Annotated in this window: 53 protein-coding genes (2 of these 53 only partly in view); 31 read left to right on the top strand and 22 right to left on the bottom strand. The window is 67.3% G+C overall.

What is annotated here, in order from left to right:
* On the bottom strand, positions 1-1,098 hold the 5' portion of the coding sequence (gene purD, locus ACLHG5_RS09645; RefSeq protein ID WP_411318620.1) for a phosphoribosylamine--glycine ligase. Its footprint begins 168 nt before the window's first position; the window shows 1,098 of its 1,266 coding nt (coding positions 1-1,098); its start codon is at positions 1,096-1,098; the stop codon falls past the left edge of the window.
* Between the two features lie 37 nt (positions 1,099-1,135).
* Between purD and ACLHG5_RS09640 the strand changes: the two genes are divergently transcribed.
* Both ACLHG5_RS09640 and ACLHG5_RS09635 read left to right on the top strand, forming a co-directional pair.
* A complete protein-coding gene (locus ACLHG5_RS09640) occupies positions 1,136-1,507 on the top strand; it encodes a sterol carrier family protein (protein WP_411318619.1) in 372 nt (123 codons plus the stop codon).
* 94 nt (positions 1,508-1,601) lie between these two features.
* Positions 1,602-1,946, top strand: a complete 345-nt coding sequence (locus ACLHG5_RS09635) for a hypothetical protein (protein ID WP_411317002.1) — start codon at positions 1,602-1,604, stop codon at positions 1,944-1,946.
* A 61-nt stretch (positions 1,947-2,007) separates the two neighbouring features.
* On the opposite strand, the gene ACLHG5_RS09630 is transcribed toward ACLHG5_RS09635, so the two are convergent.
* The gene (locus ACLHG5_RS09630) at positions 2,008-2,259 is read right to left on the bottom strand and encodes a hypothetical protein (protein ID WP_411318618.1); all 252 of its coding nucleotides are present in this window, start codon (positions 2,257-2,259) and stop codon (positions 2,008-2,010) included.
* A 77-nt stretch (positions 2,260-2,336) separates the two neighbouring features.
* Complete coding sequence (purF, locus tag ACLHG5_RS09625) at positions 2,337-3,794, bottom strand: amidophosphoribosyltransferase (protein WP_411317004.1); 1,458 nt, start codon at positions 3,792-3,794, stop codon at positions 2,337-2,339.
* Between the two features lie 86 nt (positions 3,795-3,880).
* Here purF and purM point away from each other — a divergent pair, with 86 nt between their 5' ends.
* Positions 3,881-4,984, top strand: a complete 1,104-nt coding sequence (gene purM, locus ACLHG5_RS09620; RefSeq protein WP_411318617.1) for a phosphoribosylformylglycinamidine cyclo-ligase — start codon at positions 3,881-3,883, stop codon at positions 4,982-4,984.
* A 33-nt stretch (positions 4,985-5,017) separates the two neighbouring features.
* Positions 5,018-5,377 carry a DUF4190 domain-containing protein gene (locus tag ACLHG5_RS09615; RefSeq protein ID WP_411317006.1) on the top strand — a complete coding sequence of 120 codons (360 nt, stop codon included), beginning with the start codon at positions 5,018-5,020 and terminating at the stop codon, positions 5,375-5,377.
* Positions 5,378-5,585: 208 nt separating this feature from the next.
* Here the strand turns inward: ACLHG5_RS09615 and ACLHG5_RS09610 are convergent, their stop codons facing one another.
* Positions 5,586-5,843: a DUF3073 domain-containing protein gene (locus ACLHG5_RS09610; protein WP_411317007.1), complete on the bottom strand. Its 258-nt coding sequence runs from the start codon at positions 5,841-5,843 to the stop codon at positions 5,586-5,588.
* Between the two features lie 159 nt (positions 5,844-6,002).
* On the opposite strand from ACLHG5_RS09610, the gene ACLHG5_RS09605 reads away from it, so the two are divergent.
* From ACLHG5_RS09605 to ACLHG5_RS09580, 6 genes are all read left to right on the top strand, one after another.
* Complete coding sequence (locus ACLHG5_RS09605) at positions 6,003-7,112, top strand: NAD(P)-binding domain-containing protein (RefSeq protein ID WP_411318616.1); 1,110 nt, start codon at positions 6,003-6,005, stop codon at positions 7,110-7,112.
* Positions 7,113-7,183: 71 nt separating this feature from the next.
* Positions 7,184-7,534, top strand: a complete 351-nt coding sequence (locus ACLHG5_RS09600) for an ArsR/SmtB family transcription factor (RefSeq protein WP_411318615.1) — start codon at positions 7,184-7,186, stop codon at positions 7,532-7,534.
* Positions 7,531-8,055 (top strand): SRPBCC family protein, encoded by a 525-nt coding sequence (locus tag ACLHG5_RS09595; RefSeq protein ID WP_411318614.1) that lies wholly within the window; start codon positions 7,531-7,533, stop codon positions 8,053-8,055. The genes ACLHG5_RS09600 and ACLHG5_RS09595 overlap by 4 nt, the downstream gene beginning before the upstream one ends.
* A 101-nt stretch (positions 8,056-8,156) precedes the next feature.
* Positions 8,157-8,738, top strand: a complete 582-nt coding sequence (locus ACLHG5_RS09590) for a GIY-YIG nuclease family protein (RefSeq protein ID WP_411318613.1) — start codon at positions 8,157-8,159, stop codon at positions 8,736-8,738.
* Between the two features lie 114 nt (positions 8,739-8,852).
* Positions 8,853-9,992, top strand: coding sequence for an AAA family ATPase (locus tag ACLHG5_RS09585; protein WP_411318612.1), 1,140 nt, complete (start codon positions 8,853-8,855; stop codon positions 9,990-9,992).
* 204 nt (positions 9,993-10,196) lie between these two features.
* The gene (locus ACLHG5_RS09580; protein WP_411318611.1) at positions 10,197-11,399 is read left to right on the top strand and encodes an Ig-like domain-containing protein; all 1,203 of its coding nucleotides are present in this window, start codon (positions 10,197-10,199) and stop codon (positions 11,397-11,399) included.
* Between the two features lie 15 nt (positions 11,400-11,414).
* On the opposite strand, the gene ACLHG5_RS09575 is transcribed toward ACLHG5_RS09580, so the two are convergent.
* Entirely contained in the window at positions 11,415-12,170 is a 756-nt protein-coding gene (locus ACLHG5_RS09575; protein ID WP_411318610.1) for a YczE/YyaS/YitT family protein, read from the bottom strand.
* 61 nt (positions 12,171-12,231) lie between these two features.
* Here ACLHG5_RS09575 and ACLHG5_RS09570 point away from each other — a divergent pair, with 61 nt between their 5' ends.
* A complete protein-coding gene (locus ACLHG5_RS09570; RefSeq protein ID WP_411318609.1) occupies positions 12,232-13,659 on the top strand; it encodes a PLP-dependent aminotransferase family protein in 1,428 nt (475 codons plus the stop codon).
* Positions 13,660-13,716: 57 nt separating this feature from the next.
* A complete protein-coding gene (locus ACLHG5_RS09565) occupies positions 13,717-14,232 on the top strand; it encodes a hypothetical protein (RefSeq protein ID WP_411317016.1) in 516 nt (171 codons plus the stop codon).
* Positions 14,233-14,444: 212 nt separating this feature from the next.
* On the opposite strand, the gene ACLHG5_RS09560 is transcribed toward ACLHG5_RS09565, so the two are convergent.
* Both ACLHG5_RS09560 and ACLHG5_RS09555 read right to left on the bottom strand, forming a co-directional pair.
* Positions 14,445-15,239, bottom strand: coding sequence for an SAM-dependent methyltransferase (locus ACLHG5_RS09560; protein ID WP_411318608.1), 795 nt, complete (start codon positions 15,237-15,239; stop codon positions 14,445-14,447).
* A gap of 5 nt (positions 15,240-15,244) precedes the next feature.
* Positions 15,245-16,261 (bottom strand): NAD(P)/FAD-dependent oxidoreductase, encoded by a 1,017-nt coding sequence (locus ACLHG5_RS09555; RefSeq protein WP_411318607.1) that lies wholly within the window; start codon positions 16,259-16,261, stop codon positions 15,245-15,247.
* Positions 16,262-16,330: 69 nt separating this feature from the next.
* Here ACLHG5_RS09555 and ACLHG5_RS09550 point away from each other — a divergent pair, with 69 nt between their 5' ends.
* The 4 genes from ACLHG5_RS09550 to ACLHG5_RS09535 all read left to right on the top strand — a co-directional run bounded on the left by ACLHG5_RS09550 (position 16,331) and on the right by ACLHG5_RS09535 (position 21,491).
* Positions 16,331-16,909, top strand: a complete 579-nt coding sequence (locus tag ACLHG5_RS09550; RefSeq protein WP_411318606.1) for a helix-turn-helix domain-containing protein — start codon at positions 16,331-16,333, stop codon at positions 16,907-16,909.
* A gap of 219 nt (positions 16,910-17,128) precedes the next feature.
* Positions 17,129-17,281 (top strand): hypothetical protein, encoded by a 153-nt coding sequence (locus ACLHG5_RS09545; RefSeq protein WP_411317020.1) that lies wholly within the window; start codon positions 17,129-17,131, stop codon positions 17,279-17,281.
* A gap of 539 nt (positions 17,282-17,820) precedes the next feature.
* On the top strand, positions 17,821-20,985 hold the full coding sequence (locus tag ACLHG5_RS09540; protein WP_411318605.1) for an efflux RND transporter permease subunit: 3,165 nt from the start codon (positions 17,821-17,823) through the stop codon (positions 20,983-20,985).
* A 29-nt stretch (positions 20,986-21,014) separates the two neighbouring features.
* Positions 21,015-21,491 (top strand): VanZ family protein, encoded by a 477-nt coding sequence (locus tag ACLHG5_RS09535; RefSeq protein WP_411318604.1) that lies wholly within the window; start codon positions 21,015-21,017, stop codon positions 21,489-21,491.
* A gap of 49 nt (positions 21,492-21,540) precedes the next feature.
* Here the strand turns inward: ACLHG5_RS09535 and ACLHG5_RS09530 are convergent, their stop codons facing one another.
* Positions 21,541-21,873, bottom strand: a complete 333-nt coding sequence (locus tag ACLHG5_RS09530) for a thiol-disulfide oxidoreductase DCC family protein (protein ID WP_411318603.1) — start codon at positions 21,871-21,873, stop codon at positions 21,541-21,543.
* Between the two features lie 99 nt (positions 21,874-21,972).
* On the opposite strand from ACLHG5_RS09530, the gene ACLHG5_RS09525 reads away from it, so the two are divergent.
* Positions 21,973-22,929 (top strand): L-lactate dehydrogenase, encoded by a 957-nt coding sequence (locus ACLHG5_RS09525; RefSeq protein WP_411318602.1) that lies wholly within the window; start codon positions 21,973-21,975, stop codon positions 22,927-22,929.
* A gap of 127 nt (positions 22,930-23,056) precedes the next feature.
* On the opposite strand, the gene ACLHG5_RS09520 is transcribed toward ACLHG5_RS09525, so the two are convergent.
* Positions 23,057-24,151, bottom strand: a complete 1,095-nt coding sequence (locus ACLHG5_RS09520) for an acyltransferase family protein (protein ID WP_411318601.1) — start codon at positions 24,149-24,151, stop codon at positions 23,057-23,059.
* Between the two features lie 215 nt (positions 24,152-24,366).
* Here ACLHG5_RS09520 and ACLHG5_RS09515 point away from each other — a divergent pair, with 215 nt between their 5' ends.
* Positions 24,367-24,753: a VanZ family protein gene (locus tag ACLHG5_RS09515; RefSeq protein WP_411318600.1), complete on the top strand. Its 387-nt coding sequence runs from the start codon at positions 24,367-24,369 to the stop codon at positions 24,751-24,753.
* 188 nt (positions 24,754-24,941) lie between these two features.
* On the opposite strand, the gene ACLHG5_RS09510 is transcribed toward ACLHG5_RS09515, so the two are convergent.
* The 4 genes from ACLHG5_RS09510 to ACLHG5_RS09495 form a co-directional block, all read right to left on the bottom strand.
* On the bottom strand, positions 24,942-25,922 hold the full coding sequence (locus ACLHG5_RS09510; RefSeq protein WP_411318599.1) for a GDP-L-fucose synthase family protein: 981 nt from the start codon (positions 25,920-25,922) through the stop codon (positions 24,942-24,944).
* Positions 25,919-26,950: a GDP-mannose 4,6-dehydratase gene (gene gmd, locus ACLHG5_RS09505; RefSeq protein ID WP_411318598.1), complete on the bottom strand. Its 1,032-nt coding sequence runs from the start codon at positions 26,948-26,950 to the stop codon at positions 25,919-25,921. The genes ACLHG5_RS09510 and gmd overlap by 4 nt, the downstream gene beginning before the upstream one ends.
* 176 nt (positions 26,951-27,126) lie before the next feature.
* A complete protein-coding gene (locus ACLHG5_RS09500) occupies positions 27,127-27,345 on the bottom strand; it encodes an acyltransferase (protein ID WP_411318989.1) in 219 nt (72 codons plus the stop codon).
* Positions 27,346-27,683: 338 nt separating this feature from the next.
* Entirely contained in the window at positions 27,684-28,910 is a 1,227-nt protein-coding gene (locus tag ACLHG5_RS09495; protein WP_411318597.1) for a glycosyltransferase family 4 protein, read from the bottom strand.
* 43 nt (positions 28,911-28,953) lie between these two features.
* On the opposite strand from ACLHG5_RS09495, the gene ACLHG5_RS09490 reads away from it, so the two are divergent.
* The 6 genes from ACLHG5_RS09490 (at position 28,954) to ACLHG5_RS09465 (ending at position 35,022) form a co-directional block, all read left to right on the top strand.
* Positions 28,954-29,553, top strand: coding sequence for an acetyltransferase (locus tag ACLHG5_RS09490; protein WP_411318596.1), 600 nt, complete (start codon positions 28,954-28,956; stop codon positions 29,551-29,553).
* Positions 29,554-29,608: 55 nt separating this feature from the next.
* Positions 29,609-30,451, top strand: coding sequence for an alpha-1,2-fucosyltransferase (locus ACLHG5_RS09485; RefSeq protein WP_411318595.1), 843 nt, complete (start codon positions 29,609-29,611; stop codon positions 30,449-30,451).
* Positions 30,409-31,794 (top strand): oligosaccharide flippase family protein, encoded by a 1,386-nt coding sequence (locus ACLHG5_RS09480; RefSeq protein WP_411318594.1) that lies wholly within the window; start codon positions 30,409-30,411, stop codon positions 31,792-31,794. The genes ACLHG5_RS09485 and ACLHG5_RS09480 overlap by 43 nt, the downstream gene beginning before the upstream one ends.
* A 69-nt stretch (positions 31,795-31,863) precedes the next feature.
* The gene (locus ACLHG5_RS09475; protein WP_411318593.1) at positions 31,864-33,060 is read left to right on the top strand and encodes a glycosyltransferase; all 1,197 of its coding nucleotides are present in this window, start codon (positions 31,864-31,866) and stop codon (positions 33,058-33,060) included.
* Positions 33,057-34,313 carry a putative colanic acid polymerase WcaD gene (locus ACLHG5_RS09470; RefSeq protein WP_411318592.1) on the top strand — a complete coding sequence of 419 codons (1,257 nt, stop codon included), beginning with the start codon at positions 33,057-33,059 and terminating at the stop codon, positions 34,311-34,313. The genes ACLHG5_RS09475 and ACLHG5_RS09470 overlap by 4 nt, the downstream gene beginning before the upstream one ends.
* On the top strand, positions 34,246-35,022 hold the full coding sequence (locus ACLHG5_RS09465; protein WP_411318591.1) for a glycosyltransferase: 777 nt from the start codon (positions 34,246-34,248) through the stop codon (positions 35,020-35,022). The genes ACLHG5_RS09470 and ACLHG5_RS09465 overlap by 68 nt, the downstream gene beginning before the upstream one ends.
* A 21-nt stretch (positions 35,023-35,043) precedes the next feature.
* Here ACLHG5_RS09465 and ACLHG5_RS09460 read toward each other — a convergent pair whose 3' ends face one another.
* From ACLHG5_RS09460 to ACLHG5_RS09430, 7 genes are all read right to left on the bottom strand, one after another.
* Positions 35,044-35,244, bottom strand: a complete 201-nt coding sequence (locus tag ACLHG5_RS09460) for a hypothetical protein (protein ID WP_411318590.1) — start codon at positions 35,242-35,244, stop codon at positions 35,044-35,046.
* A gap of 314 nt (positions 35,245-35,558) precedes the next feature.
* A complete protein-coding gene (locus ACLHG5_RS09455; protein WP_411318589.1) occupies positions 35,559-36,458 on the bottom strand; it encodes a glycosyltransferase family 2 protein in 900 nt (299 codons plus the stop codon).
* Positions 36,459-36,460: 2 nt separating this feature from the next.
* On the bottom strand, positions 36,461-37,954 hold the full coding sequence (locus ACLHG5_RS09450; protein ID WP_411318588.1) for a sugar transferase: 1,494 nt from the start codon (positions 37,952-37,954) through the stop codon (positions 36,461-36,463).
* A gap of 79 nt (positions 37,955-38,033) precedes the next feature.
* On the bottom strand, positions 38,034-39,023 hold the full coding sequence (locus ACLHG5_RS09445) for a WD40/YVTN/BNR-like repeat-containing protein (RefSeq protein ID WP_411318587.1): 990 nt from the start codon (positions 39,021-39,023) through the stop codon (positions 38,034-38,036).
* Positions 39,020-39,610, bottom strand: a complete 591-nt coding sequence (locus ACLHG5_RS09440) for a low molecular weight phosphatase family protein (protein WP_411318586.1) — start codon at positions 39,608-39,610, stop codon at positions 39,020-39,022. Before ACLHG5_RS09440 ends, ACLHG5_RS09445 begins: the two co-directional genes overlap by 4 nt.
* Positions 39,607-41,055 carry a polysaccharide biosynthesis tyrosine autokinase gene (locus tag ACLHG5_RS09435; protein WP_411318585.1) on the bottom strand — a complete coding sequence of 483 codons (1,449 nt, stop codon included), beginning with the start codon at positions 41,053-41,055 and terminating at the stop codon, positions 39,607-39,609. Before ACLHG5_RS09435 ends, ACLHG5_RS09440 begins: the two co-directional genes overlap by 4 nt.
* A 140-nt stretch (positions 41,056-41,195) precedes the next feature.
* Positions 41,196-41,933 carry a type II CAAX prenyl endopeptidase Rce1 family protein gene (locus ACLHG5_RS09430; RefSeq protein WP_411318584.1) on the bottom strand — a complete coding sequence of 246 codons (738 nt, stop codon included), beginning with the start codon at positions 41,931-41,933 and terminating at the stop codon, positions 41,196-41,198.
* A 69-nt stretch (positions 41,934-42,002) separates the two neighbouring features.
* Here ACLHG5_RS09430 and ACLHG5_RS09425 point away from each other — a divergent pair, with 69 nt between their 5' ends.
* Together ACLHG5_RS09425 and ACLHG5_RS09420 are read left to right on the top strand one after the other, a co-directional pair.
* A complete protein-coding gene (locus ACLHG5_RS09425) occupies positions 42,003-43,793 on the top strand; it encodes a DUF4012 domain-containing protein (RefSeq protein ID WP_411318583.1) in 1,791 nt (596 codons plus the stop codon).
* Positions 43,794-43,869: 76 nt separating this feature from the next.
* Positions 43,870-44,454 carry a hypothetical protein gene (locus tag ACLHG5_RS09420; protein WP_411318582.1) on the top strand — a complete coding sequence of 195 codons (585 nt, stop codon included), beginning with the start codon at positions 43,870-43,872 and terminating at the stop codon, positions 44,452-44,454.
* A 95-nt stretch (positions 44,455-44,549) separates the two neighbouring features.
* Here ACLHG5_RS09420 and ACLHG5_RS09415 read toward each other — a convergent pair whose 3' ends face one another.
* The gene (locus ACLHG5_RS09415; protein ID WP_411318581.1) at positions 44,550-45,557 is read right to left on the bottom strand and encodes an alpha/beta hydrolase; all 1,008 of its coding nucleotides are present in this window, start codon (positions 45,555-45,557) and stop codon (positions 44,550-44,552) included.
* 84 nt (positions 45,558-45,641) lie between these two features.
* Here ACLHG5_RS09415 and ACLHG5_RS09410 point away from each other — a divergent pair, with 84 nt between their 5' ends.
* Together ACLHG5_RS09410 and ACLHG5_RS09405 are read left to right on the top strand one after the other, a co-directional pair.
* On the top strand, positions 45,642-47,759 hold the full coding sequence (locus tag ACLHG5_RS09410; RefSeq protein WP_411318580.1) for a heavy metal translocating P-type ATPase: 2,118 nt from the start codon (positions 45,642-45,644) through the stop codon (positions 47,757-47,759).
* Positions 47,760-48,080: 321 nt separating this feature from the next.
* Positions 48,081-50,333, top strand: coding sequence for a DEAD/DEAH box helicase (locus tag ACLHG5_RS09405; RefSeq protein ID WP_411318579.1), 2,253 nt, complete (start codon positions 48,081-48,083; stop codon positions 50,331-50,333).
* 784 nt (positions 50,334-51,117) lie between these two features.
* Here the strand turns inward: ACLHG5_RS09405 and ACLHG5_RS09400 are convergent.
* A complete protein-coding gene (locus ACLHG5_RS09400; RefSeq protein WP_411318578.1) occupies positions 51,118-52,140 on the bottom strand; it encodes an endonuclease domain-containing protein in 1,023 nt (340 codons plus the stop codon).
* Between the two features lie 523 nt (positions 52,141-52,663).
* Here ACLHG5_RS09400 and ACLHG5_RS09395 point away from each other — a divergent pair.
* From ACLHG5_RS09395 to epsC, 3 genes are all read left to right on the top strand, one after another.
* Positions 52,664-54,829, top strand: coding sequence for a bifunctional metallophosphatase/5'-nucleotidase (locus tag ACLHG5_RS09395; protein ID WP_411318577.1), 2,166 nt, complete (start codon positions 52,664-52,666; stop codon positions 54,827-54,829).
* A gap of 301 nt (positions 54,830-55,130) precedes the next feature.
* A complete protein-coding gene (cysK, locus tag ACLHG5_RS09390; protein WP_411318576.1) occupies positions 55,131-56,069 on the top strand; it encodes a cysteine synthase A in 939 nt (312 codons plus the stop codon).
* A 72-nt stretch (positions 56,070-56,141) separates the two neighbouring features.
* Positions 56,142-56,343 carry the beginning of a serine O-acetyltransferase EpsC gene (gene epsC, locus ACLHG5_RS09385; RefSeq protein WP_411318575.1) on the top strand. It continues 371 nt past the right edge of the window, so 202 of the gene's 573 nt are visible here — the first part of the coding sequence; it begins with the start codon at positions 56,142-56,144; its stop codon lies off the right edge, out of view.

Genomic DNA, 56,343 nt, shown 5'->3' with positions numbered 1-56,343 from the left:
GTTGCTGCTCACGGCCGTCGCGGCGTGGGCGACCGTGACGCCGTCGATGGCGAGGGCGTCGTCGAGACCGGTGATGGGCCGACCGGTGAGCGGGGTCTCGGGGTATCCCTCGCTCGCGAGAACGACGCTCACCGCGACATCCGTCGAGAACCGCGGCAGCGGCTGTTCGGCGAGCACGCCGGTCGCCGCGGCGAAGAGCAGCGAGCTCAGCGGCGACTCGAGGCGCGGAAGCACCACTTGCGTCTCGGGGTCGCCGAACCGCGCGTTGAACTCGATGACCCTGATGCCGCGGCGCGTCACGATGAGGCCGCAGTAGAGCAGCCCCACGAACGGCGTCTGCTCGTCGGCGAGCTGACGCACCGTCGGAACGGCGATGGTGCGCGCGACCTCGTCGACGAACCCCTCGGGCAACCAGGGGAGGGGTGAGTAGGCGCCCATGCCTCCCGTGTTCGGGCCCGCGTTGCCGTCGGAGAGCCGCTTGAAGTCTTGTGCGGGGCTCAGCGGAACGACCGTGTGGCCGTCGGAGACGAAGAAGAGCGACACTTCCTGGCCGTCGAGAAACTCTTCGACGAGCACGCTTCCGTGGTTGAGCCAGTATTCGGCGTGAGCGATCGCGGCGGTGCGATCACCCGTGACGAGCACGCCCTTGCCCGCGGCGAGGCCGTCGGCCTTCACGACGTAGGGCGCGCCGAACTCGTTGATCGCCTCGACCGCCTCGGCGAGGGTGCCCGAGCGCGAGGCGCGCCCGGTGGGCACGCCCGCGGCATCCATGATGCGTTTCGCGAACGTCTTGCTTCCCTCGAGTTGCGCGGCGGCGCGGCCCGGACCGAACACGGCGATCCCGCGCTGGCGCAGCTTGTCGGCGACACCGGCCACGAGGGGCGCCTCGGGGCCGATGATCACGAGTTCGATATCGTTGTCGAGCGCGAAACTGGAGACGACCGCGCCGTTGGTGGGGTCGAGGTGGATCACGGCGACGTCGGCGGCGATGCCGGCGTTGCCCGGGGCGACCGTGATGTCGTGGCCCGCGTGCTCGGCGAGCAGAGCGGTGACGATGGCGTGCTCGCGGGCACCGGAACCGAGGATGAGGATTCTCACCCTGCAAGGTTAGTGGGGGTGTTGTTAGCGTTGAACCATGGCTAGAAGCAAAATCGCCGCCCCCGTCGGCGACGCGGCGGTGCGACGTTCGCTCGAGCCGGGCGCCGACGACGACACGACCGCGGTGGCCGTGCGATACCTCCTCCAGGTTCTCGCCGAGAACGCTCCGGGCAACACCGTCGAGGTGCGGGTTCCGCCCTACGGCGCCGTGCAGTGCATCGAGGGCCCGACCCACACGCGCGGAACCCCGCCGAACGTCGTCGAAACGGAGGCCACGACCTTCCTCGCGCTCGCGACCGGGTCGCTCGACTGGCCGGCCGCCGTCGGCGCGGGTCGTGTCTCGGCGTCGGGTTCGCGCGCGGACCTCTCGGCGCAATTGCCCATCGTCGGGCAGCGCGCTCCGTCGTAGGCGAGCCCGGCCGCCGACCGTGGCGGCGACTCTCGGCCCACAGCCGGCTTTCGGCGCGCAGGCGACTCCCGCCTGCATCCGAGAGAATGGACGCATGACTGCCCCCGAACCGGATGCCGACCCGCGAGGTGTGACGAGCGAAGACCGCGTGAGCGTGCGGCGTGCACCCCGCTACCCGCGGTTCATCGTGCTCGGCGCGGGTCTCGCGGCGATCGTCACGTTCATCGTGACGGGGCTCTTCCCGACCGACCCTCTCGTGGGCTTCGGAGCGCTGTTCGGCTATTTCGCGCTCATCACCGTTCCGGCCGGCGCCCTGCTCGGCGGGCTCGTCGCCATCATCCTCGACGCCGTCGCGTCGAAGCGCGCGAAAGAGCTCACCGCCGAGCGCACCACGGTCGACGCCGAGCCCGAAGAGGTCGAGGGAGACCTCGAAGACTGACGGGCCGCGTCAGCGTCGAGAGTGCGCGAGCCGCGTCGGGGTCGAGAGTGCCCGCGCCGCGTCAGTGTCGCGCGATCACCGGGTGGCTGCGGCTCGCCGCGGCCTCGAGCACGAGGTGCAGGTAGAGGGCGATGGCCGCGAGCCCGGCGAGCGGCGCGGTCACGACGACCGGCGCGAGATCGCCGGTGATCGCGAACAGCGCGAGCCCCACCGAGACGGCGGCGACGGTCAACAAGACGGCGGTGGTGCGGAGCGCTCGGCTCCCTGAGGCGTTTGCGGCGGCGGGTTGCGCAAGCGTGAAAGTGTTCGGCACGAGACCCCCATTGGTTGAGTGCGACGACCGAATTATGCTCCCCCTCGCGTGAGCGGTCAAGAGCCGGTTTCGCGAGCTCAGCTCAGCTGGTTGCGCTCCACCCAGTCGAGGTACTCGGGGGTCACCGATCCGGTCACGTAGTCGCCCGTGAAGCAGCTCATCTCGAGCGACGTCACATCCGACCCCTCGAGAATGGCCGACTCCATGTCGGCCACCTCCTGGTAGATGAGGTAGTCGGATCCGAGTTCGCGCGCGATCTCGGGGATCTTGCGGTTGTGCGCCACCAGTTCGGCGCGCGTCGGCATGTTGATGCCGTAGACGTGCGGAAAACGCACCGGGGGAGCGGCCGAGGTGAAGGTCACCTTGTTGGCGCCGGCCTGGCGCGCCATCTCGACGATCTCCTTCGAGGTCGTGCCGCGCACGATCGAGTCGTCGACGATGAGGATGTTCTTGCCCTTGAACTCCGAACTCATCGCGTTGAGCTTCTGCTTGACGCTCTTCTTGCGCTCCGCTTGCCCGGGCATGATGAAGGTGCGGCCGACGTAGCGGTTCTTGTAGAACCCCTCGCGGTATTCGATGCCGAGCTTCTGTGCCACTTGCATCGCGGCGGGGCGCGACGAGTCGGGGATCGGCATGACCACGTCGATGTCGCCCATCGGCGTGAACTTGGCGATCGTGTCGGCGAGACGGTCGCCGAGACGCAGCCGCGCGTCGTAGACGGAGATGCCGTTCATCACCGAGTCGGGCCGGGCGAGGTAGACGTACTCGAACGAGCACGGCACGAGGCGCGGGTTGGCGGCGCACTGCTGCGAGCTCATCTCGCCGTCGAGCGCGATGAACACGGCCTCGCCGGGAGCGATGTCGCGCACCATCTCGTATCCGCCGCTCTCGAGAACGAGGGACTCGGATGCCACGACCCACTCGTACCCGACCATGCCGCGGGGGCGCCGCCCGAGCACGAGCGGGCGGATGCCGTAGGGGTCGCGGAACGCGAGCAGACCGTGGCCGGGGATGAGCGCGATCGTCGCGTAGGAGCCTTCGACGCGCTCGTGCACGCGGCTCACGGCGGCGAAGAGCTGCGAGGGGTCGAGGTCGCGACCGGAGACCTGCTGCTGCAGTTCGTGCGCGAGCACGTTGACGAGCAGCTCGGTGTCGCTCGCCGTGTTGAGGTGGCGGCGGTCGATGTCGAACAGTTCTTGCGTGAGCTCGCGCGTGTTGGTGAGGTTGCCGTTGTGCACGAGAACGATGCCGTAGGGCGCGTTGACGTAGAACGGCTGCGACTCCTGCTCGTTGGCGGCGGTTCCCCGCGTCGCGTATCGCACGTGGCCGAGGCCCATCGTTCCGGGCAGGTTGCGCATGTCGCGCGTGCGGAACGCCTCGCGCACCTGACCCCGGGCCTTCACCATGTGGAAGGTGCGCCCGTCGGCGGTGGCGATGCCGGTCGAGTCCTGTCCGCGGTGCTGCAGAAGGAGGAGGCTGTCGTAGACGAGTTGGTTGGCGGGTTCCGAAGAAACGATGCCGACAATGCCGCACATGCTGAGGCGGATGCTCCAGAGAGTAAGGGAATCGGTCCGAGTGGGCCTCGAATAGTTTCGCATACCCCCGCCGCTACGCTGGTCGGGTGACTGAGACCCCCACGAACAGCTACCGCGACGCCGGTGTCGACACCGCCGCGGGCGACCTCGCCGTCGAACTCATGAAGTCGGCCGTGTCGGCAACGCACGGACCGGGGGTCGTCGGCGGTGTCGGCGGTTTCGCCGGCCTCTTCGACGTGTCGTTTCTGAAGGAGTTCCGCAAGCCCCTGCTCGCGACATCCACCGACGGGGTCGGAACCAAGGTCGCGATCGCCCAAGCCATCGACAAGCACGACACGATCGGCATCGACCTCGTCGGCATGGTCGTCGACGACATCGTGGTGGTGGGCGCGAAACCGCTCGTCATGACCGACTACATCGCGTGCGGCCGGGTCGAGCCCGCCCGCATCGCCGACATCGTCGCGGGGATCGCCCGCGGATGCTCCGCCACCGGAACCGCTCTCGTCGGCGGCGAGACCGCCGAGCACCCCGGCCTCCTCGGGCCCGACGACTACGACGTCGCGGGTGCGGCGGTCGGGGCCGTCGAAGCCGACGAGTTGCTCGGAGCCGACCGCGTGGGCGACGGCGACGTCGTCGTGGCGATGGAATCGTCGGGGCTCCACAGCAACGGGTTCTCCCTCGTGCGCAGCATCCTCCGCACCGCGGGCCTCGAGTTCACGGCGCACTCCGACGACCTCGGGGGAATGGTCGGCGAGGTGCTGCTCGAGCCGACGCGCCTCTACACGACGCCGCTGCTCGACACGATCGCGCAGCATCCGGGCGCCATTCACTCGCTCAGCCACGTGACCGGCGGCGGGATCGCCGCGAACCTCGCGCGTGTGCTGCCGCTCGGCTCGTGGGTCGAGGTGGAACGGTCGACGTGGTCGCCCGCGCCCGTGTTCCAGACTCTCGCCGAGATGGGGTCGTTCACGCTCGAGAGTGTCGAGGGCACCTGGAACCTCGGGATCGGGATGTTCGCGGTCGTCGACGCTCGCGCCGCCGACGCGGTCGTCGCGACGCTCGGGGCCGCAGGCATCCGCTCGTGGGCGGTCGGTTCGGTCTCGACCGCGGCGCATCCGCTCGACGGGTTCGAGCAGGGGGCCAAGGGTGTCGACGGCGGGGCCGTGAAACTCGTCGGCACCTATTCGTAGGCTGCGGTCGCCGCAGACAGATACCGTGGACCCATGGCCGACCAGCAGATCCCGAACCAGAACCCGTATCAGCAGCCCTCGGGGCCGGCCTATCGGCCCGAGGCGTACGGCGCGCAGCCGCCCCGCGGTCTCAGCATCGCGAGCCTCGTCATCGGGATCGCCTCGTTCTTTCTCGGGTTCACGTTCATCGTGCCGATCATCGGGTTCATCCTCGGCCTGCTCGGTCTCAAGCGTGAGCCGGCCGGTCGCGGGTTCGCGATCGCGGGCATCTGGATCAACATCGCGATTCTCGTGGTGACGATCGTGCTCACCCTGCTGCTCATCGCCTTCATTGGGGTGCCGCTCTTCGCGCTCATCCCGTACCTCCTCGACACCGGCAGCTTCACCGCCTGACCCCGCCGCGCGCCACCCCTCGCCGCGCGCTACCCGCCGCCGCGCGCACAACCCGCCCCGAATGAACGCAATTTCCGCGAGCGTACGTCGGATACGACGGCCGCTCGCGGAAACGAGGGACAATCGGCGGCGCGGGGTTGCGCACGGGGAGTCAGGCCGCCGAGGGCAGCCGGATGACGGGCGCGGCGTGCCGCACCCGCACTAGCGCCTAGGCGCTCTTCGACTCCGGTGCGTCGTCGTCGGTGTCGACAGCCCAGCGGTCGACGTAGAGGTCGTCGGCGGAATCATCCGCCTCGTCGGGCTCGGGGGCAGCAACGGTGTCGGCCCACTTGTCTTCGTAGTCCGGCTCGGCGTCTGACGGGTGCGTCAGTTCACGCTCGAGGGCGTTGTAATTGGTGTTCGGGCTGAAATACTTCAGCTCACGGGCAACCTTGGTGTGCTTTGCCTTCTGGCGACCGCGTCCCATGGGTGACCCCCTTACGATTGCAGCCGAGCGCAGACGGCGCGGGGCAGTGGCCAACAGGAAAGCTAAAATCTACCGTCACTTTAGCACCACTGACCGGTCATCCCGGCCGTCGTTCACAGTCTCGCGGCCGCTTCAAATGTGGGGCACTATCGTGGGCTCGTGCCCTTCGAGTTGCCCCGCCGCGAGGTCGTCGTCATCGGTGCGGGGCAGGCTGGGCTCGCCGTGACCTACTTTCTCCAGCGTCTCGGGCTTTCGCCCGCGCACGACATGCTCACCCTCGATCGCGGCCCCGGTGCGGGCGGTGCCTGGCAGCACCGGTGGAGCGATCTGCGCATCGGAACGGCCCACCGCATCAACGACCTCCCCGGCATGTCGGAGCTCGGCCTGAGCTTCGAGACCGCCGACCGCAAGGCGCCGGCGAAGACCGTCGTCGCCGACTACTACGCGCGATACGAAGAGCATTTCGGGCTCCAGGTGCACCGCCCCGCGACCGTCACCTCGGTCGTCGACGAACGCGACGACCTCGTCGTGGCCTTCACCGACGACGACGGCGACCACGAGGTGGTGGCGGATGTCGTCGTCAACGCGTCGGGCACCTGGGGATCGCCGTTCATGCCCTACTACCCCGGCTACTCCACGTTCTCGGGGCGCCACGTGCACACCGCCGACTACCGCTCGGCGTTCGACTTCGCCGGACAGAGCGTCGTGGTGGTGGGCGGCGGAACGTCGGCGGTCGGGTTTCTGCTCGAACTGGAGCGGCACGCATCCGACCTGCTCTGGGTGTCGCGTCGACCGGTGCAGTTTCTCGCGCCCGGCGACGACGACCTCGAGGGCCGACTCGCGGCGGTGCGGATGCAAGACGAGGCGGCGCGGGAGGGGCGCCCGCTTCCGAGCATCGTGAGCGGCACGGGCATCGCGACCACGAGACGCATCGCGGCGGGCATCGATCGGGGCGTGCTGGTCGCCTACCCCATGTTCACGCGCATCGAACCGGAGGGCGTGCTGCTGCCCGACGGCACCCTGCATCGCGCCGACGCGATCGTGTGGGCGACCGGGTTCCGGCCCGAGGTGCGTCACCTCGCGCCGCTCGGGCTGCGGGAGGCGGCGGGCGGGTTGCGCGTGCGCAACGGGGTGTCGGAATCCGACCCCCGCGTGTTCTTCGCCGGCTACGGCCCGAGCGCGTCGACGATCGGCGCCAACCGGGCCGGTCGGTCGGTGGCGCGGCACGTGGTTGCGGCTCTGCACCGGGACGGTTCGCGCGCGGAGTGACCCGGCGCGCGGAAGAGGGTCTCGCGAGAACCCTTGCGCGCGAGCATCCGACACCGCTAACGTGCAACCAAATGGTTGTACATGAATTGAGCGACACCGAGGTGGACCGCATCTTCCAGGCGCTGGCGGATGCGACGCGCCGCGACATCGTGAGCAAGACGATGGCGCGCGCGGCGTCCGTCTCGGAGCTCGCGCAGCACTACGACATGAGTTTCGCCGCCGTGCAGAAACATGTCGCCGTGCTCGAGCGGGCCTCGCTCGTCACGAAGGAGCGTCGAGGAAGGGAGCAACTCGTGCACGGCAATGCCGAGGTCCTTCGCAAAGCCGCGACGCTCCTCGACGCATACGAACAGATATGGCGCGACCGCGCCGCCCGAATCGGAGACCTGCTCTCCGGCCCCGAAGGAGGAACGGAATCATGACCGTCATCAGCGCAACGAAAGACCCCGAGGCCCTGACCCTCACGTTCGTGTGCGAGTTCGACGCGAGCGTCGAGCGCGTGTGGCAGATCTGGGAGGACCCGCGCCAGCTCGAGCGCTGGTGGGGTCCGCCGACCTACCCCGCGACCTTCGTCAAGCACGAGGCCGTCGTGGGAACGCAATCGCACTATTACATGACCGGCCCCGACGGCGAGAAGATGCACGGCTGGTGGCTGATCACGGATGTCGACGCCCCGCACCTCTTCGAGTTCGACGACGGGTTCGCCGACGAGAACGGCAGCCCCACGGGCGACCTCGGCTCGACCCACGGTGCCGTGGTGATCGAGCGCGCGGGCGGTGGTTCTGGCGACGATTCGGGCGACAGCGCCGGATCGGGGAAGACGGTCATGACGATCTCGTCGAAGTTCGACTCGCTCGAGCAGCTCGACCAGATGGTCGAGATGGGCATGGAAGAGGGGATGCGCGAGGCGCTCGGCCAGGCCGACGAGATCCTGGCGGGGTAGGGGAATGGTAGGGGCGGGGTAGCGGGGTCGGCGAGCACCCCCGCCCCGGCCCGCTCCGGCCCGCTCCGCGCGACGTCAGCGGCTGCCCGTATTCTGCGGGAATGGGTGCGCGCACGTGCGAAGTGGTTCGCCGTGACGGCACGGTGTGCGCCGCGCCGGTCGACGACGCCGCGCCGTTCGCCGCGTGCATCCGCCACCTGCTCGACGCGCACGACTGGGTGGTCGGCGAGCTGGGCGTCACCGACCTGCTGCCGTCGCCGTGCCTCGCGTGCGGGTCGCGGTTGGGGGTGCAATTCCGCTCCGGCTGGATGTGTGCGATCTGCGAGTGGCGCTACGGCGAGACGCCCGACGGCGCGGCGTCCGACGGGCACGCCGCCTCGGCGCGGGTGGATGTCGTCTACTACGTGCGTTTCGGCGACCGCATCAAGATCGGCACGTCGGGCAATCCGCGCGTGCGATTTCAGGCGCTGCCCTACGACGAGGTGCTCGCCTTCGAGCTCGGAGATCGGATGCTCGAGCAGCGGCGCCACGCGCAGTTCGCGTCGTGGCGCATCCCCCGCACCGAGTGGTTCGAGCGCAGCGACGAGCTCGACGCGCACGTGGCGGCGCTCGCCGCAGGGGTGAGCGACCCGTGGGCGCTCTACGCGCGGTGGCGCAGCGAACGGCTCGCGCTGCGGGGGTAGCGGCGGTCGCTGTCGCCTGGCCGGCCTCCCTTTCCGCCACCTCGCCGCCTCGCCACCTCGCCGCCTCGCCCCACCGCCCGCGCCACTGTCACCCCCGCCCCCTAGGCTCGCCGCATGCTGACCACCCTCGCCGTCGCCGGCTACCGTTCCCTCTGCAATCTGGTCGTTCCGCTCGAACAGCTCACCGTGATCACGGGCGCGAACGGCAGCGGCAAGTCGAGCCTCTACCGCTCGCTCCGCCTGCTCGCGGCGACGGCCCGCGACGGCGCCATCGCTGCCCTGGCTCGCGAGGGGGGTCTCGCGTCGACCCTCTGGGCGGGGCCGGAGCGGCCCGGCGGCGGCGCAGGCAAACGCTCCACCCCGATCGCGCTCAAGCTCGGGTTCGCGAGCGACGACGACGGCTTCGGCTACGCGATCGATTTCGGCATCCCGACACCGTCGGCGCACACGATGTTCAACGACGACCCCGAGATCAAGGCCGAGAGCGTGTGGAGCGGGCCGATCCTCCGCCCCGCGACCCTGCTCACCGAGCGCCAGAACTCGCTCGTGCGGTTGCGCGGCGACGAGGGGTGGAGGCGGCACGAGCGGTCCCTGCCGCTGTGGGCGAGTGTGCTCGGCGAGGTCGCCGACCCGGCGACCGCTCCCGAGCTGCTCACGCTCCGCGACATCCTGCGGTCGTGGCGGTTCTACGACTCGGTGAGAACGGATGCCGACGCCCCCGCCCGGCGGTCGCCCGTCGCCACTCGCACCCCCGTGCTCTCGGGTGACGGCGCGGACCTCGCCGCCGCACTGCAGACGGTGCGCGAGCTCGGCGACCCCGATCGGCTCGACGACGCGATCTCGGCGGCCTTTCCGGGCAGCCGGCTCACGCTCACGCCGGCCGACGGCGGGTTGAGCCTCGGCTTGCGGCAGCCGGGGTTGCTGCGACCGTTGACGGCGCCCGAACTCTCTGACGGAACCCTCCGCTACCTCGTGTGGGTCGCCGCCCTCCTGAGCCCGCGCCCCGCCCCGCTCCTCGTGCTCAACGAGCCCGAGACGAGCCTGCACCCGTCACTGCTCGAGCCTCTCGCCGAGCTCATCGCCGGGGCGTCGAGCGACTCGCAGATCGTCGTGGTGTCGCACGCGGCGCCGCTCGTCGACGCCCTTGCAGGCCAGGGCGCGTTGCGGCACGAGCTCGAGAAGCGCAACGGCGAGACGGTGGTCGCCGGGCGTGACCTGCTCGACCAGCCCGCGTGGAAGTGGCCTTCGCGGTAGTCGGTCAGTCCGGTCGGGTCACGACCGTTTCCAGATCGAGACAAAGAACCCCCCTGAGCTGGCCCGACGCGCTGCTACTCTCCGAGCAAGGGTCGTTCAGTGACGGTTGATCAGTTTCTTCACTGCGATCCCGAGCCCTGCGGTCGGGTGCAACCGTTGCCGCGGGCATCCGACTTCTCGCCCGTATCTCTCAGCAAGGACGCCATGTCGAAGAAACCGTTCTGGCGCCGCGTGGTCGCCACGTCTGCTGCCGCCGCGCTCTCTCTGGGAGGGGCTCTTCTGGTTGCCGCTCCCGCGCAGGCGGCGCTCGGCACCCTCGCGATCGTGTCGCCCGCCGACGGCAGCACCGTCGAGTCACGCGCCTTCGACATCACCGGCACCGGCACTGCGGGCGCAGGCATCGGAGCCGAGACCGCGGACGGCACCGTTCTCGGGGCAGCGATCGTCGAGACGAGCGGCGGCTGGACTCTCCCGGTGACTTTCGCGCCGGAGGCCGAAGTCGCCCAAGAGATCACGATCGTTCAGGTCGACCCCGACAACCCGCTCGACCCCGAGCCCGACACGATCGTGCTCGACGTGGTGCTGCCCGAGGAGCCCGTCGTGCCGCCCGCACCCGCTCCTGCAGGCGAGATCGTCATCACGTCGCCGACGGATGGCGCGACGACAGAGTCTCGCATCGTTCTGGTCACCGGCACCGCTCCCGTCGGATCCGCTGTGTCGACGGCGCTCAACGGAGCTTTCTCCTCACAGATCGTCGGGCCCAGGGGTGATTGGCGGTTCTACATACCCTTCGGGATCGATGACCCCGGCACCGCCACCATCACCGTCACGGGGACCGACGCAGACGGGGCCGACCTGTTGCCGGGCGAGGTCACGATCACAGTGCCCTCGATGCTTCCTGCGCCGACCATCGAGTCGCCCAGCGACGGCGCAGTGGTTCACGGCGACACCGTTGTGTTCTCGGGCACAGGGACGCCGAATACTTCGGTCTCTCCTAACTTCGAGGCGACCGACGAGGCAACGCAACGGGCGGTCGACGAAGCGCTTTTCGAGGGCGACCTTCCCTACGAACCGGTCGGTGCTTCGGTGGCGGCAGACGGAACCTGGAGCATCGAGTGGCCTCTCCCGGCTGGGTCCTATGTGGTTTCGGCCGCCCACGTCGAATTTGCCGGATTCGCGTTGGACGTCTCTCCGCCGTCGGAAGAGCACAGCTTCTCCGTCGTGTCCGCTGCAGCCGTCGACCCGGCTGGCTCAGGCGCGCCGACGCTGGCCGCGACCGGTGCCGCCGCACAGGGTGGTGTCGAGCTCGGCGCTGGTCTGCTGCTCGTCGGCGGGCTGCTCCTGCTGCTCAACATGCGTCTGCGTCGGCAGGGTGTCGCGGCCGCGGACGCTGTCCGCCCGCTGTAGCCGCAACTCCTTCCGTCACCGGATTGCAGGAGTTTCTGCGGTCGGGGGCGCAGATTCTCCTGCGAGGGGTGCGTCTTCAACAGAAACTCCTGCACCACGGATGTCTGCGCCGAGCGCCACGCCCGCGCCCGCGCCCGTCGCCCTCGCCCCACGCGCCCTCGCCCCGCGCGCACCCACCCCACCAATCTCCGGCACCGCGAACCACGGGATCGTGCGCCCCACCATCGGCCCGATGAGCAGCGCGAACGCGAGCGTGCCCACGCCGACGACCCCGCCGAGCGCCCACCCGATCGCGAGCACCGTTCCTTCGATGGCGGTGCGCACGATCCACAGCGGAACGCCCCATCGCCGGTGGATGCCGGTCATGAGCCCGTCGCGGGGGCCCGGGCCGAAGCGAGCACCGAGGTAGAGACCGGTCGCGAGGGCGAGGAGGGCGAGTCCGCCCGCGAAGAGGAGCGCCGACATCCACAGCTCGGGAGGGTGGGGGAGCACCGCGAGCCCGACTTCGGCGCTCGGTCCGATGATGAGCACGTTGGCGACGGTGCCGATGCCGGGGCGCTGGCGGATGGGGATCCACAGCAGCAGCACCGCGGCGCCGACGAGGTTGGTGACGAGCCCGAAGGAGAGGGTGGTCTGCAGGGCGATGCCTTGGCTCAGCACGTCCCACGGCGAGGCGCCGATTCCCGCGCGCACCATCATGGCGATGGCGAAACCGTAGAAGAACAGTCCGACGAGCAGTTGGAGGATGCGGCGCACGAGCAGAAGGGGCATGAGACAAGCCAATCTGCGTATTGGCCTTACGGCAAGGGTCCACTTTGGCTACTGTGGCCTTATGGCTACCGGCGCTGCGACCGTGTCCGCGAGGGCCCTCGACGCCCTGCTCACCCAGTGGCGCTCGACCGCTCCCGCCTATCAGGCGCTCGCCGACCGCATCCGACTTCTCGTGGTCGACGGACGCATTCCGGTCGGCTCGCGGCTGCCCGCCGAACGCGACCTCGCGGCCAGGCTCGGGGTCAGTCGCACCACGATCACGGCGACCTACACGGCGCTGCGCGAGTCGGGCCACCTCGAGAGCGTGCGCGGTTCGGGCAGCGTCGCGCGCATGCCCACGCACGCCCCGGCGCCGATCGAGGGGGCGAGCAGCGGCTTTCTCGACTTCAGCAAGGCGACCATGCCGGCGATCCCGAGGCTCGCGGATGCCGCGGTGCGGGCCGCACGCGACCTCCCCGCCTACCTGGGCGAGTCGGGCTTCGATCCCGTGGGTCTGCCGCGCGTGCGGCAGGCGATCGCCGACCGCTTCGCCGCGCGTGGACTGCCGACAGACGCCGACCAGATCATGGTCACGATCGGCGCTCAACACGCGATCGCCCTCCTGAGTCGCGTGATCCTGGGCCGCGGCGACCGCGCCCTCGTGGAGTCGCCGAGCTACCCCCACGCGTTCGACGCCCTGCGCGGTGCGGGGGCGCGGCTCGTTCCGGTCGGGGTCACGAGCGACGCCGGCTGGGATGTCGACGGCCTCGAGCAAGCGCTCAACCGCTCGAGCCCGGCGCTCGCCTACGTCATGCCCGACTTCCACAACCCGACCGGGCGCGTGATGCCCGCCGACCAACGCGAACGGATGCTCGCGCTCGCCTCGCGCAACGGAACCGTGGTCGTCGCCGACGAAACCATGGCCGAGCTCGCGATCGACGAGGTCGACCAGCCGCTGCCGCTCGCCGCCTACGGCCCCGCGGTGCTCGTCGGTTCGCTCGGCAAGACCGTGTGGGGCGGGGTGCGCATCGGCTGGATCCGCGCCGAACCCGACCTCATCGACCGCCTCGTGCGGGCGCGGTCCGCGGGCGACCTCGGCACCCCCGTGCTCGAGCAGCTCATCGCCGCCGAGATGCTCGGCGAATACGACGAGATCCTCGCGGTGCGGCGCGACCACCTCGCGGCGGGGCGCACGCGGCTCGAGCGTGCGCTCGGCGACGCGTTTCCCGAGTGGACCGTGCCACACGTCACCGGCGGTCTCACCACGTGGGTGGGGCTCGGTGCGGCGGTCAGTTCGCAGCTCACCATCGCGGCCCGCTCTGAGGGTCTGCTGCTCGCATCCGGCCCCCGGTTCGGCATCGACGGCGCGTTCGAGAGGTTCTTGCGCGTGCCTTTCTGCTACCCCGAGGGCGAGACGGATGCCGCGGTCGCTGCGCTTTCGCGGGCGTGGACGGGTCTCGGCAGACATCCGTTCCCTCAGCGCGACGCGCTGCTCGCCGACGTCGTGTGATCGCCCGACACCGCTGACCGCTAGGCTCGACGCGCCCGCGACCCCTGAGGAGACCTCGTGACCGACCCCAACGTCTACCGCAACACCCCTCCCGGCCCCCGACCGGTGCCGGAGGGAACCTCGGTCTCGACGCCCTACATCTGGGCCATCGTCTTCGCGCCGCTGCTCGTGCTGCTCCCCCTGCTGCTGTGGGATGTGGAGGGCTACATGACCGAGGTCATCGACTCGTCGATGTCGACGACGGCCATGCCTACCTACCTCTTCGACCCCGGCTACCTCGCCCTGCAGGGGGTGAGCCTCGTGGTGTGGCTCGGCTCGGTGCTGCTCGCGTTCTTCGACTGGCGCGAGCTCAAGCGTCGCGACGTCGACCGCCCGTTCCACTGGGCGTGGACCTTCCTCGGAGGCCTCGTCTACGTGATCGGACGCTCGATCATCGTCCACCGCCGCTCCGGCACCGGGTTTGCGCCGATGTGGGTCGCAATCCTGGTCACCGTGCTCGGCACGATCGTGTCGATGTGGGTGACGGTCGGCGCGATGGCGGCCGCGTTCACGAACATCACGTTCGGGCCCTGAGGTAGGGCTGGGGCCTGGCCTGGCCTGGCCTGGGCTGGGCTGGCCTGAGGCTGCGCTGCGGCTGTAGGCGCGGGATGCTGCGGGCGAGCCTGTCGCGAAGGCAGGAGTTTCCGGTCCGAGGGTGACTATTTGTCCTGCACTTCGTGCTTCGGCCCCGTTTCTCCTGCAATCCCGCCGCCCCGCCCCGCCCCGCCCCGCCCCGCTACACCCCGCTACACCCCGCGCCGCACCCGAAGCACCGCGTCGACGAGGGTCACGCGCTCGCCGTCCGGCCCGGTGACCTCGCGGTCGACCTGCGCGCACGTCTCGACGGTCCACCCGTCGGGGAGCGCGAGCGACGCGAGCACGTCGTCTGCCGTGGGCAGCGGGAGCGCGTCGTGATCGTGCTCGCGGTGGCTCGACCACGGCGGAAACGCCCCGTGCCCGACCACGAGCAACCGGCCGCCCGGGGCTACTGCCGACGCCGCCCGACGCAGAATGTCGTCGCGGGGCAACTCGACGGGGGAGTGCAGAAACGCCGCCGTCACGAGGTCGAACTCGCCCGTCGGATGCCACGCCGCGAGGTCTGCCTGCACCCAGGTGATGCGGTCGGCGAGTCCGTCATGCGTGGCCTTCGCTGCTCCCACCGCGAGGGCGGTCGCCGAGATGTCGAGGGCCGTGACCGTCCACCCGTGGGCGGCCAGCCACAGGGCGTCGCCGCCCTCCCCGCTGCCGAGTTCGAGGGCGCTACCGGGGGTGAGCTCCGCAACCTCGCGCTCGACCGCCGCGTTCACGCGCCCGCTCCACACCTGCCCGCGCTCGCCGCGGTTGGCGACGTAGCGGGCCTCCCAGAACTCGGCGGGATCGGTGACGCCCTCCGGGTTCATGCCGGTCGGGTCGCCGTGACCGTTCGCCTGGCCGTGCGCGTGGCCGTTCGCCTGGCCGTGCGAGTGCTGCCCGTTCGCCTGGCCGTGCGACTGCTGCCCGCGCGAGCGATCGTGCTCGTCGTGTTCGTGCGTCTGATCCATGGTCGTCAGTGTCCCACCGCGGCAGGGGTGCCGACGCCCGCAGACGCCGCGGCGACCCTCTCGGTCGCGGCCGCGACATCCTCGGCGATGAATTCCCCGTTGATCGCGAGCGCCGCCATGGCCCCCGACCCCGCCGCGATGGGCACGAGCGCCCCGGGGTTGCCCGCGTTGCCGACCGCCCAGACGCCCGCGACGCTCGTGCGCCCGAAGGCGTCGACGCTCGTCCACGGGCCGAAGGGGCCGTCGACGCGGTCCGCGCCGAGCTGCCGCAGCGGTTCGTCGAGTGCAACAGGGCTGGGCTCGGCGAAGATGACGTCGACCGGCGCAACCGTGCCGTCGGCGAGTTCGAGCCCGGTGATCGTGTCGCCGTCGGTGACCACACGCGTGACGGCGCGGTCATCCAGAACGATGCCGCGCTCCTCGAGAATCAGGCGATCGGTCTCGGCAACCGGTCCGACGAGCCCGGTGAACGCCGTCACGGTGCTCGAATACGACCGCAGCATGTGCGCCTTGTGCAGCCCGGCGACGGATGACGCGAGCACCCCGATCGCGCGATCGCGCGCCTCATATCCGTCGCAATAGGGGCACGCGACCACGCCTCGACCCCACTGCTCGGCGAGCCCGGGCACGTCGGGCATGACGTCGCGGATGCCGGTCGCCACGATGAGGCGGCGGCCGGTCGCGCGGTCTCCGCCGTCGGTCACGACCTCGAAGCCGTCGTCGATAACGCGGGTCTCGGTGACGCTCGCGTTCACGATCACGCCGTCGACCGCGCGCACCTCGCGGTAGCCGTCCGCGACGAGGTCGAGGGGGGAGTATCCGTCGCGGCTCAGCACGCCGTGCATGTGCGGGGCGAACCGGTTGCGTGGCTGCTGCGCGTCGAGCACGAGCACGCGGCGGCGGGCCCGCGCGAGGATCAGCGCGGCACTCAAGCCCGCGGTGCCGCCGCCGATGATGATCACGTCCCAGTGCTCGGCGGAGATGGGGGCGGATGCTGCAGAGGAGAGGTCGTCGTTCGTCATACCTTCAGCGTGCCCCTGCGCTACACTCTCAGCAACTATCGGTGCCGAAACGGCAAGAACGGAACGCCCATGCCCGACCCCGCTGTCTCTCTCATCGGTCCCCGTCTCAAGAGCTGGCGCGAGAAACGCAGCATGACCCTCGCCGAGCTGTCGGAGACCACGGGGATCTCGTCGAGCACCCTCTCGCGTCTCGAGGCCGGAAAGCGCGCGCCGAACCTCGAGCTCGTGGTGCCGATCGCCCGCGCGCTGCGCCTCGAACTCGACGACATCGTGCCCCGCGTGGCACCCGACCCGCGCGTCAAGCGCGTGACCAAGAAGATGGGTGGCGCGACCTACGAGTCGCTGTCGCCCGAGTCGAGCCCTGTGCAGACCTACAAGATGACGCTGCCGGCGAACCCCGGGGGCGCCACGGAGGTTCCCCACCCGCAGGTGCACGACGGGCAGGAGTGGGTCTACGTGCTGTCGGGCCGTCTCCGGCTCGTGCTCGGCGAGCAGGAGGTGACGCTCGGCGCGGGCGAGGCCGCCGAGTTCGACACGCGCGTTCCGCACTGGCACGCCGCGGTCGGCAACCAGCCCGTCGAGCTGCTCTCCATCTTCAGCAAGGAGGGCAAGCGCATCCACATGAGGGCCCGCCCCGCCGGCCGTTGAGGCACCCCGGGTCGCGGGGCTCGCCGAAGCGCCCGCCCCGCGGCATCCGTCTCCGCGGTTGTGCAGGAGTTTCTGCGCCCCGAACGCCCCTCGCAGGAGAAACGGCACCCCCGCACCCCCCAGACTCCTGCGTTCCCGCCCGCTCAACCGACAGGCCACCAATCGCGTAGCAACGACCGCCCCGCAGTCGGAGCTTGTCAGACGCGCAAGACTGGACGCATGGATCCCAACTTCTTTCTCGTGGCCATCCTGCTCGTGGTGCTTTTCGCGAGCATCAGCATCGTCGGTGCGCTGCACCGCATCCGTGATGCGACGGAGAAAACTCTGGCGCTTCTCCAAGGTCAAGTGTCAGACGGGAAGCTGCCTCAGTAGGTTCGACAGCGGCGAGCCGAGGGTGCTCAGGACAGCGGATGTGGGCCGCGAGCTCCCCTTGCCGCGAATGACGTCTCGGCGCTGAATCGAACCTCCGCGAGCATCCGCCACCCCTACTCGCCAATACATCCCCGCCGCTTGTGCAGGAGTTTCTGCGCCCCGAACGCCCCTCGCAGGAGAAAACCGCAGTCTGGACCCCGGAAACTCCTGCATCCCGGCGGAGGAGGCGGGCCGCAGCCGGCCTCAGTGACGCGGATGCGAGCCACCCGCGCCGCGGTTCTGCAGGAGGTTTTGTCGTCCCCGCGCTGTCTGCAGGAGGTTTTTCCACCCGCCCTTCGCGATCTCCTGCATTCCGGCGCGAACCCGCACACCCGCACATTCCCGCCCCCACACCCGCACGCCCCCGCACAGCACACATCCCCCTCCAGACGGATGCCCCCTCCCAGGCCGAGGTGCCACACTTGCCGCGGGGCACTGTGCTGTGCTCTCTCGCTCGTGCGCCGCACCCGCGGCGTACCGTCGCCTCCGGGAGCCTCACGGTGCATTTTCTTTCTGTGTTCAGCCTGCGCAACCGCGCGCTGATCGCGCTCGTCACGATCGTGGTCGGCATTTTCGGTTCGCTCGCCCTCACGAACCTGAGGCAGGAGCTCATTCCGTCGGTGTCGTTCCCGCAGCTCGTGGTGGTCACGTCATACCCGGGTGCGTCACCCGATGTGGTGAACACGGATGTGAGCATCCCGATCGAGACGGCGATTCAGGGTGTTGCGGGGCTCGAAGACACCACCGCGACATCCAACACGAACATCTCGACGGTGTCGGCGTCGTTCGAGTACGGCACTGACATCGTGATCGCCGAGCAGCGGGTGACGCAGGCGATCAACCGCATTTCGTCGCAGCTTCCCGATGACGTCGACCCGCAGGCTCTCAGCGGCAGCATCGACGATCTGCCGGTGATCCAGCTCGCGGTCACGAGCGACCTCCCGGGCGAGGAGCTCGCGAATCTGCTCGAGAGTTCGACGATCACCGACATCCAGGGCATCGACGGCGTTCGTGAGGCCGACCTGCTGGGCGCGGCGACGCAGCGCGTCACGATCACCCCCGATGTCGCGGAGATCACCGCGGTGGGGGCCTCGAATCAAGACATCCGTGACGCCCTCGACAACAACGGCACCCTTCTGCCTGCCGGCGAGATCACCGAAGACGGGTCGACTCTCACCGTGCAGACGGGAACCCGGCTCGCTTCCGCCGACGAGCTGCGCGCTCTGCCCCTCGTGGGTGTGACGACGCCGGGCGGTGCCGCCGTGACGATTGCGGATGTCGCGACCGTCGACATCGTCGACGACCCCGTCACCGGCATCTCGCGCGTCAACGGTGAACCGTCGCTCACGATCGCGGTCACGAAGACGCCCGCGGGCAACACCGTACAGGTGTCGGAGGCGGTGTCGGAGCTCGTTCCGGAGCTCGAGGAGTCGCTCGGCAGCAACACCCAGTTCACGGTCGTGTTCGACCAGGCACCGTTCATCGAGCAGTCCATCGAGTCGCTCGCGACGGAGGGTGCGCTCGGGCTCGTGTTCGCGATCCTCGTGATTCTCGTGTTCCTGCTGTCGGTGCGGTCGACTCTTGTCACCGCGATCTCGATCCCGGCCTCGATCCTCATCACCTTCATCGGCATGCAGGCGTCGGGCTACACGCTCAACATCATCACGCTCGGCGCGCTCACGATTTCGATCGGTCGCGTCGTCGACGACTCGATCGTCGTGATCGAGAACATCAAGAGGCACCTGACCCTGGGTGAGTCGAAGATGGTGGCGATCACGTCGGGCGTCAAGGAGGTCGCGTCGGCCATCACCGCGTCGACGGTCACGACGATCGCCGTGTTCCTCCCGCTCGCGCTCGTCGGAGACATCACGGGCGAGCTCTTCCGTCCGTTCGCGCTCACGGTGAGCATCGCGCTCGCGGCGTCGCTCTTCGTGTCGCTCACGATCGTGCCCGTGCTCGCCTACTGGTTCTTGCGCACGCCGAAGGTCGCGAAGCACGCCGACAAGCCCGTCGTCGAGACGAGCGAGGCCGGCACGGCTGCCGACGGCGAGGCGGTCGTGCACCACGAGGAGGAGGTCACACGACTGCAGAAGGGGTACCTCCCGATCATCCGCTGGACTCTCGCGCGCCCCGTCGCGACCCTGCTCATCGCCCTGCTGGTGCTCGGGGGCACGGCTGCGCTCGCGCCGTTCCTCAAGACCAACTTCATCGGCGACAGCGGCCAGAACACCCTCACCGTCACGCAGACGCTCCCCGACGGCACGAGCCTCGACGAGCAAGACGCCGCGGCGAGCCAGGTCGAGGATGTGCTTCTCGACATCGATGGCGTGGATGTCGTGCAGCTCTCGCTCGGCCAGAGCAGCGGCTTGCTCTCGCAGTTCGGTGGCGGCGGTGACATCAGCTACTCGATCACGACCGACCCCGATGTCGACCAGGAGCAGTTGCAGGCCGACGTGCGCGACAGGATCGCCGAGGTGGATGGCGCGGGCGAAGTGTCGCTCGAGACCGCGGCGAGCGGGTTCGCGTCATCCGACATCGAGATTCTCATCACGGCGACGGGATCGGATGACCTCAACGCGGCGTCGGACGAGGTGCTCGCCGTCATGCGCGACCTCGACGTCACCGCCGAGGCGACGAGCGACCTCGCGGCCGAGCAGCCCTACATCGCCGTCGACGTGGACCGCGCGGATGCCGCGGCCGCGGGTCTGAGCGAGATCGCCGTCGGAGGCATCGTCGCCGAGGCGAAACTGCCTGCCGCAGTGGGCAGTGTCGTGATCGACGAGACGACCCTCTCGATCTACATCGACAACGAAGACGCCCCGACGACCGTGGAGGAGCTGCGCGACTTCGTGATCCCGAGCGCGACCGGTCCGATTGCGCTGTCGGATGTCGCGACGGTCGAGGAGGTCAACGGGCCCGCGAGCATCACGACCATCCAGGGCGTGCGCGCGGCGACGATCAGCATCACGCCGAACGGCGACGACGTGGGTGCGGCATCCACCGCGGTCACGGAGGCGCTCGACGGCGTCGACCTGCCCGCGAGTGCGAACGCCGAGGTCGGCGGGGTCACGGCCGAGCAAGACGACGCGTTCCAGCAGCTCGGTCTCGCGCTGCTCGTGGCGATTCTCATCGTCTACGTCGTGATGGTGGCCACCTTCAAGAGCTTGCGCCAGCCGCTGCTGTTGCTCGTGTCGATTCCGTTCGCGGCGACGGGCGCGATCATCTTGCAGGTGGCGACCGGCATTCCGCTCGGGGTGCCGTCGATCATCGGTGTGATCATGCTCATCGGAATCGTGGTGACGAACGCGATCGTGCTCGTCGACCTCATCAACCAGTACCGCGAGCGTGGTCTGAAGACCGGTCAAGCGGTGATCGAGGGGGCGTCGCGTCGTCTGCGGCCCATTCTGATGACGTCGGCGGCGACGATCTTCGCGCTTCTGCCGCTCGCGTCGGGCATCACGGGCAGCGGCGGGTTCATCTCGCAGCCTCTCGCGATCATCGTGATCGGTGGCCTCGTGTCGTCGACGATCCTCACCCTCGTGGTGTTGCCGACCCTCTACTACCTCGTGGAGGGGGCGAAGGAGCGGCGCGAAGACCGCCGCGCAGCGAAGGCTGAGGCCGAGAACGCCGATACCGCGAAGGCGTCGACCACGGCCACGTTCTAGAAGACAGCGCCCGAAGGAGACGCACCAGGATGATGACTGGAGTGCTGCGCGCCCTGCTCGTGCTCTGGGCGATCGCGTGCGTCTTGGCGATTCTGGTGCCGGTGCCTCTCGACCTGCTGATGGCCGACGACCTGTCGGGGTGGGCGAGGGCGCAGCAGTTGGTGGCCTACGCGATGATGGCGGCGCGGTTCGACCTGCTGACGAACGTGCTGATGTTCGTGGTGCTGGGGTGTCTGCTGGCTCTCTGCTCGAGAGCCCGCTTCTGGCTCGTGACACCGATCTACTGCTTCCAGTTCTCGGTTCTCATCGAGGTCGTGCAGTTCTTCTTTCTCGACCGCAGTTTCGCTTCGTGGCTGCATGTCGTCGCCAATCTCGTCGGCGGTGTTCTCGGGGCCTACGTCGTGCACGCCGCGCGGGAGCGTCGAGCGAAGAGGAGCCTGTCGACGTCGACCGAGGTGGAGCGGTTCAGCGGCGAGCAGCAGAGCCGAACCGGGCCCAGGCCCTGAGCCCCTATCGCCTCACCGGGCCCGCTGCGTCGGCGCGGGCAGCGACCGCCTAACCCGGCAGGCGGTGGCGGTTCTTCGCGACCCAGCGGTAGACGATCTTCGAGAAGAACCGCACGGGTTGCCTCACGATGAGCCGCCCGGCCACCCTTGCGGCGCCGCCCCGGGCGACCATTGCGTGGGCGATCGCGTCGGGGCCGCCGTGCACGACTCCGTCATCGTCGATCCAGTGTGCGGCGTTCGACACGTCCTCGTGCGTGAGGCCCCACCGGGCGAGGTCATCGACGCCCTGCCAGGCTCGCTTTTCGAAGCCCCCGCGGGTGTGGAGCCACCGCGCGGTCGCCGTGCAGAATCCGCAGTCGCCGTCGTAGAGCAGGGTGGGCATGGTCGAATGCTAGTGGGCCGCCGCGCGCGCATTGTCGCACTTTCGGGCCTGGGCCGAAGGTCCCTGTTGCGGGCTCCCGTGCGCTGACACACTGGCCCCATGACTGTCACCGGCACCACCAAACTGGCCATCGTCGGCGCGGGCAGCGTGGGTTCGTCGCTCGCCTACGCCGCGCTCATCCGCGGGTCTGCCCGCGAGGTCGCCCTGTTCGATGTGAACGGCGAGAAGGCGGATGCCGAGGTGCTCGACCTCGCTCACGGCACCCCGTTCATCGGCTCGTCGCACATCACGGGCGGGGGCGACATCGATGCGCTGGCCGGTGCCGACATGGTGGTCATTACGGCGGGCGCGAAGCAGAAGCCGGGCCAGACGCGGCTCGACCTCGCGGCGACGAACGCGGGCATCCTCGAGTCGCTCATGCCGCAGTTGCTCGAGCGCGCGCCAGACGCCGTGTTCTTGCTCGTGACCAACCCGTGCGATGTGCTCACTGTCGTCGCCCAGCAGATCGCACAGCTGCCGCCGGGCCGAGTCTTCTCGTCGGGCACAGCGCTCGATTCGTCGCGCTTGCGCTGGCTCATCGCCGAGCGCGCCGGCATCGCGGCGAGCAGTGTGCACGCCCACATCGTGGGGGAGCACGGCGACAGCGAGTTCGCTCTCTGGTCGGGGGCCCGTATCGGCCCGACCCCGATTCGCGAGTGGACAGACAGCGACGGCGAGGTCGTGTTCACCGAGCCGGTGCTCGAGCAGATCCACCACGACGTGGTGAACGCCGCCGAGCGCGTGAGAGCGGGCAAGGGCGCCACCAACTACGCCATCGGACTCTCGGGGGCGCGCATCGTCGAGGCGGTGCTGCGCGACGAGCGCGCCATCATGCAGGTGAGTTCGGTGCTGGAGAACTACCGCGGTGTCGACGGCGTCGCGCTGAGCGTGCCCTCGATCGTGGGCGCCTCCGGTGTGGAGCGCGTGCTCGATGTGCCGATGGATGGCGGCGAGCTTGAGCAGTTGCACGCGTCGGCGGATGCACTTCGCGCTGCTGTCGACACTGTGCGCCGCTGACGAGAGCGAAGCTGAATGCGGGAGATGCTTTGCGGACGCCACGTCACTGGTCGCGCTCTGCGATGCGAACCCACTCACCTCCAGGCCGTAGGTCGACGGTGTCCCGAAACGTTGCGCGTTGACAGGGTCAGGCGAGGGAGGTGTGTTGCGCGCGCGGGGGAGTCTCGGCTGGGCGCAGCCGCTTTTCCGCCGGGCGCTCGACTGCTTTGTGAAGTACCCCAGCGGCGAATGTGCTCACGATGAAACTCACACTCCCCGCAAGTGCCACCGTGACTAGAGAGTCCCCGAAAAGTCCGAGCCTCGTTGCTGCCTCGATGACCAACAGATGCACGAGATAGAAGGCGAAAGACCACTGGCCGAGTACAACAAGCACCCGTGCGTGGAGGAGGGAGTTCCCTCCGGAGATGTCGAACTGTGCAGCGGCCACGATCAGAACGGTGAGCGGGAGGACCGTCATTGCGACGAATCCGATTTCCTGGGGGAGGAATGCGACCTTTCCTGGGATACTCGCCGACGCGTATCCCAGGAGTGCAGTTGCTACGCCGACTCCGAGCGGGATCCTTGGAATCGCCCCGCGAGACACCAGCACAGCAGCGCTCACTCCGATAGCGAACTCTGGGAGCCGTGCAACCGGGAAGTACTCGGTGAGCCAGATCGCCGACTGAAGATCGAGAAGAGTCGAGAAATACGCGACCGTGAAGATTGCGACGACTGATCCAATGAGGACAACGTAGAGGTCGCGATCGCGCAGCCTGCGAAACGTTGAGAACAGTAACGGAAATGTCAGGTAAAAAAGCAATTCGCACGAGAGCGACCAGCTCACCGAATTTATCGAGAGAAACACGGCTTGATCCGGAACCCAGGACTGCAACAGCAACAGGTTACCGACGGCCGTAAGCGGATTGACCGGCTCACCGAGCGCCAGGAGCAGCGTGAGCGCAATAAGCCAAGTCACCGCGTGACTAGGCCAAACGCGGGCGAAGCGCCGCTGATAAAACCGGGCCTTGGTGTCACCGTCGCGCTGTGACCACGCGAGCACGAACCCGCTAAGAATAAAGAAAAAGGACACGCCGATATTGGCGTGGAGCAGAAGCGACGCAGCAAGCGTCGCGTTGGCATCCTGAAGCGCAGGCACGAGATGACGAAGGAATACGAGAAGCGCTGCAAAGAACCGCAGGCTGGTGAGCGAGTCGAGGCGCATAGCCCTAGATGTTTCCCCCATGGCGTGAATGCTAGTCCCGCGCATTCCGGTCATCGGCACGCCACTCACGTGAGAACCTGCTCGGGCACTCGCTCTCGTCTGGCCAATGAACCAATCGCTGGCAGGCGAACGGTGCCGCGCCGCATTCCGAGCCAATTCGATGGCCCGCGACAGCGTAGGCTCCGGCGTTAGCTGGCGATTTCTCGACGTCGGCTCTCCTTGTGAAGACGGGCAGCATGGTTCACGCCTTTCGCACCCTGCTCGGCCTCTATGCGCTCTGCTGCCTGGCGATAGTGCTGTGGCCCACGCCGGTCGACCGGTCATTCGTGAGCGAGTTGCTCGACATCATCGCCGTTTTGCAGCAGTCGGGCCTCGAGTTCATCACGTACGACCGCGTCGAGTTCCTCGCGAACGTGGCGATGTTCATCCCCCTCGGAGCTCTCGGGGTGCTGTCATTCCCCCAGGTCAGTTGGTGGTTCGCTCCCATCGTGGCCCTCGGAGTCTCGATGTCGATCGAGCTGGTGCAGTTCATGCTCTTGGCCGAGCGTTTCGCTTCCTACGCAGACGTGGGCGCCAATGTGTCAGGCGCCATCATCGGGTCAGCGGTCGCCGCTAGTGGGTGATGGGTCCGCCGGCGTCCTGCAGAAAGTCATCCGGATGCTCCGCGGCACCGCAACCGCGATCATTTTCCAGTCGCCTGACTTGAGCAGCGCGAGGGCGCGGCGACCATTGCCCATCAATGGGTCCCATCCCCGCCGACTGTGAGACCTTTCTTCTGCATGTGCCGCAAACGGGCCGCAACGGCCAGGCGCTACCTGCGAAGCGTATCGGCGTTCGAGCGGTACCACTGGACTGTTGCTTCAAGTCCGTCGGCGACGCTGATCTTTGACCGCCATCCGGCTTCCGCGAGTTTCGAAACGTCGAGCAGCTTTTGCGGGGTGCCGTCGGGCTTGGTCGTGTCCCATTTTGTTTCGCCGGTGTAGCCAACCACCTGAGCGATTGCTTCTGCGATCTCCTTGATCGACACATCGGTCCCGGTGCCCACGTTGACCTGTTCGGGGCCGTCGTAATGCTCGAGGAGGTGCAGGCACGCGGCGGCCATGTCATCTACGTGCATAAACTCGCGCCGGGGCGACCCGGTTCCCCAGTTGGTCACACTGGTGGCCCCGGAGGCCGCTGCCTCGTCATATCGGCGAATGAGCGCGGGCAGCACGTGCGAGCCCTGCGGTGAGAAATTGTCTCCGGGCCCGTAGAGGTTCGTGGGCATCGCCGAGATCCAGTGTTTGCCGTGCTGACGGCGGGCAGCTTGCACCTGATAGATGCCAGCGATCTTGGCGATGGCATAGGCGTCGTTCGTCGGCTCGAGATGCCCGCTGAGGAGGGCGTCTTCCGTGATCGGCTGGGGGGCTAGCCGCGGGTAGATGCACGATGAACCAAGAAAGAGGAGCCTGTCGACACTGCCTGCGAGCGCAGCGTCGAGCACGTTCACCTGAATCTGCAGGTTTTCGCTGAGGAAGTCTGCCGGGTAGGTGCTGTTGGCGAGGATTCCGCCGACCTTCGCGGCAGCGAGAACGACGTATCGCGGACGGGTCTCGGCGAAGAAGTCGAAGACGTCCTGGCGGTTGGTGAGATCGAGTTCGGTGGACGAACGACCGATGAGGTTGGTGAAGCCTTGGTTCTCGAGAAGCCGCCAGATGGCCGATCCCGCGAGACCGCGGTGCCCGGCGACGTACAGCGGGGCGTTCCGGTCGAGAGGTGCCGGGGTGAAGTCGAGCTCGTCGCTCGACCTCATTTGGTTCCCCACGAGGCGAGCTTCGGCTCATCCACCCAGGTGCCGCCCTGGTGCTTAAGTGCCTCGATGTCGGCATCGACCATGATGCGAGCGAGTTCCGCTGTATCTACTTCAGGCACCCACCCGAGTTTGTCTTTCGCTTTTGATGCGTCACCGATGAGGGAGTCCACTTCGGTGGGCCGGAGGTAGCGTTCGTCGAACTTGACGTGCTTCTCCCAGTCGAGCCCGGCGCGGCTGAAGGAGGCCTCGACGAAGTCGCGCACCGTGTAGCTGCCGCCCGTCGCGAGAACGAAATCCTCGGGCTCGTCTGCCTGCAGCATGCGCCACATCCCCTCGACGTACTCCGCTGCATAGCCCCAGTCGCGCACGGAGTCGAGGTTGCCGAGATACACGTCATCCTGCTGTCCCGCCTGAATCGCGGCGACAGCCCGGGTGATCTTGCGGGTGACGAAGGTCTCGCCGCGGCGTGGGGACTCGTGGTTGAAGAGGATGCCGTTGACGGCGAACATGTCGTAGGCCTCGCGGTAATTCTTGGTGATCCAGTAGCTGTAGACCTTCGCCGCGCCGTAGGGCGAGCGGGGGTAAAACGGCGTCTCCTCGTTCTGTGGCGGGGGCGTCGCGCCGAACATCTCCGAGCTCGACGCCTGGTAGAAGCGCGTGTCGATGCCGGCCATCCGCACCGCTTCGAGCAGCCGGACCGTGCCGAGGCCGGTTGTGTTGGCGGTGTGCTCGGGCTCATCGAAGGAGACCCTCACGTGAGACTGGGCTGCGAGGTTGTAGACCTCGTCGGGGTTGATGCTCGCAAGGAGGGTGGCCATTCGACCGCCATCGCTGAGATCGCCGTAGTGCAAGAACAGCTTGGCTGACGGGTTGTGCGGGTCGACGTAGAGGTGGTCGATTCGAGCCGTGTTGAAGCTCGACGAACGACGAATGAGACCGTGAACTTCGTAGCCCTTTGAGAGCAGGAGTTCGGTCAGATAGGAGCCGTCCTGGCCGGTGATTCCCGTAATGAACGCGCGCTTTGCCATGTCAGTCCCCCGGTGACCACTTACCGCAACGATGTATGCCCTTGAGGCCAGGTTCGCTCATGAGAGCCTTACCGAGCCAATTTTGCAAGCCTAATCCAGTGGAACACGGATCCAGCTGCCATTGCGCCCGCGGTCGTAAACGCCTCGCTACGGCGAGCCCTGCGTTCTCAGGGCCCTCAGTCATTGGTATCCAGGCGCCTCTTCAGCGCAGCGGGTATTCCTGCCCACATTGTGTTCGGAGCACAGTCCGCCCGAACGATGGAACCGGCGGCGATGACGCACCCGGACCCGATGGTTACTCCGGGGAGAATGATCGCCCTCGCTCCCACCCAAGCACCGTCACCAATCGTGACGGGTAGGCGGAGCACCTCCCCATTTCCTGCCCGCCAGTTCATTGACCCGACCTGATGCGTCGAAGTCAATATGAGCACCTCAGGCCCCAGCGCCACCTTCGTCCCGAGTGTCACGCGCGCTGTGCCCTCGAAGGTCACCCCGTGGTTCAGATAGGAGCCGTGTCCGACTCTGAGGTTGGTGTTCCAGAACTTGACGTCGGATTCGATGCCAACGCCCGGCAAACTGAGCCCTGCGAGCGCAAGCAAGCGCCACCTGCGGGCAGCAGTGATTGGCGCTCGGGCTGCGACGAAAAGGGTAAAGCGCCTGGCCGCGGTCATGGGGCGGCGTGTGGCGGAGATATCGGCAACTGCCGGGTGGCCGCGCCTTTGCCAACGAGTCCTCATTCTGTGCCAGCCACAGCCGCACCAAATCGGTCTAGTGCAGATCGTGAGTCGAGAACTCGAGACCGGTAGGCCTTGCCGTTCGTGCCCAACGTTGTCGCCGTCACCGGTGCCTCGCGAAGCGCAAGGCATGCCTCTATCAGCTGCTCCGGGTTGCCCGCCCCAACGATCAGTCCTCCTTCGGAGGCATTCATCTCGTCAGCTGTGGCTCCAACTGATGCTGTACACGCCACGACGGGAAGCCCTGTGTCGAAATAGGAGGTGAGTTTGCTGGGGACCGACATCTCCGCGACCCCAACTTGTTCGTTTATCAGCAGCACGTCAGCCGAGTGCAAGGCCGGCACGAATTCGTCATCCGCGAGTGGATCGAGGAAGTCGATGCGATCTATTCCCCGAGCTTCGACTTCGAGGCGGGCTCGTTGATTGCCGTCCCCGAGTAACACAAAGCGGAGCGGTAGATTGCGCTTGTCCGCGAGGCGTGCAGCTGCGACGACATTCTCCAGTCCCTGCTTGACCCCCATATTGCCCGCATGCAGGATGACCGTCTCGTCCGGTCTCCAACCCAGCTTCGACCTCGTAGTCTCTCGATCGACCTGAGGTTGTGGGGTCAAGTGCGTCCAATTGCGAATGACCTCGATTCGTTCCGTCGGCATCCCCAAGTGCGTTGTGGCGTACTCCGCGAATCGGGGGTGTATGACGACTAAGTGGTCGGCCCGACGAAACGACCACGCTTCGATCAAGCGGATGATCTTGGCCGACGCTGCGGAGCCCGAGCCGGTCTCCGAGAGGCCGAGCGTGTAGATGTCCTGAACCCACATCACGACCCTTGTCCTCGGGTGAATCAGGCGCGCGCGCAGAAGTGCCATCGCGCTCGGGAAAAGCCCCGGGGAGACGACGACGATGGCATCTGGGCGGTTCCATCTGGCGAAAACAAGGCGCACCCCAAAAGACAGTTCGGCCGCGAGTCGATTCGTGTTGCTTGACGTTCGCGCTCGTGCGTGGCTTAAACGCTTGACGCTGACGCCTCCCTGGTCTTCTCGACTGGTCCATGGTCGACGAATGCCGTCGAACGATTTGGCCGGGTAGTGCGGGTGAGTGGTGATCGCAGATACACGCGCTCCGCGTGCGCGCAGTCCTTCGGCGAGCCCGCCCACGTAGGGGGCGTTGCCGGACGCCTCGGGCGGATAGTGCAGACTGAGTATCGCCACGCGACCGATCGCATCCATGGGCTGACCCTATTCGATCGTCGACGGCAGACTTGGGGGAAGTGTGAGAGACGATTCCGCCGAGTTGCGGCCAGATGACATCCCCATAATCGACCTATCGAAGGCGCCTGGCGAGAAACAGTCTTGGGATCGGCCGCGCCTCGTGGTTTATGCCTGGGCGGTTGTCGAGTTGCTCCTCATTACCAACCCTTGGCAGATCAGCTCCTCGATTCGCACGCGGGCGCTCCGGTTCTTCGGTGCGCAAATCGGCGCGAACGTGATCTTCCGGCCTCGGACTCGTGTTCGATTTCCGTGGAAATTGAGCGTCGGAGATCGGGCGTGGATCGGCGAAGGAGTGTGGATTCACAACCAGGATCAAGTGTCCATTGGGCACGACGCTGTTCTGTCGCAGGACACATTCGTCACGACCGGTAGCCATGCCCACCGAACGGACATGGGCCTCATAACGAAACCAGTCATCGTTGAGGCGGGTGCGTGGGTGACTGCCCGTTGCATAATCCTGGGCGGCTCGAAGATCGGCGTGTCGGCGTTGATCACACCCGGTTCCGTCGTCCGGGGGGACGTCAAGTCGAACACCATATTCGATTCTTCCCGTTCACCGGCTGAGGTCGGCCTTCGGTTCGACCGGGGCGGACGAGGATGAACCGCACCGAGCGTGGTGCGAGCATTTCCATGCCGGCCCGACAAGATTGGCTGCGATGAGCAGGTTAAAGCGTTCGACGACGGTGTGGATTCAGGGCGGGCTGGGCAATCAACTTTTCCAACTGAATGCTGGTCTTACAGCGTCGCGTCGCGCCGGGCTTCCGCTCCTCGTCTCCCGGTCGAGCTATTGGCGTGATTCGCTGAGAGGCTTCTCTCTCCGACCGCTGCTCGATTCGATACAGCTCACCAGTCATTTCGAAGATGTCATCGTCGGCCCACCACACCACCGGGCTGGCGGCGTGAGGACAACTACCGCGCGTCTGGGCGTCCCCATCACTCAGAGCATCGAAGCCGCAGCCGAAGGCCCATCCCTCATGGTTGGCTATTTTCAAGATCAGGAGAGTCTCTTCGGCGGGACGGACGAGGTTCAACGACTGCTTGGCTCGATAGTGATCGACGATCGCTACTTGGCCACCCGCGATCTCGTCGCGGGCAGGCCCGTTGCTCACGTTCGCCGCGGCGATTACGTGAGTCTTGAATCGGCCCGACGCACTTTCGGACTCCTAGGTCCCGCCTACTACGAAGAGGCGTTCTCCCTTCTCGGGCACCCCATGAAGGACGCTGTGTTCTTCACGGACGATGCGGAATACGTCCGCGAAGAGTTCGGGGTGCGGCGAGACCAGATAATCGGTCGGTCAGATGTGAAGTCCGACTTGCAGACTCTGGCGCTCATGGCCCACGCCGGTGACCTGGTGATCCCGAACAGCACTTTCTCGTGGTGGGCGGCGGAGCAGCTCGCATCTCGAGGGAGGGTCGTGGCCCCCGCTCGCTGGTTCTTGGACCGGGACGAAACACAGTGGCCGACTCGGCGGGGCTGGCTCCGCGTCGAAAACAAGTGAGACCGCGACCTCCTTTCGCGCGCGTCTTCGGATACGCACGCCGGTTCGGTTGGCTCCCGGCAGGTCAGGGTGTTGTCCTCCTCATCTCAATCGGCGGCTTCGCCGTGCTCGCGCGAGTGCTCGGGCCCGAGCCGTACGCCAAATTCGCCGTCATTCTCTTCCTGTTCACCGCAGCCTCGCTGCTCGTCGACTTATCCCCGCAAGGCTTCATGGTCGTCCGGCGTGGCGGGCGGGAGGTCGCAAGAGCGGCGAGTCGGATGGCTGCCATTTCCGCCGTGGCCGGCGGCATTCTTCTGGCGGTAGGGATCGTCGTCGCGAATGGCGTTTTGCTCGATGACCCGATCACACTTCTCGAATCGATTCTTCTCGAGCTGGCCATGGTCGGCCAGATGGCCACGCAAGTTGCCCGTGCGCGTCTGGTCCTGCGCCAGCAGTACAAGACGATGGCGCTCGTCGATGTCGCATCTAATGCCCTGGGTATGGCTGCGGCGATAGTCATCGCGCTCGACGATGGATCAGGAATTGCTCTCACAATCCAACTGGTGCTCACTGCAGTCATTCGGTTCTCACTGACGATCATCCTGGGGCGTGAGCGCGTGGACGCGGTGAGTCTCCCCGAACACGTGGCTCTGCTCGCCGCGATTCGCTATGGGCTTCGAGTGATTCCCCTTAACTTGGCCGGATACCTCAGTCGTTCGCTTGACTCGGGGCTGCTGCCGGGGATCATCCCCGCGGCTGCGGCGGCGGGTTACGCCCGCAGCTACCAGATCGTCGTCGTCCCGCTGACGCAAGTGCAGCTTTCTCTGGGTCCTGCTCTGCTCGATAAGCTGTCCCGCTCCTACGTCTCGGAAGGGCGACACGACGCAGTCCTTGGGAATCGCATCCTCCGGGTTCTTGAGATCGTGGCGGTCGCAGCGGGGCTCGTGATCATCGCTGTGTCGCCAATCATCCAGGCCGTTCTATTCGGTCCAGGATGGCCGATGGTCAACGTGATGATCTCGGCGATGGCGTGCATGCTTCCCTCGCTGGCTCTCGGGGGGTACTGCTCGTGGCTTCTCCAGATCACCTCTCGCGTCGCGCAAACGCTGGCGCACTTTGGGGCGATGATGGTCACGCCACTGGTTGTGATCGGCGGTGCGATCATCGGGGGCACGCAAGGCGCCCTGGTGGGTCTGGTGGGGGCCTCAGGTTTGCAGTCCGTCATATTGGTCATTCTCCATCGACAGTTGCTGCCGGCCGGGAGAGGCAAGCTTGCCTTGCGTTTGGTAGTTGTTTGGGTGGTAATGGCAGCTCTATTCACTTTTGTCGCGACGAGTTCAGGGTTCTGGGGATATGACTTTTGAGTCAGAGATGAACGAGCGAGCGGGCGCGCGATTGACGAATCCGGACTCCGCGTCGAACTGGGCGGCGTTATGAGCGCCCTCACTCAGGTACTGCAGGTCAACGTTCGACTATCTGAGGGAGGCGCAGCGGGGGTCGCGAGGACTCTCGCAGACACCCTCACGGCTAATGGGATCGCTAGTCCGTTCGCCTACGGCTACAGCAAGGGGGGTCGGGCGTCTCCTCTTGAGAATGAATACGACGCAGTTCGCATAACCCCCAAGCCGGTGGCGGCCGTCAACCGTCTCGCGTATTCGGTTGTCGGACGCGAATCACGGATCGTCTCCGGTCGACACTGGCGCAATCTGCGGGCAGCGATAGACGATGCCGACGTAGTGCATCTCCATGCCATCCATAGCCACATCGTCGACTTGCCGGTCTTGGTGGACGCTCTGATCGACGCGCGCAAACCCGTCGTGTGGACGCTCCACGACCAGTGGATTATGACCGGGCGCTGCGCGCAGCCCGGAACGTGCCGCCTATGGGAGTCGGGTTGCCAGAAGTGCCCCGACTTGCAGGCCTACCCACCCGCCGTGATCGACATGGCCGCGCCCCGGTGGGTAGACCGTCGACGCGATATCGAACGACTGCAAGCGGCGGTTCCGGTCGCGCTCGTAGCGTGCGCTGAGTGGTTGGCGGATGAGGCGAGGCAGGCTTCCTTTTCCGGAGTCGAGACGATCACGAACTCCGTTGACCCGTTGTTCTGGTCAGTAACGCGATCGCGACATACATCGAAACGAGAGCGGCCGACTCGGAATCTGTTCATGTGTCGGGATCTGCGAGACGACCGCAAGGTCGACTGGGAGCTCTTGCGCACAATCGCCTCGATCGACGGGCAGAGCTTGACGATTGTGGGGAGCGACGCTCCCCAGCGCTTCGCCGGGCCGAGGTGGGTGGATGCGATAAGCGATCGAGCAGACCTCGCGACAGAAATGATGAAGCACGATCGGTTGATTTTCACCTCCCGCATCGACTACTTCCCCCTCACGATCACTGAGGCTCTGGTCGCGGGCCTCGAGGTCTATGCAGTCGATTCGCAGGCCGCGAGGGAGTTCCAAAGGCACCCGGCGGTCAGAATATTCAGTTCGACGGGTGAGCTCGAAGCAGCCGCGCGGGAGGATAAGCCGGCCCAGAGAGGACAGGACGATGTTGCGGTCTTCGATCCTGAACGGATGGCCGCTGACTACGTCGCGGTTTACAAGCGTCTCGTAAGCGAGACCAAGCGATGAGGGCGAAAGCAACCGGGGCGTTGCTCTTCGCAGCTGTCGTCTTCCAGCATTTCGAGCTGTTCCAATTGTCCAGCTTCCGGGTCACCGTTGGGTTCCTGGTGGGGTCATGCGTTCTCCTGGTGGCGTCCAAGCGGATACCTCTCGTCCGCCTGAGCGTGACCTGGGCCGTGCTTATCGGACTCAGTGCCCTCGCCGCCCTGCTCGCCCCCGCATTCGCAGATCCGGCAAACTACTTCTCGACTCTCGGCCTACTCCTCGTCACATCTGGCTTCATCGTTCTTGCGTCTGCGGGCCTGCGCACGGAACTCGTAAACGCGGCGGAATTCTGGTCGTGGATCAGAGCCTCGCTGATCGTCGTGGTTGGCCTCTCAGTGGGGCAGGTGATCACCGGGGCCCTTGGTTCCGATCGTCTGTTCAACATTTTCGGTGAGTTTCAGTTCCAAAACCAGTACATGCCGTACTTGGAGTTCGTGACAGTTCCCCGAGCCCAGGGATTTTTTCTCGAGCCGTCGTATAACGCCTTCGTAATCGCCTCCCTAGCAACGGCACTGCTCTGTACAGGGAAGGCGGTGCGACTCACAATCGTCTTGGCGTTGTCAGGACTCGCTGCGGCCCAATCGGCGACGGGACTGCTCGTTTTCCTTGCCATAGTTGCGTTGATAGGCATTCGTTCTAGGCCGAGAACTGCAGTGCCAATAGCTGTCGCGGCGCTTGCTCTCGTCGGCGTGCTCGGCGGCTCACTCATCGACCGATTGGCCTCGATCACGGACACCGGATCGAGTGCCAACTATCGTCTTCTCGCCCCCCTCGAGGTCGTCGCCGATGTCTTGCAGTCCTATCCGTTCGGGCTCCCCCTCGGGTCGATTTACGATGTCGTTCGAACCTACGGGCTCACCATGTTCGGGGTACAAGAAACGGCATCGCTCGACAACGGGATCTACGTCGTCATCTACTACTTCGGGTGGCTCGGTTTAGTCGCCGTCTTGGCAATGGCTGCGTGGGCGATCGCGAACGCCCTGCGTCCTCTGAAGGGAGTGAATTCCGGCTACGAATGGGTGGTGCCGGCCTGGTTGCTGGGTTCACTCATCTTCTCGGGCGGCATTGTTGCGCCGGAGTTCGGAATCATGACCTGGATCGTGGTGGTCGCTTATGTGGGTGCCGTAGAAAGAAGGAGAGCATCGGGGCATGGCAGTGAAGTCGGGGCAGAGCCTGAGCGTGATCACCGTCACCTATCAAGATCCAGAGGGTCTTGAGCGCACTCTGAATTCGTTGTCGAAGCTCGCCGCGGACTCAGCAGGGGAGATCGAATTCGTCGTAGTGGACGGCGGATCTGACATCGACGTCGGGCGTCTCCGTCGGACGTACCCTTGGGCGTCAATCGAGTCCGAGCGGGACGGCGGAATCTACGACGCGATGAATAAGGGGATCGACCGATCCACCGGTTCGTTCGTCTGGTTCCTCAACGGTGGTGACGAGTGCCTGGCCGACTGGGAACGTTTGAGAAAGGAATTGCGACTGGAGCCCGCCTCGATACTGATGTGTGCCTACGAGTTGCAGATCGGGGCGCGGAGTATCGAGCGAGACCCCAGGCCCCCGTCTTACCTCTGGCACGGCTTGCCAACATCGCATCAAGCGATCTTCTACCCCCGAAGCGAGCTCGGCGACGTCCGCTATGACCTGTCCTACCGCATGTCCGCGGACTACCAGTTCACGGCCCAGCTGATGAGCAATGGCGTCACGGCACGGAGTAGTTCGTTGCCAGTGTCGAGGTTCCGGATGGACGGGGCCTCTTTCAATCACGCCCGACAGGTGGCGGTTGAGGCCGCCCGTGTTCAAGCAACAATCCTTCACACGCCGAAGCTGTTGCGACTCATTAGTCAGATCAAGCACTGGGCAAGCCGCACGGGCAGACGCATTCAAGCTCGGCTCTGGTCACGAACCGCAAGTGAACAACAATCTTGAGAGTCGGGCCGAAATTCGAACTCAACCTGTTCTGATTACCCTGCCGGGGTTGCCCACGACGGTCGCGCCGCTCTCGACGTCGTCGAGGACAAGCGTCATGGCGCCTATCGTGCAAGCGTTGCCCACATCGATGTCTCCGATGATTTGCGCGTACGCCCCCATGGTCACATCGTCACCTATTCGAGGTGGTCTGCCGTCGTCGTGCCGGGTCCCGACGGTCACTCCCTGACGCATCACACAACGAGCGCCGATCCGCGCTTGTGGGTGGATGATGATGCCCCCGAAGTGGTGGATCAGAAGACCGGGCCCGATTAGAGCGCCTCGCGGAATTTCAATTCCGGTCGCCAGGCGAATGAAGCTGTAGGCCAAGAAATAGAGGCCATGGGCAGGAGCCCGAACGAGCCGGGGGGCTGTGAGCGTCCATCGACCGAAACGGTAGATGCCCACCGCCCAGTAAGAAGGTTGGACCAGCCAGGCCCCCTTGCCGTAGCGAGACCGATCGACGGCCCAGTCGCTGCGAGAATTACGTGTGCTCATCAGGAGTGCCTCGCGAACGAGCGGCGAATCTTGCGAAGAAAAAGTCCGGAGACGAAGCGCGGGTCCGCAACAGCGGCAAGAAGATAGTGCAGTGCACGACCCGGCGCGCCGGCCCACCCGGTCTTGCTATATGCCGTTCGAAAGTGGGCCATGCTTCGCAGCTCCGAGTCGCGTCGTGGTGTCAGAGCAACACCGTACTGGTGCGCATAGTGCACTCGAATGACTTCGGCGGCACGGTTGTCGGCGAGCGGCGCCCTCGCAGATTTTCCTCCGACGAGGGCATAGCGACATGCTGGCGTTGTGTGCGTCAGGATGAGACCTGCTTTTGCGCCGCGAATGAGCATCTCGTAGTCCTCCGCGTAAGCCGGTGCGAGCAAGGGATGGCTCGATGCGTACATATCGTGGAGCACGGCCGTTCGCCAGAGGAACGCGGCGGGGGGTCCCGGCGAGAAACCGCGTCGGAGCAAGGTCTCGACGCTGACGCCTTCCGGCCATGGATTCATTGCCACGTGGTGGCCATGCTCGCTGGGTGAAGCCAGAGTGCCTCCCATCACCGCTGCCCATTCATCAGAGCGTTCGGCCAGAGCGAAGGACTCGTCGATTCCGGCAACTTCTAGAGTGTCGTCTGCGTCGAGCAAGATGACGTAGGGGAGCGAGGTCGCCAAGACACCCGCCCGCCGAGCCGAGGCGGCGCCGGCGTTCAGTTGACTGACGACCGTGCACCCCAATGTTGACGCCACCTCTGCTGTTCGGTCTGATGACCCGTCATCGACAACAATGACGTTTTCAGGCGACACACCCAGGGCGAGGGCGCTCTCGACCGCCGCCGGGAGCTTCGCCTCGGCATTGAATGCGGGGATCACCACGCCCAATGCTGCAGATCGTGAAGTCGAGGACATGTCTAGATGGCTTCCTTCCCGGGCGCGATCACCGCGCGGAAGGTGCGCCACAGGATGATCAGATCCCCCGCGATAGACCAGTTCTCCACGTAGTAGAGGTCGAGGCGGATGCTGTCTTCCCACGACAGGGCGGAGCGCCCGCTCACTTGCCAGAGCCCGCTCATTCCCGGCTTGAGCAGAAGGCGGCGGCGAGCGGCCGAGTCATACAACTCGACTTCGCCGTCTCGTTGCGGACGCGGCCCGACGAGGCTCATGTCGCCCCGGATGACGTTGAGCAGCTGGGGCAGCTCGTCGAGCGAATACTTGCGCAGGAACGCGCCCACCCGGGTGACCCGGGGGTCGTTGTCGACTTTGAAGAGGGGGCGCCCGCTCGTGCCCTGCGACTCGAGCAGGCTCTGCAGCTCGCTGTCGGCGTTGACCCTCATCGAGCGGAACTTGAGCATGTCGAAATGCTTGCCGTTGAGGCCCACCCGCTCCTGGCGGTAGAGAACCGGGCCGGGGTCGTTGACCCTGACGAGCACGGCGACGACGAGAAAAATGGGAGACGCCGCGACGAGGATGAGAACCGCGCCCACGAGGTCGAGGAGGCGCTTGCTGAGGTGTTTGAGGCCACTGTACTTCGGGGTCTCGACGTGGATGAGCGGAAGCCCTGCGACCGGCCGGGTGTGGATGCGCGGGCCGCCGATGTCGGTGAGGCTCGGGGCGACGATCAGGTGGTAGCGACCCGCCTCGAGGCTCCAACTGAGCTCGCGGATGCCGCGCGGGGTCAACTCTTCGGCGCTCGTGACGGCGACAGTGTCGGCCCCCGTCGCCTCCATCGCTGGCAGCACGGCGCCCATGTTCCCGCACACGGGCACGGTCGTTCCCGGAAGGGTTCCGCCCATTGCCCCCGTGGGCAAGCACGCCCCCACCACGGCGTAACCCGCCTCCGGATTGCGGGCCAGCTCGCGCGCGAGGTGCGTCGCGGTCACCTCCGACCCCACGAGGAGCACTCGCGAGACGAATCGCGTGTTCAGCCGCTCGACGTTGAGCCACTGCCTCCAGATCCATCGAGACAGCATGAGCACCAAGACGCCGGCGGGGAACGCGATGAGGATGTAGCCGCGGGCGACATCGATGCGAAACAGGTAGGCGACGATCGCCACGAGCCCGAAAAGGCGGAAAGTGGCCGTCGCGATGAGCTTGTATTCGTCGGGGCCGGACCCGATCACACGATGGCTCCGGGTGCCGGTGAGCCCGAGAAGCAGCATCCACAGAACGATCAGAATCACCGACAGCCCGGTGTAGTTCAGTGCCAGCTCGTCGGCGTCACCTCGAAAGGCGACATCGCGCGTGTCGAAACCGAGCCACGCGATCTGCACACCGAACGTGACCCACGCGAGCACGAGAAAATCGGTGACGATGAGACGCCGAGCGTAGATCTCCCGCCAGTCACGCCGTGGCGCGGTTGCGGGCGCGGGCGTGGTGGTCGTGTCACCTGCCCTGTCGGTGCTCATGCTGATCCCCCCGCTGTGCGAACGGGTCAACGCTGACCGCGCTCCCGAGCGTAACTCAGGCTCGGCGTATGCGGTGGGGCTAGAGCCACGAGGCACCGCCGTCGGTGCTGCGTGCCATTCCCTCATCCGTCCATACCCACAGGGTGCCGTCGGCCGCCGAGAGGGCGACCGACCCCGGGAGGTCTGCTGCTGGTTGGTCGAGGGGGAGGCACCCGATGGCGCCCGGCGCGAGTGCATCGGTCACGGCGGTGATCTCGACGCCGGCGCAGTCATCCGACCCCACAGCGGCGATCGTCCACCCTTCGTCTGATCGCGTGAGCGCGATCGCGCCGTCGAAGACGCGAGGCGTGGCCCAGGAAGTGCCTGCGTCATCCGTGACAGACACGGCGCCGTCGTCGCACAGCACCGCGGCCTCGTCGGCATTGCGTGCCGCGAGGTCGACCACGGTGTCGCACGGCGCATCGACAGCGCCAGCGGGCGAGACGACCGCCGAACGGTCTGAGGGGTCGACGTGCCACGTCGACGCCACGCCCGCCGGATCGATGGCGTAGTCGCCTCCGCCGACGAAGGTGCGCACGGCGATGGGCGTGCAGTCGTTTTGCGCGAGCCCGACGAACGATGCCACCTCCGCGCTCGCGGGCACGAGTCGCAGAAGCGCCGTCACACCGGTCTCGGTCGAGGCATCGGTGGTCGCCCACGATGTGCCGGCATCCGTCGTGACCTCGGGGGCGGCGGTGGCGACGCCGCACTCACCCGTCGTCGCTCGCCATGCGGTCGAGCCGTCGACGGCGGCGAGCAATCTGCTTGGGGGAACCGCTGTTGGGGCGTCGGCCGCGCCGTCGGTGTCGCTGTCGCTGTCGGCGTCATCTCGGGGAGGAGCAGGGGATGCTTGCGGCGCCGTGATCGACACCTCTCGCGGCTGCTCGGTCGGTTCGTTCGATGCCGACACCGCGCTGATGGCCCAGCTCACGAGGAGAACGTCGACGACGAGGAACGCGGCAAGCCCGGCGTAGACCCACCCGCGACGCCGCGACCCATCACGGGGGGCGAAGCGTGCGCGGGCGGTCACGACTGTGGCCGCACGACGGTGTGAGCCTGGCGCAGTGCCGTCACGATCGTCGTCACCGCGGCGTCGACCGCTTCTGCCGCTTCGTCGTAGACGGCTTGGCTGCGACGGTAGGGGTCGACGATGTCATCGAGCTCGGGCGTCGCCGGCGGAGCAACGAGACCGCGCAGCGCCGCCGCCTCGGTCACGAGGGTCGGCCCGTCATGAACGCCGCTGCCGTCGAACTCCACGTCGTCGACGAGTCGCGCGAACTGGCGCAGGGTGAACGCGAAGCGTGCGGCCCGCGGGTGCAGCGAGACCACCGCGTGCCGGTGCTCCCGCGTCGCGGTGAGCACGAGATCGGCGCTCGCCACGAGGTCGGCGGTGAGCAGTCGTGCGCGGTGATCGGCGCCGGGAGCACCCAGCTTCTCGGTCAGGGCCCGCGCCTGGTCGGTCATGGGTGCGCCGACGAGCGCGTGGGTTCCCGCGCTCGTCACGACGGTGGCGACGCCCGCTCGCTCGAGTTTCGCCGCCAGAACGCGTTCAGCCATCGGCGAGCGGCAGATGTTTCCCGTGCAGACGACGAGGATGGCGAGCGGGTGCGTTGTCATCCGCCGGCTCGCACGGTGCGCTTCACGTTCTTCTTGCGCTCGCGTGCCTTGGCCTTCGCCGAAGCGGGCTTCTCCTCCTCGATGCCGTAGCCGTAGCCGTGGCCGTATCGCCCGTAACCGTAGGCGTCCGGGCCCTTCGTCGGAAGCATCGTCACGACGACACCCGAGACGGCGGCACCGACGTTGTCGAGAGCCGAGATAGCGCCGCGCAAGTGGTTCTTGTGCGTGCGGCCCGCGGCGACCACGACGATCGCGCCGCCGACGTTCTTGGCGAGGATGGCCGCGTCGGTCACCGGCAGGAGCGGAGGAGTGTCGTAGATCACGACATCGAACGCGCGGTTGAACTCGGCGATGAGGCCGCTCATCGCTGTCGAACCCAGCAACTCGCTCGGGTTCGGTGGGATGTGACCGGCGGGAAGCACGAAGAGTCCGGCGCGACCCCAGGGTTGGATGACGTCTTGCAGCTCGGCACGGCCGATGAGCACGTCTGTGAGACCGACGGTTCCGTCGACGCCCATGTAGTCGGCGACCTTCGGGCGGCGCAGGTCGGCGTCGATGAGCAGCACGCGGGAGCCGGCATCCGCGAGAGCGATGGCGAGGTTGGCGCCCGTCGTGCTCTTGCCCTCGCTCTGGATCGACGAGGTGATGACGAAACTGCGGTCGGCGCGGCCGACATCGAGAAACTGCAGGTTGGTGCGCAGGGTGCGGAAAGACTCCGCACGGGGGCTTCGCGGGTCGACGTGCACGATGAGGGGGCGGTCTTGCGCCTTCGGGTCGAAGACGATGCCGCCAAGGATCGGCACGTCGGTGATCTGCTCGACGTCGCGCTCGTTGCGGATGCGGGTCTCGAGGGTTTCGCGCAGCACCGCGGCACCGATGCCGAGCGCGAGCCCGACGAGAAGACCGAGGGCGATGTTGAGTGGCACGTTCGGGGAGACCGGAACGGAGGGAACGGTCGCCTCCTGCGCGCGCGTGAGCTTGACCGGGCTCGCGGCGTCGTCGCCGTCGGGCGTCTCGATGTTCTCGACCACCCGAGCGAGACTCGCCGAGGTGCCGTTCGCGATCTCCGCCGCGCGCACCGGGTCGGTGTCGGTCACAGTGATGTCGATGATCGCGGTGTCGAGCGGCGCCGATGCCGTGATGCGTTCCGCGAGAGACCCGGCGGGCTCGTTGAGGTCGAGGGCCGCGATCACGGGTAGGAGAACGATCGGTGTGGTCGCGAGGTCGGAGTAGGTCTTGACCCTCTGCACCGTGAATGTGTTGCCCTGCGCGAGCTCCGACGTGGTGCCCGTCGAGGGTGTCGACACGAACACCTTCGATGTGGCTGTGAAGGTGGGGGTCTGCAGGATCGAGTACGCCGACGCCGCCCCCACACCCGCGAGGGTGAGAACGACTATCGTCACCCAACTCTTGCGGAGAATGCTGATGTAGTCGCGAAGTTCCACGCGGCGGCCTCTCGTCGAGTGCGAACGGGCCGAAAATCGTCCCCCCGCGAGGTATTTTTGCACGGATGTCGGCGGGCACGGCCCATCGGTGCCGGTCGGGCGCTCCGACGGCTCCGACGACCGAGGAGCGACTCAGCGGCTCAGCGCGCGGCGAGCGCGGGCAGCACCACGAGGGCGTTGAAGGTGACGTGCGCCGTGATGCTCGCGCCGAGTCGGCCCGTGAGCACCGCGAGCACGCCGCTCGCGAGACCGAACACGAGCGTGGAGCCGCCAGCGACGAGCATGGCCGACGTCGACGGTGCTCCCACCACGTGGATGATCGCGAAGGCGATGCTGCTCGCGATGATCGCGATGATCGCGGTGCGCGGCGTGGGGCGGGCGTCGGCGATCGGCGCGATCGCGCGCAGCACCGTGCCGCGAAAGAAGAGCTCTTCGATGAGTGGAGCGAACACGAGCGGCGCGACAGCGGCGGTGACGAACCACAGCGTCAAGCGATCTGCGGCGAGTGGGCCGCCGAGCTGCAGGGCGGCCGTCGACGGGCCGCCGTTGACGGCGATCTCGAGAAATGTGGCGAAGGCTCGCGCGAGCAGCCCCACGCCGATGCCCCAGAGGAGGTCGAGGGGGCGCACCCGAAACCCGAGGTCGCGGTGCAGCGAGCCCGACCCGAAACGACGCGAGGCGTAGAGCACCGCACCGAGCAGCGGAACCCACACGACGAGATAGCTCACGAGCTGGCCCACCGCGGCATCCCGAATCAGATACCGAGAGAGCGCGAACTCTACGACCGCGAGCAGCAGAACGACGGCGCCGAGAGCGAAGACGGCGACCGTGAGCTCGAGCGTGCGCCTCTGCGGCGGCGCGAGAGCGGGGGAGGCCATGGAGCCCAAACTAGACGATGGTGCGGCGGGCGCATCGGGCCGATCGGGCCGGTCTGCTTGAATGGCCCGATGTCGTCGACCCGCGCTCCAGCAGGCGAGCCGAGGTCACGACGCACGCGGATTCTGCTCATCGTCGTGGCCGTCGTCGTGATCCTCCCGGTCGCGGTCGCCGCGTGGGTCGGGGTGCGGGGGCTCCTCGCCCGGGGTGAACTCGAGAGCGCCGTTCCGCTCGCGTCACGCATGCAAGAGCAGATCGTCGCGGGCGACCCCGAAGCTGCACAGCAGACTTATGTCGAGTTCGCCGATCACGCCTCGAGTGCCGCGGCGCTGACGAGTGACCCGATCTGGCGGGGAGTCGAGTGGCTTCCCGTCGTCGGCCCCAATCTCACGGCCGTGCGCGAAGTCGCCGGGGTAGTCGACGACGTGTCGCGAGACGCCGTCGCGCCGCTCATCTCCCTCGCGGGAGAGATCGACGCCACCGACTTCAAGCCCGTCGACGGCGCGATCGACGTCGACCCCCTCGTCGCCGCGCAAACCGATGTCGCCGAAGCGGACGCTGCTCTGCAGGCCGCGGCGGATCGCGTCTCACGCGTCGACACCTCTTCGACGATCGGCGCGGTCACGAGCGCGACCGCCGAGCTGCGAGGAGTCGTGACCGAGGCTTCCGCAACGGTCGACGTGATCGACCGAGCCGTGAGGCTCCTGCCGGCGGTGCTCGGGGCCGACGGCCCGCGCGACTACCTCCTCCTGTTCGCCAACTCGGCCGAGGTGCGGGCCACGGGCGGCAATCCGGGGTCACTCGCCGTGCTGCGCACCGACGGGGGGCGCATCGAGCTGACCCAGCAGGCGTCCACAGCGAACTTTCCGCAGTACCCCGAACCGGTGGTCGAGCTGCCCGCCGAAACACTCGCTCTCTATGGCGAGGCGACCGGTCGGTTCATGCAGAGCGTCAACCTCACCCCCTACTTTCCTCTCACCGCCGAACTCGCCCGCGAGATGTGGCGCATCGAATTCGGCACCGAGGTCGACGGCGTCATCTCCATCGATCCGGTGACTCTCGCCTACCTGCTGCAAGCGACAGGCCCGGTAACGCTCCCGACGGGCGACGTGCTTACAGCAGAGAACGCCGTGCAGACCCTCCTCGTCGACGCCTACACGCGCTACCCCGAACCGGCGGCACAAGACGCGTTCTTCGCGGGGGCCGCGGCGACCGTCTTCGCCACGGTCGCGAGCGGGGCGTTCGAACCGAGTGCGCTCATCAGCGCACTCGCGCAAGCGGGCGACGAGCGCCGGGTCTACGTCTGGAGTGCGGATGCCGGCGAGCAAGACATCCTCGCCGCAACAACGCTTCAGGGCACTCTTCCGACGAGCACCGACGACACCGTGCGTTTCGGCGCCTACCTCAACGACGCCACGGGCTCGAAGATGGGCAGCTACCTCGACGTCGACTTCGGCCTCGGGCAAGCGACCTGCCGCGAGGACGGCCGACCGGTGCACCGAGTCGAGGTGACGCTCGAGAACACCGCTCCGGCGGATGCCGCGACGAGCCTCCCGGGCTACGTCACGGGCGCAGGCGACTACGGGGTGCCCCCGGGAAACATCAATACCGTCGTCTCTGTCTACGGCGCACCGGGGATGGAGAACATGGGTGTTACGCGGGATGACGAGAGCATTCCGTTCCAGCCGGCATTCGACCGCGAGCATCCGGTGAGCCTGCTCGAAATCGAGCTGGCCCCCGGAGAATCGACGATTCTGCACTTCGATTGGCTCGGAGAAGCGCCATTCGACGGCGAGACCGTGATCGAAAGCACACCAGTAATTCATCTCCCCGAAACATCGAACATCGGAATTGAGTGTTAATTGCCTTACGCTTGCTGGTAGTCGGCGGAGAGCCATCCGTTTCTGCGATGCACCATTCACCCAGGGGGAAATTTTTATGAACAAGCTCAAATCACTGTCAGTCGTCGCTATCGCGGCCGCCGCCGTCTTCATGGGACCGGCCGCCGCCAACGCGAGCATCGAATACCCGGGTGAGGCCGATGTCATCGTCGTCGGCACGCCGGGTCCCGGCGAGACCGTTGTCGTCGACATCGAAGCGGGCGCCTTCATCGCCGGCGAAGACGTGTCGTTCGCCGTCACCGGCGCCACGGCTGTGACGCTCGCCGCGGCAGGTCAGCAGACCACGACCCTCGTCAAGACCGCCGACGCTGACGGTGGTGCGAGCGTGGATGTCACCCTCCCCGCTGACGCCACGGGCACCTACAACATCAGCGCGACGGGCCTCGAGTCGGGCCAGGTCGAGAGCGCGGCGCTCACCGTCGTTGCTGCTGACGCAGGCGCCGGTGCGGGTGCTGGCGCAGGTTCGGGTTCGGGTTCGGGCGATTCCGCCGACGACCTCGCCTACACCGGTGCGGGCGACGCCACCATGCTTCTCGTGTGGGCCGGCGCCGGAGCGCTCCTCCTCGGTGGAGCACTCGTCGTCGTCATGACCACGGTTCGCCGCCAGCGCGCCAACAGCTAACACCACTCCGCAGCGGACACCCCGCCGCTCGAGAACGACAGAAAGCCCCCGACACGGTCGGGGGCTTTCTTCGTTGTCGGAGCGGCGGCAGGCCGCTACGGCGCGAGCGTCACGCGCAACCACTCGGTGATGCGGTCGCGCATCTCCTCGTTGAGCATCGCGATCGAGTGCATCGTGCCGGGCACCGTGACGTAGGTCGTCGCCACGCCGGCGTCGCCGAGCGCGTCGACGAGGGCATCCGACTGCTGCATCGGGATGCGCTCGTCGTGCGAATGACCCACGAAGAACGGCGGGTCGGTCGGGTCGACACTGTAGATCGGCGACGCCGCCTCGGCGACGCCGCACGACTCGTAGTCGACGCACCCGAGATAGTCGAGCTGGATGTCGCGGAACGACGCCACGACGCCGCCGAGCGCAAACCCCGCGGTCGAGAGATCGGCCGGGCCGCTCAGATTGACGACACCCTTCACGCGCGAGCCCGACGTGAGGTCGCCCTCCCCCTCGACGCCGAGGAGTGACGCGAGGTTGCCACCGGCTGACCCACCGAACGCTGCGACTCTGTCGGGGTCGATGTCGAAGCGCTCCACCTGATCGTCGTCGCGGATCCAGTGCACCGCGGTGCGCACATCGTCGATGCCCGCCGGAAAAGGATGCTCGGGGGCGAGGCGGTAGTTCGTGTTGACGGCCACGAAGCCCTCGTCGGCGAGCCACTCGCACACGTTGCGCCACGCGACATCGGCTTTGTCGCCCTGGCGCCAACTGCCCCCGTGCACGATGAGCACCGCGGCACGCGGTTGCGAGGTCTCGGGCTCGGTCGTTCCCGCGGCCACCGGGGGAGCCTCCTCGTCGGGCAGGCACACGTCGAGGCGCGTGGCGGCGTCGGGGGAGCCGAACTCGAGATCCTCCACGACCTCCACATCGGGGTAGTCCTGCAAGACCGGAAAGGCCGTGTCGGGCGCGGTCTCTCGCTGCACGCCATCATCCGCGCACCCCGCGAGGGTGCCGATCGCGACGAGCGTTGCGACCCCCGCGACGGCCGCCCCGCCGACGACGCGCCGACGCGTGGGCGTGGCGCGCGCGGGTCGGGTCGCACGTCGAGACATTGACCACCACGGTAGTGCGCGGAGGCTTCGGGAATGTTTCGCGGGGCCTGTCTTTATACCCTAGGGGGGTATATGGTGGCGGGTATGGATGAGACTCGGCACACGCACGCGACGACCGACGAGCACGCGGAGCACGACGCTCACGCGGGGCATGACGGTGGTGGTCACGACGAGCACGCGGGCCACGGCGGCCACGGCGGTCACGGCGACCACGTCGCGCAGTTTCGGCGGCTGTTCTGGATCATGCTCGTCATGGCGGTGCCCGTCGTCGCCTTCAACGGCATGTTCGCGATGCTGCTCGGCTACCCGCTGCCGCACGACGGACCGATCTCGTGGATCTCACCCGTGCTCGGAACCGTCATGTACGTGTGGGGTGGTCGCCCCTTCCTGACCGGCGCCGTGTCGGAGATCCGCTCGCGCGCGCCGGGCATGATGCTCCTCATCGCGCTCGCCATCACCGTGGCGTTCATCTCCTCCTGGGGTGCGAGCCTCGGTTTGCTCAGCACCGAACTCGACTTCTGGTGGGAGCTCGCGCTCCTCGTCGTGATCATGCTGCTCGGCCACTGGATCGAGATGCGGTCACTCGCGCAGACCTCCACCGCCCTCGAATCACTCGCGGCGCTCCTGCCCGACGAGGCCGAGCGGCTCGAGGGTGACGAGTTCGTCACCGTCTCACCGAGCGAGCTTCGTGTCGACGACATCGTGATCGTTCGCCCCGGCGCCCGGGTTCCCGCCGACGGCACCGTCACCGAAGGAACGGCGGATGTCGACGAGTCGATGATCACGGGCGAGAGCAGGCCGGTGAGCCGCGGGCCCGGAGCCGCGGTCGTCGCGGGAACGGTGGCCACCGACACGTCGCTGCGGGTGCGCGTGGGCGCGGTCGGCGACGACACGGCGCTCGCGGGCATCCAGAAACTCGTGAGCGACGCGCAGAACTCCACCTCGCGTGCGCAGCGCCTCGCCGACACCGCCGCTGCGTGGCTGTTCTGGTTCGCGCTTGGTGCCGCCGTGATCACCGCCGTGGTGTGGTCGATCGTCGGCAGCCCCACCGATGCCGTCATTCGCACCATCACGGTGCTCGTGATCGCGTGCCCGCACGCCCTCGGTCTCGCCATTCCGCTCGTGGTCGCGATCAGCACCGAGCGCGCCGCGAAGGCGGGCGTGCTCGTGAAAGACCGGCTCGCGCTCGAGAGCATGCGCGGCGTCACGACCGTGATCTTCGACAAGACGGGCACGCTCACCAAGGGCGAGCCGACCGTGACCCACGTGGCTGTTGTGGAGAAAGCGGACGGTTCGTCTGCGCGACCAAGCGACGACGAAGTGCTCGCGTGGGCGGCATCCGCCGAACGAGACAGCGAGCACCCTCTCGCCAAGGCGATCGTCGCGGCCGCCGAGCGTCGCGGGCTCGAACTCTCGACCGCGAGCGACTTTGCCGCGTCGACCGCCGTGGGGGTCAGCGCGACGGTCGACGGCCGTCGGGTGCGCGTCGGCGGACCCGCGCTGCTCAAGGATGTCGGCGGCGAGCCTCTGCCCGAGACCGCGAGCTGGTCGGATGACGGGGCCATCATCGTGCACGTGGTGCGCGACAACGAGTCGGGGGCGAGCATCGTGATCGGGGCGATCGCGCTCGCCGACGAGGTGCGGGAGGAGTCGCGGCAGGCCGTCGACGCCCTCCACGACCGCGGCATCGAGGTCGTGATGATCACGGGCGACGCCGAAGCCGTGGCGCACGCCGTCGGCGCCGAGCTCGGCATCGACCGCGTGTATGCGGGCGTGCGCCCCGAAGACAAAGCGGCGCGAGTGGCCGAACTGCAGGGAGAAGGCAAGACGGTCGCGATGGTCGGCGACGGCGTCAACGACGCCCCCGCCCTCGCGACCGCCGACGTGGGCATCGCGATCGGCGCCGGAACCGACGTGGCCATTGCGTCTGCGGGCGTCATCCTCGCGAGCTCCGACCCGCGCACCGTGCTCTCGGTCATCGACCTCTCGCGTCGCAGCTACCGCAAGATGAAACAGAACCTGTGGTGGGCGGCCGGCTACAACCTCCTTTCCGTGCCCCTCGCGGCGGGAGTGCTCGCGCCCATCGGCTTCATCCTGCCGATGGAGATCGGGGCGCTGCTCATGTCGGCCTCCACCGTCGTCGTGGCGCTCAACGCGCAACTGCTGCGCAGGATGGACCTGCGCCCCGAGGCTGCCCGGTAGGGCGCGCGACGTTCACCGGGTGCTCGCGTTCGGGCGCGGCATCCGGTAACGTAGAATGGTCGGCTCTGACACCGCGATCGTGCGGATGGGTTTGTAAGTCAGCTGGGCCGGACCTCACCACACGGATATGGACTCCGTGTGATCGAACTGCGAGAGTGATCGCAGGGCGTGCGGAGGAATTCACAATGTGTGTGAAACGGCCCCGATCGGTTCTGTTCAGGTTTCATTCCTGATCCGAGATGACTGTGCGGGTTCTAGCGATGCGAGCTCGACTTGAGTTCGGCGTTGCCATGCAAAGACAACAACCCAGAAACACTCACCATGGCCAACTTCAAGAAGCCCAACACCAACAAATTCGAGTCGCGCGGCGGTTCAGACGCACCCAAGAAGCGCTGGAGCCCGGATGACCGCGCCGCACGCACCGGCGACCGTCCGCCCACGAACGACCGCCGCGCCCCCTCGGGTGGCGGCAGCCGCGACAACCGCCGCCCCGACTGGAGCCCGCGCGAAAACCGCCCGAGCTACCAGGACCGCCAGCAGAACCGCGGATACGGCGACCGCAACGAACGCGGTGCTGCGTCGGGTCGCCCCGACCGCGGTGGCGACCGCCCGTCATACGGCGACCGCAACGACCGTGGCGCGTCGCGCCCGTCGTACGGCGACCGCCCGCAGCGCGACTCGCGTCCCAGCTACGGTGACCGCAATGACCGCGGAGGGCGTCCCTCGTATGGCGACCGCCCCGACCGTGGTGCTTCAAACGATCGCGGTGCGTCGCGCCCGTCATATGGTGACCGCCCGCAGCGCGACTCGCGCCCGTCATACGGTGACCGCAACGACCGTGGCGGCTCGCGCCCCTCGACCGGCGACCGCCCCACCCGCGGCTCCTACGGTGACCGCATCGAGCGCTCGGACCGCCCGTCATACGGCGACCGCAATGATCGTGGTGCGTCGAACGACCGTGGTGCGTCGCGCCCGTCGTATGGTGACCGCCCGCAGCGTGACTCGCGCCCGTCGTACGGTGACCGCAACGACCGTGGTGCGTCGAACGATCGCGGAGGTCGCCCGTCGTACGGCGACCGCCCGCAGCGTGACTCGCGTCCGTCATACGGCGACCGCCCCGAGCGCGGCTCGTACGGCGAGCGCGACCACCGCAACGGCGCGTCAGACCGCCCGCAGCGTGACTCGCGTCCCTCCTACGGCGACCGCCCCGATCGCGGAGCGCGCCCGAGCTACAGCGACCGCCCCGCACGGAACGAGCGCCCCAGCTACAGCGACCGCGCACCCCGCGGTGGCGACGACCGCCAGCGGCGTTCATCCGACCTCTACCCGACCCGCACCACCACGGGTCCGCAGGAAGACGTCGTGCTCGAGCGCCTCGAAGCGCAAGTGATCACCGCCGAGACGGCCGAGGGCAAGACCTTCGCCGACCTCGGTTTGGGTGACAACATCCAGCGTCAGCTCGCGTCGATGGGTGCCGAGGCGCCGTTCCCGATCCAGGCCGCGACCATTCCCGACGTGCTGTCGGGCAAAGACGTTCTCGGTCGGGGTAAGACCGGCTCGGGCAAGACCATCGCCTTCGGTGCGCCCCTCGTCGAGCGCCTCATGGAGAACAACGGTGGCAAGGGACGCAAGCCCGCACGCAAGCCGCGCGCGCTCATCCTCGCCCCGACGCGCGAGCTCGCGATGCAGATCAACCGCACCGTCGAGCCCATTGCGCGCTCGGTCGGCCTGTTCACGACCACGATCGTCGGTGGCGTGCCGCAGTTCAAGCAGGTTTCGACCCTGCAGCGCGGTGTCGACATCGTCATCGCGACGCCCGGTCGCGTCGAAGACCTCGTGGAGCAGGGTCGCCTCGACCTCAGCGAAGTGAAGATCACCGTGCTCGACGAAGCCGACCACATGTGCGACCTCGGGTTCTTGGAGCCCGTGCAGCGCATTTTGAAGGAGACCCAGGCGGGTGGCCAGAAGCTGCTCTTCTCGGCGACCCTCGACAAGGGTGTCGCCACCCTCGTCAAGCAGTTCTTGGTCAACCCGTCGGTTCACGAGGTCGCCGGTGAAGACCAGGCCTCCTCGACTATCGACCACCGCGTGCTGCTCATCGAGCAGCGCGACAAGCGCCAGATCATCGAGGAGCTCGCGCGCGGCGAAGGCAAGACGCTCATCTTCGCGCGCACCCGTGCGTTCGCCGAGGAGCTCGCCGACCAGCTCGAAGACGCCGGGGTGCCCGCCACCTCGCTCCACGGTGACCTCAACCAGTCGCGCCGCACGCGCAACCTGCAGCTGCTCACGTCGGGACGCGTCAACGTGCTCGTCGCCACGGATGTCGCCGCCCGCGGCATCCACGTCGACGACATCTCGCTCGTCATCCAGGCTGACGCCCCCGACGAGTACAAGTCCTACCTCCACCGCGCCGGTCGCACCGGCCGCGCGGGCAAGGTCGGAACCGTCGTGACCCTCGTCTCCAAGTCGCGCAAGCGTCGCATGGACGAGCTGCTCGACCGCGCAGACATCCGCGCCTCGTTCGCGCCCGCCGGCCCCGGCGACCGCGTGCTCGAGGAGCTCGCGGCGCTGTAGCGGTTTTCGCTCAGGCGTGTTTCGTCAGCCGCTCACCCTTCGGGGTGGGCGGCTGTCGGCGTTTGCGGGGGAGGGGGCGGTCCGTGGTTCGCGCTGCCGGGCGCCCGCTGCTGGCCGGATCGCAGGAGTTTCTGTTGATCCCGCACCCCCAGCAGGACTTTCGGGGCTGCGGATGCCGCGATCTCCTGCATATCGGTCACCGCGCGGTCTGCATCCGCCCCTTCCGCCGCACCAGCCCCTCGTGCGCGGCTGCGGCTGCTCTACCATCCCTGCGCTTGTGCAGGAGTTTCTGTTGATCCCGCACCCCCAGCAGGACTTTCGGGGCTCCGGATGCCGCGATCTCCCGCATATCGGTCACCGCGCGGCCTGCATCCGCCCGTTCTGCCGCACCCACCCCTCGTGCGCGGCTGCGGCTGCTCCACCATCCCTGCGCTTGTGCAGGAGTTTCTGTTGATCCCGCACCCCCAGCAGGACTTTCGGGGCTCCGGATGCCGCGATCTCCCGCATATCGGTCACCGCGCGGTCTGCATCCGCCCCTTCCGCCGCACCAGCCCCTCGTGCGCGGCTGCGGCTGCTCCACCATCCCTGCGCTTGTGCAGGAGTTTCTGTTGATCCCGCACCCCCAGCAGGACTTTCGGGGCTCCGGATGCCGCGATCTCCTGCATATCGGTCAGTGCGACGAGCGCAACCCGCCCACCTACCCAACTCGCCAACCAACCCGTCCCACCGACCCGCCCTGCCCCAAGCCCAACCCGCCCGAACCCCTTCACCCGCCACCACACCCCTACCGCCCGACCCGACCCCCGGCGGTCCGTTCCGCGCCCGCAGCCTCGATCGTGGCGAGGGTTTCGTCCCATCGATCGAACAGCTCGACCGCGCCGAACCGCAGCACCCCGACCCCCGCACGGATCAGCCGGTTGGTGCGGATGCGGTCGACCACCGGGTCGTGGTGGGCGTCGCCGTCGAGCTCCACCACGAGCCATCCGTCCACCATCAGGTCGACGCGATCGCGGCCGATCTGCACCTGCTGCGCGACGGTGAACCCGAGTTGGCGAAGCCGCAGCGCCGCGATCGATTCGAGGCCCGACTCGGCCTGAAAGGTCATGAGGGCGCGACTCGACCGGAGCCTTCGGGGGAGGCTGTCGACGAATTCGCCCACCTCACTGCGCGGCAGCAGTCGGAGGTGCACAGCGCTTTCGCACGCGGCGACACCGTGCTCCGGAGGCGCAGCTAGCACGAACGCCCGCAACGCCTCGCGGATGTCGACCCGCCACGCTGGCTGGTCGATGCGACTCGGTGCGGCGCAGGTCCAGTGACGTTGAACGCGCTGCACGACGAAACCGGTCGGCGCGAACGACGTGATCGAGGTGGCGGGTCTGCGCTTGACGCGTCGCGCGTTCGGTGGCACCTGCACGTGGATGTCCCGATCCATCCCCGCCCACACGCCCCACGTGCGCAAGGCCGTGGCGCCCGTGAGTCGTCCACCGTTCAGCACCGCGATGACGGCGAGTTGGCTCGCCGCACCCGTCGCAACCCAGCCGGGCGACACCCGCAGCACACGCCCGTCGAGAAGGGCGCGATCGACGAGGGCGCGACCGCATCCGAGCTGCGCCAGTTGCGGCCGGCGCGCGAGGTGACCGAGCCCATGCATCACCCGGTCGAGACGACGGACCTCGGCCTCCCGGCGCATCTTCGTCGCGTGGACAGCACGCGCGGCCGCCCGCGTCGCGGCAGTCTCGCTTCCGCCCGCGCGGGGCACTTCACCTCGAGGGTCAGTGATCGGATACACGCGGCCAGGCTCTGTCACGACGACAGTGTGCGCCGGATGAGTGCGACGAGCGTCGTCGCACCATCGGGCTGTGGCATCCCTCGTGCACACATGACGGGGGAGGGAAAGACTGAGTCAGCGGAACTGCAGGAGATCGCGGCATCCGTAGCTTCGAGAATCCTGCGACGGGTGCGGTTTCAACGAATACTTCTGCGTAGCAACGCGCCGACCAATGGCCGGCCAACGGCCCGGCCCACGCCCGGCGGGCCCCGCTCTCGAGCCCCCCAACCGCTCCGGGTTAACGGTGTGTGAAACGTTGCGGCGTCGCCTGGTGTGTCGCGCGAGCACCGGGTTAGGGTCGGCTGGTGCCCCCGCTCTGGGGTTGCACACCGATGTCGACCCCTATGAAGAGGCCACACCTATGCGTTCCAGCTTGCCCCCCGAACAGTCAGCATTCCGAAAGAGGCGGGGGCGCACAGCTGTCGCCACGACCGTCGTCGCCGCCGTCGCCTTCACCGGTTTCGGCGCCAGCTCCGCAACCGCCCTGGTGCCCGTCCCCGAGGTGACCAACATCGACATCGTGTCGATCAACGACTACCACGGCCGCCTCGAGGCGAATGGCACCACCGCTGGTGCCGCTGTTCTCGCGGGAATGGTCGACGCCTACGAGGCGGCGAACCCGAACACCCTCTTCGCTTCAGCGGGTGACAACGTTGGTGCGACCCCGTTCGTGTCGTTCATCCAGGATGACGAGCCGACCATCGACGTCCTCAACGAGATCGGCCTCGACGTCTCCGCGCTCGGAAACCACGAGTTCGACCGGGGCCGTGCAGACGTCGACACCCGTCTCGAGCCCCGGTTCGATGCACCGCTTCTCGGAGCGAACATCTACTACGCCGGAACCGAGACCCCCGCATACCAGGAGTACGAGGTCATCACCGTCGACGGCGTCGACGTCGGATTCATCGGTGCGCTCACCACCGACATGCCGAGCCTCGTGGCCCCCACGGGCATCGCCGGACTCGACTTCGGCCCCATCGTTCCCGCGGTCAACCGCGTGGCCGACGAGCTCAGCGATGGCGACGACAGCAACGGCGAAGCGGATGTCATCGTTCTCCTCGTTCACGAGGGTGCAGCGAACGCCGACATCACCGCGTCGAGCGACGACTCCAACTTCGGTGTCATCGCGACCGACACGAACGACAACGTCGACGCGATCATCTCGGGTCACACCCACTCGGAGTACAACCACCTGATCCCCACCTCGGAGTCGGGCAAGCTCCGCCCCGTCGTGCAGTCGGGCGAATACAGCGAGGGCTTCGCGGCCCTCGACATCAACGTCAACTCCGCGACGAACGAGCTCCTCTCCATCACCGCGACGCGTGAGGTGCTCGCCACGCCCGAGCGCACGAGGCTCGGTCTCACGCCGTTCGCCCCGAATGCGGAGGTCGCCTCCATCGTCAGCGATGCCGTTGCGGCAGCAGACGGACCCGGAAGCCGCGAGCTCGGCACCATCACGCAGGACTTCAACCGCGCCATCCAGACCAACGGGTCGGAGAACCGCGGTGGCGAGTCGGCGATCGGCAACTTCGTTGCCGACTCGCAGGTGTTCGCAACGCAGAACGAGTCCACGGTCATCGGCCTCATGAACCCGGGTGGCCTTCGCGCCGACCTCGACTTCGAGGCCGTCGAGGGCCGCACGGGCGACGCGGACGGCGTCGTCACCTACGCCGAAGCCGCAGCCGTGCAGTCGTTCGCGAACTCCCTCTTCGCTGTCGACCTCACGGGCGCGCAGCTCAAGGCCGTTCTCGAGCAGCAGTGGCAGCCGGCCGGTGCGTCGCGTCCGTTCCTCAAGCTCGGAACCTCCTCGGCTCTCAGCTACACCTACGACCCGACGGCTGCTCAGGGCGAGCGCATCACCGCGATCTATGTCGAGGGTGAGCTCGTGACCCCCGAGCAGACGTTCCGCACCGCGGTCAACTCGTTCCTCGCTCCCGGTGGAGACAACTTCACTGCCTTCGGCGAGGGGACCAACCGCGTCGACACCGGTCAGATCGACCTCGAGGGCGCGGTGAACTACTTCGCCTCCTTCGAGGGCGAGCCCGTCGCCCCGCCGCTCGAGCAGCGTGCGGTGGGCGTTGTCGCACCCGATGAGGCTCCTGCCATCGGCGACGAGACGAGCATCACGCTGTCGTCGCTGCTGTTCTCGGCGGAGGCCGAAGCCGGTCAGACCGTCGAGCTCTTCCTCGGTGACACGCTCCTCGGCACCTCGGAGATCGACGCGACCATCGTCGACAGCACCGACGAGGTCGGCCGCGCCACGGTCGAGTTCACGGTTCCCGCCGGAGTCGGCGGAGACCAGGTGCTCACCGCAGTCGTCGAGAGCAACGGAACGTCGACCGACTTCCCGTTCACCTTCGCGGCGCTCCCGGTCGACCCGACGGACCCGGTCGACCCGACCGACCCCGTCGACCCGACCGACCCGACCGACCCGACGACCCCGGTCGACCCCACCCCGGGTGAGCCCGGTTCGGGTGTCGGCGCGGGCGGCGACAGCAACGACGACGGCGGAACCGCCGGAGCCGGCACGGATGGCGGCGACCTCGCCTACACCGGAGCGAGCACGCCGAGCGGCCTCTGGGCTCTCCTCGCGCTCCTGCTCGGCTCGGGCAGCCTGCTGCTCTTCGTCCGCCACCGCGCGCTGCGCAACGGTGTCGCGGCGGAGTAACACGCACCGCTAGAACGACTGGGGGACTCGCCTGCGGGCGGGTCCCCTTTGTCGTGCTCGGGGTGCGGCGAAAATGCAGGAGTTCGCGACATCCGGAGCTCGAAAAGTCCTGCAGAGGGTGCGGGTTCAACAGAAACTCCTGCGACAGCGCGCGTGCCCGGCACCCACCGCGCCAACCCCACACCCCACTCCACCGCACCCTGGCGAACGACTGGGCTTCGGAATATTCGTTCACATCGAAACGCTGCCCTTTAAACTGAACAAACATTTCTCGCGCAGAGCACAGAAAGAAGTCGACCCCATGGCAAAACGGATCTACTCGAACGTGACCGAGCTCGTCGGAAACACTCCGCTCGTGCGTATCAACCGTCTCACCGAGGGGCTCGACGCCACCATTCTGGGCAAGCTCGAGTTCTACAACCCCGCCGCGAGCGTGAAAGACCGCATCGGCGTGGCCATCATCGACGCGGCCGAGAAGTCGGGCGAGCTCAAGCCCGGCGGCACCATCGTGGAGGGCACGAGCGGCAACACCGGCATCGCGTTGGCCATGGCGGGCGCTGCTCGCGGCTACAAGGTCGTGATGACGATGCCCGAGACGATGAACAAGGAGCGCCGCACCATCCTCCGCGCCTACGGTGCCGAGATCGTGCTGACCCCCGGAAGCGACGGAATGCGCGGTGCCGTGGAGAAGGCGCAGGAGATCGTCGCGAACACCCCCAACTCGATCTGGGCGAAGCAGTTCGCCAATGCGGCCAACCCGCAGATCCACCGCGAGACCACTGCCGAAGAGATCTGGGCCGACACCGACGGCGACGTCGACATCTTCGTCGCCGGCATCGGCACGGGCGGCACGGTCACGGGCGTCGGCCAGGTGCTCAAGGAGCGCAGGCCCGACGTGCACATCGTCGGCGTCGAGCCTCTCGACTCCCCGCTGCTCACCGAGGGCAAGGCCGGCCCGCACAAGATCATGGGTATCGGGGCGAACTTCGTTCCCGACATCCTCGACCGCGAGGCCTACGACGAGATCATCGACGTGAGCCTCGACGACTCGCTCGACATCGCGCGCCGCCTCGCCACCGAGGAGGGCATCCTCACCGGAATCTCGTCGGGCGCCATCATCTGGGCCGCCATGCAGCTCGCGGCGCGCCCCGAGAACAAGGGCAAGACCATCGTCGCCATCATCTGCGACACCGGTGAGCGCTACCTCTCGAGCGTGCTGTTCGAGAACTTGCAGGACTGACCCCTCCGTGAGTTCGGGTCTCGGAACCCGCGGCGCGGAGCAGCGGATGTCTGCTCCGCGCCGTCGGGCATCGTGAGCGTGTTCGCGCGCGCTCGCGAAGACATCCGCGCCGCACGCATCCACGATCCGGCGGCGCGCAGCAACCTCGAGGTCGCGCTCACCTATTCGGGTGTGCACGCGGTGTGGTGGTACCGCCTGTCACACAGGCTCTGGCAGCGGCGCGCGTTTCTGCTCGCGCGCGTCGTGTCGCAGTTTGCGCGCTGGGCGACGGGCG

This window comes from Marisediminicola sp. LYQ85, assembly GCF_046600695.1.
In the GTDB taxonomy this organism is placed as follows: domain Bacteria; phylum Actinomycetota; class Actinomycetes; order Actinomycetales; family Microbacteriaceae; genus Marisediminicola.
The sequence above is the reverse complement of the archived record's forward strand: the minus strand, read 5'-3'. Positions and strand labels throughout refer to the sequence as shown.

Coding starts and splice junctions, on each gene's coding strand:
- ACLHG5_RS09615 (WP_411317006.1), top strand. CDS start 5,018: ATGGCCGACCAGCAGATCCCGAACCAGAACCCGTATCAGCAGCCCTCG.
- ACLHG5_RS09560 (WP_411318608.1), bottom strand. CDS start 15,239: ATGGATCAGACGCACGAACACGACGAGCACGATCGCTCGCGCGGGCAG.
- ACLHG5_RS09555 (WP_411318607.1), bottom strand. CDS start 16,261: ATGACGAACGACGACCTCTCCTCTGCAGCATCCGCCCCCATCTCCGCC.
- ACLHG5_RS09450 (WP_411318588.1), bottom strand. CDS start 37,954: ATGAGCACCGACAGGGCAGGTGACACGACCACCACGCCCGCGCCCGCA.
- ACLHG5_RS09405 (WP_411318579.1), top strand. CDS start 48,081: ATGGCCAACTTCAAGAAGCCCAACACCAACAAATTCGAGTCGCGCGGC.
- ACLHG5_RS09570 (WP_411318609.1), top strand. CDS start 12,232: ATGGCTACCGGCGCTGCGACCGTGTCCGCGAGGGCCCTCGACGCCCTG.
- ACLHG5_RS09420 (WP_411318582.1), top strand. CDS start 43,870: ATGAACAAGCTCAAATCACTGTCAGTCGTCGCTATCGCGGCCGCCGCC.
- ACLHG5_RS09595 (WP_411318614.1), top strand. CDS start 7,531: ATGACCGTCATCAGCGCAACGAAAGACCCCGAGGCCCTGACCCTCACG.
- ACLHG5_RS09530 (WP_411318603.1), bottom strand. CDS start 21,873: ATGCCCACCCTGCTCTACGACGGCGACTGCGGATTCTGCACGGCGACC.
- ACLHG5_RS09455 (WP_411318589.1), bottom strand. CDS start 36,458: ATGTCCTCGACTTCACGATCTGCAGCATTGGGCGTGGTGATCCCCGCA.
- ACLHG5_RS09635 (WP_411317002.1), top strand. CDS start 1,602: ATGACTGCCCCCGAACCGGATGCCGACCCGCGAGGTGTGACGAGCGAA.
- ACLHG5_RS09610 (WP_411317007.1), bottom strand. CDS start 5,843: ATGGGACGCGGTCGCCAGAAGGCAAAGCACACCAAGGTTGCCCGTGAG.
- ACLHG5_RS09575 (WP_411318610.1), bottom strand. CDS start 12,170: ATGCCCCTTCTGCTCGTGCGCCGCATCCTCCAACTGCTCGTCGGACTG.
- ACLHG5_RS09640 (WP_411318619.1), top strand. CDS start 1,136: ATGGCTAGAAGCAAAATCGCCGCCCCCGTCGGCGACGCGGCGGTGCGA.
- ACLHG5_RS09535 (WP_411318604.1), top strand. CDS start 21,015: ATGATGACTGGAGTGCTGCGCGCCCTGCTCGTGCTCTGGGCGATCGCG.
- purF (WP_411317004.1), bottom strand. CDS start 3,794: ATGTGCGGCATTGTCGGCATCGTTTCTTCGGAACCCGCCAACCAACTC.
- ACLHG5_RS09525 (WP_411318602.1), top strand. CDS start 21,973: ATGACTGTCACCGGCACCACCAAACTGGCCATCGTCGGCGCGGGCAGC.
- ACLHG5_RS09415 (WP_411318581.1), bottom strand. CDS start 45,557: ATGTCTCGACGTGCGACCCGACCCGCGCGCGCCACGCCCACGCGTCGG.
- gmd (WP_411318598.1), bottom strand. CDS start 26,950: ATGGCAAAGCGCGCGTTCATTACGGGAATCACCGGCCAGGACGGCTCC.
- ACLHG5_RS09590 (WP_411318613.1), top strand. CDS start 8,157: ATGGGTGCGCGCACGTGCGAAGTGGTTCGCCGTGACGGCACGGTGTGC.
- ACLHG5_RS09485 (WP_411318595.1), top strand. CDS start 29,609: ATGAGCAGGTTAAAGCGTTCGACGACGGTGTGGATTCAGGGCGGGCTG.
- ACLHG5_RS09465 (WP_411318591.1), top strand. CDS start 34,246: ATGGCAGTGAAGTCGGGGCAGAGCCTGAGCGTGATCACCGTCACCTAT.
- cysK (WP_411318576.1), top strand. CDS start 55,131: ATGGCAAAACGGATCTACTCGAACGTGACCGAGCTCGTCGGAAACACT.
- ACLHG5_RS09495 (WP_411318597.1), bottom strand. CDS start 28,910: ATGGATGCGATCGGTCGCGTGGCGATACTCAGTCTGCACTATCCGCCC.
- ACLHG5_RS09510 (WP_411318599.1), bottom strand. CDS start 25,922: ATGAGGTCGAGCGACGAGCTCGACTTCACCCCGGCACCTCTCGACCGG.
- ACLHG5_RS09545 (WP_411317020.1), top strand. CDS start 17,129: ATGGATCCCAACTTCTTTCTCGTGGCCATCCTGCTCGTGGTGCTTTTC.
- ACLHG5_RS09440 (WP_411318586.1), bottom strand. CDS start 39,610: ATGACAACGCACCCGCTCGCCATCCTCGTCGTCTGCACGGGAAACATC.
- ACLHG5_RS09600 (WP_411318615.1), top strand. CDS start 7,184: ATGGTTGTACATGAATTGAGCGACACCGAGGTGGACCGCATCTTCCAG.
- ACLHG5_RS09585 (WP_411318612.1), top strand. CDS start 8,853: ATGCTGACCACCCTCGCCGTCGCCGGCTACCGTTCCCTCTGCAATCTG.
- ACLHG5_RS09410 (WP_411318580.1), top strand. CDS start 45,642: ATGGATGAGACTCGGCACACGCACGCGACGACCGACGAGCACGCGGAG.
- ACLHG5_RS09550 (WP_411318606.1), top strand. CDS start 16,331: ATGCCCGACCCCGCTGTCTCTCTCATCGGTCCCCGTCTCAAGAGCTGG.
- ACLHG5_RS09470 (WP_411318592.1), top strand. CDS start 33,057: ATGAGGGCGAAAGCAACCGGGGCGTTGCTCTTCGCAGCTGTCGTCTTC.
- ACLHG5_RS09520 (WP_411318601.1), bottom strand. CDS start 24,151: ATGGGGGAAACATCTAGGGCTATGCGCCTCGACTCGCTCACCAGCCTG.
- ACLHG5_RS09430 (WP_411318584.1), bottom strand. CDS start 41,933: ATGGCCTCCCCCGCTCTCGCGCCGCCGCAGAGGCGCACGCTCGAGCTC.
- ACLHG5_RS09515 (WP_411318600.1), top strand. CDS start 24,367: ATGGTTCACGCCTTTCGCACCCTGCTCGGCCTCTATGCGCTCTGCTGC.
- ACLHG5_RS09475 (WP_411318593.1), top strand. CDS start 31,864: ATGAGCGCCCTCACTCAGGTACTGCAGGTCAACGTTCGACTATCTGAG.
- ACLHG5_RS09500 (WP_411318989.1), bottom strand. CDS start 27,345: ATGAACTGGCGGGCAGGAAATGGGGAGGTGCTCCGCCTACCCGTCACG.
- ACLHG5_RS09425 (WP_411318583.1), top strand. CDS start 42,003: ATGTCGTCGACCCGCGCTCCAGCAGGCGAGCCGAGGTCACGACGCACG.
- ACLHG5_RS09580 (WP_411318611.1), top strand. CDS start 10,197: ATGTCGAAGAAACCGTTCTGGCGCCGCGTGGTCGCCACGTCTGCTGCC.